General features: G+C 53.4%; 51 protein-coding genes, 2 pseudogenes and 1 riboswitch (2 of these 54 cut by a window edge). Of the genes and pseudogenes, 32 read left to right on the forward strand and 21 right to left on the reverse strand.

Translation table 11 applies throughout. From position 1 onward, the window contains the following. Both WC562_03155 and WC562_03160 read left to right on the forward strand, forming a co-directional pair. Nucleotides 1-943: the 3' portion of a VWA domain-containing protein gene (locus tag WC562_03155; GenBank protein MFA5055157.1), read on the forward strand. The gene continues 227 nt to the left of window position 1, outside the view; only the last 943 of its 1170 coding nucleotides appear in the window; the start codon falls outside the window, past its left edge; its stop codon occupies nucleotides 941-943. A gap of 21 nt (nucleotides 944-964) precedes the next feature. Further along, entirely contained in the window at nucleotides 965-1285 is a 321-nt protein-coding gene (locus tag WC562_03160; protein ID MFA5055158.1) for a hypothetical protein, read from the forward strand. A 49-nt stretch (nucleotides 1286-1334) separates the two neighbouring features. On the opposite strand, the gene WC562_03165 is transcribed toward WC562_03160, so the two are convergent. The 4 genes from WC562_03165 to WC562_03180 form a co-directional block, all read right to left on the reverse strand. Further along, a complete protein-coding gene (locus WC562_03165; protein ID MFA5055159.1) occupies nucleotides 1335-2339 on the reverse strand; it encodes a G1 family glutamic endopeptidase in 1005 nt (334 codons plus the stop codon). A 36-nt stretch (nucleotides 2340-2375) separates the two neighbouring features. Continuing rightward, nucleotides 2376-3305, reverse strand: coding sequence for a hypothetical protein (locus WC562_03170; GenBank protein ID MFA5055160.1), 930 nt, complete (start codon nucleotides 3303-3305; stop codon nucleotides 2376-2378). Between the two features lie 321 nt (nucleotides 3306-3626). After that, nucleotides 3627-5309, reverse strand: a complete 1683-nt coding sequence (locus WC562_03175) for an FAD-binding protein (GenBank protein MFA5055161.1) — start codon at nucleotides 5307-5309, stop codon at nucleotides 3627-3629. A gap of 132 nt (nucleotides 5310-5441) precedes the next feature. Then, nucleotides 5442-8030: an FAD-dependent oxidoreductase gene (locus tag WC562_03180; protein ID MFA5055162.1), complete on the reverse strand. Its 2589-nt coding sequence runs from the start codon at nucleotides 8028-8030 to the stop codon at nucleotides 5442-5444. A gap of 388 nt (nucleotides 8031-8418) precedes the next feature. Here WC562_03180 and WC562_03185 point away from each other — a divergent pair, with 388 nt between their 5' ends. After that, the gene (locus tag WC562_03185) at nucleotides 8419-9258 is read left to right on the forward strand and encodes a hypothetical protein (GenBank protein MFA5055163.1); all 840 of its coding nucleotides are present in this window, start codon (nucleotides 8419-8421) and stop codon (nucleotides 9256-9258) included. 87 nt (nucleotides 9259-9345) lie between these two features. Here WC562_03185 and WC562_03190 read toward each other — a convergent pair whose 3' ends face one another. The 8 genes from WC562_03190 to pyrF all read right to left on the reverse strand — a co-directional run bounded on the left by WC562_03190 (nucleotide 9346) and on the right by pyrF (nucleotide 15907). Beyond that, a complete protein-coding gene (locus WC562_03190; protein ID MFA5055164.1) occupies nucleotides 9346-10500 on the reverse strand; it encodes a glycosyltransferase in 1155 nt (384 codons plus the stop codon). Between the two features lie 39 nt (nucleotides 10501-10539). Next, nucleotides 10540-10947, reverse strand: a complete 408-nt coding sequence (locus WC562_03195; protein MFA5055165.1) for a CAP domain-containing protein — start codon at nucleotides 10945-10947, stop codon at nucleotides 10540-10542. Between the two features lie 108 nt (nucleotides 10948-11055). Continuing rightward, entirely contained in the window at nucleotides 11056-11592 is a 537-nt protein-coding gene (locus WC562_03200) for a hypothetical protein (protein MFA5055166.1), read from the reverse strand. Between the two features lie 13 nt (nucleotides 11593-11605). Further along, a complete protein-coding gene (locus tag WC562_03205; GenBank protein MFA5055167.1) occupies nucleotides 11606-12091 on the reverse strand; it encodes a thioesterase family protein in 486 nt (161 codons plus the stop codon). Between the two features lie 95 nt (nucleotides 12092-12186). Beyond that, nucleotides 12187-13875, reverse strand: coding sequence for an FAD-dependent oxidoreductase (locus WC562_03210; protein MFA5055168.1), 1689 nt, complete (start codon nucleotides 13873-13875; stop codon nucleotides 12187-12189). Nucleotides 13876-13978: 103 nt separating this feature from the next. After that, nucleotides 13979-14869 (reverse strand): cysteine synthase family protein, encoded by an 891-nt coding sequence (locus tag WC562_03215; GenBank protein ID MFA5055169.1) that lies wholly within the window; start codon nucleotides 14867-14869, stop codon nucleotides 13979-13981. Between the two features lie 37 nt (nucleotides 14870-14906). Further along, nucleotides 14907-15104 (reverse strand): DUF951 domain-containing protein, encoded by a 198-nt coding sequence (locus WC562_03220; protein ID MFA5055170.1) that lies wholly within the window; start codon nucleotides 15102-15104, stop codon nucleotides 14907-14909. 2 nt (nucleotides 15105-15106) lie between these two features. Further along, entirely contained in the window at nucleotides 15107-15907 is an 801-nt protein-coding gene (gene pyrF, locus WC562_03225) for an orotidine-5'-phosphate decarboxylase (protein MFA5055171.1), read from the reverse strand. A 343-nt stretch (nucleotides 15908-16250) separates the two neighbouring features. On the opposite strand from pyrF, the gene WC562_03230 reads away from it, so the two are divergent. The 9 genes from WC562_03230 to WC562_03270 all read left to right on the forward strand — a co-directional run bounded on the left by WC562_03230 (nucleotide 16251) and on the right by WC562_03270 (nucleotide 26486). Continuing rightward, nucleotides 16251-17186: a PAS domain S-box protein gene (locus WC562_03230; GenBank protein MFA5055172.1), complete on the forward strand. Its 936-nt coding sequence runs from the start codon at nucleotides 16251-16253 to the stop codon at nucleotides 17184-17186. Between the two features lie 227 nt (nucleotides 17187-17413). Continuing rightward, complete coding sequence (locus WC562_03235; GenBank protein ID MFA5055173.1) at nucleotides 17414-18454, forward strand: 4Fe-4S binding protein; 1041 nt, start codon at nucleotides 17414-17416, stop codon at nucleotides 18452-18454. 36 nt (nucleotides 18455-18490) lie between these two features. Then, nucleotides 18491-19966 (forward strand): NAD(P)/FAD-dependent oxidoreductase, encoded by a 1476-nt coding sequence (locus WC562_03240; GenBank protein MFA5055174.1) that lies wholly within the window; start codon nucleotides 18491-18493, stop codon nucleotides 19964-19966. A 95-nt stretch (nucleotides 19967-20061) separates the two neighbouring features. Continuing rightward, the gene (locus tag WC562_03245; protein ID MFA5055175.1) at nucleotides 20062-21153 is read left to right on the forward strand and encodes a hypothetical protein; all 1092 of its coding nucleotides are present in this window, start codon (nucleotides 20062-20064) and stop codon (nucleotides 21151-21153) included. A gap of 131 nt (nucleotides 21154-21284) precedes the next feature. After that, the gene (locus WC562_03250; GenBank protein MFA5055176.1) at nucleotides 21285-22070 is read left to right on the forward strand and encodes an SDR family NAD(P)-dependent oxidoreductase; all 786 of its coding nucleotides are present in this window, start codon (nucleotides 21285-21287) and stop codon (nucleotides 22068-22070) included. Between the two features lie 24 nt (nucleotides 22071-22094). Next, nucleotides 22095-23471, forward strand: coding sequence for a phosphotransferase (locus WC562_03255; protein ID MFA5055177.1), 1377 nt, complete (start codon nucleotides 22095-22097; stop codon nucleotides 23469-23471). A 125-nt stretch (nucleotides 23472-23596) separates the two neighbouring features. Further along, the gene (locus WC562_03260) at nucleotides 23597-24643 is read left to right on the forward strand and encodes a 4Fe-4S binding protein (GenBank protein ID MFA5055178.1); all 1047 of its coding nucleotides are present in this window, start codon (nucleotides 23597-23599) and stop codon (nucleotides 24641-24643) included. Nucleotides 24644-24987: 344 nt separating this feature from the next. Then, nucleotides 24988-25479, forward strand: coding sequence for an rRNA maturation RNase YbeY (gene ybeY, locus WC562_03265; protein MFA5055179.1), 492 nt, complete (start codon nucleotides 24988-24990; stop codon nucleotides 25477-25479). Then, nucleotides 25476-26486, forward strand: a complete 1011-nt coding sequence (locus WC562_03270) for a radical SAM protein (protein ID MFA5055180.1) — start codon at nucleotides 25476-25478, stop codon at nucleotides 26484-26486. The genes ybeY and WC562_03270 overlap by 4 nt, the downstream gene beginning before the upstream one ends. A gap of 107 nt (nucleotides 26487-26593) precedes the next feature. Here WC562_03270 and WC562_03275 read toward each other — a convergent pair whose 3' ends face one another. The 5 genes and pseudogenes from WC562_03275 to WC562_03295 all read right to left on the reverse strand — a co-directional run bounded on the left by WC562_03275 (nucleotide 26594) and on the right by WC562_03295 (nucleotide 38129). Then, entirely contained in the window at nucleotides 26594-32704 is a 6111-nt protein-coding gene (locus WC562_03275) for a PKD domain-containing protein (protein MFA5055181.1), read from the reverse strand. 608 nt (nucleotides 32705-33312) lie between these two features. Continuing rightward, nucleotides 33313-33507, reverse strand: coding sequence for a hypothetical protein (locus tag WC562_03280; GenBank protein ID MFA5055182.1), 195 nt, complete (start codon nucleotides 33505-33507; stop codon nucleotides 33313-33315). Nucleotides 33508-36169: 2662 nt separating this feature from the next. Continuing rightward, nucleotides 36170-37111, reverse strand: a pseudogene (locus WC562_03285) (hypothetical protein). An 89-nt stretch (nucleotides 37112-37200) separates the two neighbouring features. Continuing rightward, nucleotides 37201-37280, reverse strand: a riboswitch (cyclic di-GMP riboswitch). A gap of 262 nt (nucleotides 37281-37542) precedes the next feature. Beyond that, complete coding sequence (locus WC562_03290; GenBank protein ID MFA5055183.1) at nucleotides 37543-37836, reverse strand: hypothetical protein; 294 nt, start codon at nucleotides 37834-37836, stop codon at nucleotides 37543-37545. A gap of 11 nt (nucleotides 37837-37847) precedes the next feature. Beyond that, nucleotides 37848-38129 carry a hypothetical protein gene (locus WC562_03295; protein MFA5055184.1) on the reverse strand — a complete coding sequence of 94 codons (282 nt, stop codon included), beginning with the start codon at nucleotides 38127-38129 and terminating at the stop codon, nucleotides 37848-37850. 157 nt (nucleotides 38130-38286) lie between these two features. Between WC562_03295 and WC562_03300 the strand changes: the two genes are divergently transcribed. The 20 genes and pseudogenes from WC562_03300 to WC562_03395 all read left to right on the forward strand — a co-directional run bounded on the left by WC562_03300 (nucleotide 38287) and on the right by WC562_03395 (nucleotide 54151). Then, the gene (locus tag WC562_03300; GenBank protein ID MFA5055185.1) at nucleotides 38287-38448 is read left to right on the forward strand and encodes a hypothetical protein; all 162 of its coding nucleotides are present in this window, start codon (nucleotides 38287-38289) and stop codon (nucleotides 38446-38448) included. 50 nt (nucleotides 38449-38498) lie between these two features. Next, the gene (locus WC562_03305) at nucleotides 38499-39119 is read left to right on the forward strand and encodes an HNH endonuclease (GenBank protein ID MFA5055186.1); all 621 of its coding nucleotides are present in this window, start codon (nucleotides 38499-38501) and stop codon (nucleotides 39117-39119) included. Between the two features lie 57 nt (nucleotides 39120-39176). Continuing rightward, nucleotides 39177-39362, forward strand: coding sequence for a hypothetical protein (locus WC562_03310; protein ID MFA5055187.1), 186 nt, complete (start codon nucleotides 39177-39179; stop codon nucleotides 39360-39362). A 449-nt stretch (nucleotides 39363-39811) separates the two neighbouring features. Next, nucleotides 39812-39979: a hypothetical protein gene (locus WC562_03315; GenBank protein MFA5055188.1), complete on the forward strand. Its 168-nt coding sequence runs from the start codon at nucleotides 39812-39814 to the stop codon at nucleotides 39977-39979. Between the two features lie 1019 nt (nucleotides 39980-40998). After that, nucleotides 40999-42756, forward strand: a complete 1758-nt coding sequence (gene dnaX, locus WC562_03320) for a DNA polymerase III subunit gamma/tau (protein MFA5055189.1) — start codon at nucleotides 40999-41001, stop codon at nucleotides 42754-42756. Continuing rightward, the gene (locus tag WC562_03325) at nucleotides 42756-43058 is read left to right on the forward strand and encodes a YbaB/EbfC family nucleoid-associated protein (GenBank protein MFA5055190.1); all 303 of its coding nucleotides are present in this window, start codon (nucleotides 42756-42758) and stop codon (nucleotides 43056-43058) included. Before dnaX ends, WC562_03325 begins: the two co-directional genes overlap by 1 nt. An 18-nt stretch (nucleotides 43059-43076) precedes the next feature. Next, entirely contained in the window at nucleotides 43077-43688 is a 612-nt protein-coding gene (gene recR, locus WC562_03330) for a recombination mediator RecR (GenBank protein ID MFA5055191.1), read from the forward strand. Between the two features lie 10 nt (nucleotides 43689-43698). Beyond that, a complete protein-coding gene (locus WC562_03335) occupies nucleotides 43699-44067 on the forward strand; it encodes a hypothetical protein (GenBank protein MFA5055192.1) in 369 nt (122 codons plus the stop codon). Between the two features lie 173 nt (nucleotides 44068-44240). After that, nucleotides 44241-46229 (forward strand): PKD domain-containing protein, encoded by a 1989-nt coding sequence (locus WC562_03340; GenBank protein MFA5055193.1) that lies wholly within the window; start codon nucleotides 44241-44243, stop codon nucleotides 46227-46229. 107 nt (nucleotides 46230-46336) lie between these two features. Then, on the forward strand, nucleotides 46337-47059 hold the full coding sequence (locus WC562_03345) for a class I SAM-dependent methyltransferase (protein ID MFA5055194.1): 723 nt from the start codon (nucleotides 46337-46339) through the stop codon (nucleotides 47057-47059). 64 nt (nucleotides 47060-47123) lie between these two features. After that, nucleotides 47124-47261 carry a redoxin domain-containing protein gene (locus WC562_03350; protein ID MFA5055195.1) on the forward strand — a complete coding sequence of 46 codons (138 nt, stop codon included), beginning with the start codon at nucleotides 47124-47126 and terminating at the stop codon, nucleotides 47259-47261. Nucleotides 47262-47273: 12 nt separating this feature from the next. Continuing rightward, nucleotides 47274-47606: pseudogene (locus WC562_03355) on the forward strand (redoxin domain-containing protein). Between the two features lie 223 nt (nucleotides 47607-47829). Continuing rightward, complete coding sequence (locus tag WC562_03360) at nucleotides 47830-49164, forward strand: hypothetical protein (GenBank protein MFA5055196.1); 1335 nt, start codon at nucleotides 47830-47832, stop codon at nucleotides 49162-49164. 195 nt (nucleotides 49165-49359) lie between these two features. Continuing rightward, complete coding sequence (locus WC562_03365; protein ID MFA5055197.1) at nucleotides 49360-49974, forward strand: DNA alkylation repair protein; 615 nt, start codon at nucleotides 49360-49362, stop codon at nucleotides 49972-49974. 35 nt (nucleotides 49975-50009) lie between these two features. Beyond that, nucleotides 50010-50651: an FKBP-type peptidyl-prolyl cis-trans isomerase gene (locus tag WC562_03370; GenBank protein MFA5055198.1), complete on the forward strand. Its 642-nt coding sequence runs from the start codon at nucleotides 50010-50012 to the stop codon at nucleotides 50649-50651. A 56-nt stretch (nucleotides 50652-50707) separates the two neighbouring features. Next, the gene (locus tag WC562_03375) at nucleotides 50708-51226 is read left to right on the forward strand and encodes an FKBP-type peptidyl-prolyl cis-trans isomerase (protein ID MFA5055199.1); all 519 of its coding nucleotides are present in this window, start codon (nucleotides 50708-50710) and stop codon (nucleotides 51224-51226) included. Between the two features lie 39 nt (nucleotides 51227-51265). Further along, complete coding sequence (locus tag WC562_03380) at nucleotides 51266-51700, forward strand: FKBP-type peptidyl-prolyl cis-trans isomerase (protein ID MFA5055200.1); 435 nt, start codon at nucleotides 51266-51268, stop codon at nucleotides 51698-51700. Between the two features lie 66 nt (nucleotides 51701-51766). Further along, nucleotides 51767-52699 carry an alpha/beta hydrolase gene (locus tag WC562_03385; protein MFA5055201.1) on the forward strand — a complete coding sequence of 311 codons (933 nt, stop codon included), beginning with the start codon at nucleotides 51767-51769 and terminating at the stop codon, nucleotides 52697-52699. A 25-nt stretch (nucleotides 52700-52724) separates the two neighbouring features. Then, complete coding sequence (recO, locus tag WC562_03390) at nucleotides 52725-53489, forward strand: DNA repair protein RecO (GenBank protein ID MFA5055202.1); 765 nt, start codon at nucleotides 52725-52727, stop codon at nucleotides 53487-53489. Between the two features lie 89 nt (nucleotides 53490-53578). Next, the gene (locus tag WC562_03395; GenBank protein ID MFA5055203.1) at nucleotides 53579-54151 is read left to right on the forward strand and encodes a transposase; all 573 of its coding nucleotides are present in this window, start codon (nucleotides 53579-53581) and stop codon (nucleotides 54149-54151) included. A 506-nt stretch (nucleotides 54152-54657) separates the two neighbouring features. On the opposite strand, the gene WC562_03400 is transcribed toward WC562_03395, so the two are convergent. The 4 genes in view from WC562_03400 to metG are tightly spaced (at most 3 nt apart) and all read right to left on the reverse strand, a layout consistent with a single transcriptional unit that may run on beyond the window. Then, nucleotides 54658-55641 carry a polyprenyl synthetase family protein gene (locus WC562_03400; GenBank protein ID MFA5055204.1) on the reverse strand — a complete coding sequence of 328 codons (984 nt, stop codon included), beginning with the start codon at nucleotides 55639-55641 and terminating at the stop codon, nucleotides 54658-54660. Next, nucleotides 55638-56264, reverse strand: coding sequence for a hypothetical protein (locus WC562_03405; protein ID MFA5055205.1), 627 nt, complete (start codon nucleotides 56262-56264; stop codon nucleotides 55638-55640). The genes WC562_03400 and WC562_03405 overlap by 4 nt, the downstream gene beginning before the upstream one ends. A gap of 3 nt (nucleotides 56265-56267) precedes the next feature. Continuing rightward, nucleotides 56268-57089: a TatD family hydrolase gene (locus WC562_03410; protein MFA5055206.1), complete on the reverse strand. Its 822-nt coding sequence runs from the start codon at nucleotides 57087-57089 to the stop codon at nucleotides 56268-56270. Continuing rightward, nucleotides 57058-57671: the 3' portion of a methionine--tRNA ligase gene (metG, locus tag WC562_03415; protein MFA5055207.1), read on the reverse strand. 1057 nt of this gene lie beyond the right edge of the window; 614 of the gene's 1671 nt are visible here — the last part of the coding sequence; its start codon lies off the right edge, out of view; its stop codon occupies nucleotides 57058-57060. Before metG ends, WC562_03410 begins: the two co-directional genes overlap by 32 nt.

The raw sequence follows: 57671 nt of genomic DNA on the forward strand, positions 1-57671 counted from the left end.
GCAGATATGGGACTGGCTGAACGACCCGCTGAACCGCCCGCTCTACGACGAGCTGCAGAAACAGATGTGCGAGCAGTACGACTTCGACGAGCTGATGAAGGAGCTGCAGAAGCGCCTGGAGGAACAGACGGAGCAGCACGACGGCGGCAGCCACTGGATCGGGCGCGGCGGCACCTCCCCCTTCGGCCACTCCGGCTACCACCCCAACGGCATCCGCATCGGCGGCGAGTCGCGCGGCAGGCACGCAGTGCAGATAGCTGCGGAGCGGCGTTTCAGGAACTACCGCAGCGACATCACGCTGGACACGCGCCAGATGAAGATAGCACTGAAGCGCCTGCGCCAGCTGACGCGCACCGGCCCCGAGGACGAGCTGAACCTGGACAAGACCATCGACGCCACGGCGAAAAATTACGGCGAGATCGAACTCATCTGGCAGCGCGCGCGCAAGAACACGGTCAAGGTGCTGCTGCTCATGGACGTAGGCGGCTCCATGGACCCGTTCTCACTGCTCTGCAGCCAGCTCTTCTCCGCGGCACACTCCAGCTCGCACTTCAGGGATTTCCAGTACTACTACTTCCACAACTGCATCTACGATAACGTTTACGACAACATCGAGAGGTACGAGGCGGTGAGCACCAACCACCTGCTGAACACGCTGACCCCCGACTACAAATTGATAATCGTGGGCGACGCCCGCATGGCGCCGTGGGAGCTCTCTGAGAGAAACGGCGCGATAAACTACTACGAGCACAACGACGTCCCCGGTATCAACTGGCTCCAGCGCATCGCGGACCATTTCACCCATGCAGTGTGGCTGAACCCGGACAGCCCGCAGTACTGGGACAACTACACCGTAGAGATGATCGCCAGGGTATTCCCCATGTTCCCCCTGACGCTGGACGGCCTGGGCATGGCCGTGCAGAAGCTGGTGGTGAAACGGTAGGGGCGAGGTCATCTCGCCCACATGACGATGGAACGCAACCGCAAATCCGTCCGCATCAAAGATTACGATTATTCCCATGCGGGTGCGTATTTCGTGACCATTTGCACACAGAACAGGGAGTGTTTATTCGGCGATATAGCGGATGGGGAGATGGTATTGAACGACGCGGGGAAGATCGTCAACGAAGAATGGTTGAGAACAGCGAAATTACGGTTATGGGAGAATGTCGAAATCGATACGTATGCAATCATGCCGAACCACATACATGGCATTATCGTTATCAATCATGGTAGGGGCGTATTGCAATACGCCTTTGTAAATCTGGCTTGGCGGCTGAATTAACAGTTGCGCCAAGCCAACCTTTATATTTAATTCTTACTTCAACTTAAAACTACTGGAAGCTCTGTACCGTAAATCCAGGTTCTCCATTTATAGTAGTCGGATTATAGGCATAACCATATATGTGTGACGGACTTCCCATGATCATACGATACAAGTTCCAGTCGTTAAAATACGGGAACGAGTAGCTTGATCCGGTTGTGACTCTGAACTGACAACCCCAGAAGCTGGTTGAACCCCAAGGATTACATATCGGTAAACCTTCCTCAGATTCGTAGATATAATCTGCATTAGCATGTGTGCTCAACAAATTGGAGTGAGTCAATTGCCTCGTAGTGTATGTTCCTTGAGTAACATCTATCCAAGTGTAATATCCAGTGCCTGAGGTACAGTCGTTGACTGAGACATAAATTGTGTCACCCGGATATATATTAAAGTATCTTATCCAACGAGGTGCTATGTTGCCAACACTAGCAAAACAGTAGAATAGGCAATAATTCGACTGCCATCCAGTTTGTTTGTATAGGTTCGTGCTACAAGCAAAACCAGCTTGATCCATAAAGACGATATAATTATCATCTAACCCAACCCAGAAGCAGGCAGCTCCATCATTAGTAGGAACATTATATGGGACCTGGATGTAACTCCATACTATTCCTGGATAAGTAACTGGTTGTTGACCACCAACAAGGTTCAAAGATGGACTGGCACGAAATCCAGTCCACCTGGGTTTACTATAACTATTAGTAATCGTTCCAAAACCAACGCTTGGGTCGTTACCAATTACATCAGCACCTTTGACATATGTCTTGGCATGAGACATCACGTTATTCCATTCCCTTAAATCGGCGGGATTTGTTGGTCTTGGCGGAAGGCCATATTTTGCAAGATCTGCATCAGAAGCTGTTAGAGGAATAAACCCATCTGGTGGCTGTGGTAAATCTACAACAGTTCCCAGTGGTACAGTCATAGGAGAAGCAGCGGACACAGGCAGTGAAACTGCAAGAGATGCTATTAGCATAGCCACAACCGGAAGTAACCAAAAGACCTTCTTCATTTTTTCGCCCTCCTTTTTGTTTTAACACTTACATTTCTACTGATTTGTGCTAAAGTCCATTTGACTATAAAAATATCGATAAATTTTGCAAAATTCGCACGTGGATTCAGTACATGCCGCACTCATATTCTGTTGCTCGTTACCACCACCGATTCCACCGCCAAAATCTGCTAAGGTCAAATGCTCTGGTAATACCTCAAAGGTAGCGCTAATATTGACTCTGACCACTTGATAGGTGCTCTTATCTATCCACACAGTAAGCGGACTACCGGTACATGAGATATTGTAAATGTCCTTCTGTCTGGCAATTGTATCAGTATGAAACCATGTGACATGTAAATCACCGAATGGTTGCGGTTGCTCCTGCGAATAAACCCAGTTGATCAAGTCTTCCTTAGATGGAACCATATTTATGGTGTAGCATTCGATATCATCGATAGTTTCATCGGCTAGAAAAATAACTTGTGTGCCATTTTCAATCAAGTGGATCGCCTGAGGATATTGATCACTGGGTACCCACCTATCATACGAACCATTTAAAGTAATGACTGGACTTCCATCGATTTGCCAGTCACCCTCGCTCTGAGTTGCAGACCACTCTCCATTGGCAGCAGTCAAATTGAATACTGTGGCAATAAAACCACTTGGATAGCTCTCATTAACCGTGATTTCTTTTGTACCACTGCTACCGGTAATTTCTGTACTATTCAACAGTATTACAGTACTATCATTAACATCTCCCATATTGTGACATAAGAGAAGCCCATCTACATATTTCACACATATACTCATATGACACAAAGAAATGTTAGCCATAGCAGATACGGATTTTGATATGATTTCCTGAGCAACAGGATTAGAGGTAAGGGTAGGAGTAGGTGTAGGTGTAAGTTGAGATGTAGAGCCATTGCTACATCCAGAGATAATCACAGCCATTAACAATATTGGGATTAATAACCTTTTCATTTTTACCTTTTTTCAAACATACCCTATTGTGTCAATTTTATATAGATAGGTGTCAACATACTATACCAATAAAAGGTGTTTGTCAAGCTGACTTGCCCCTAGTAGCTGTACCACTTACAGAGTTAATGTGACGAGCATCTTAGCTTCAGGCACTGGATGTAAAACTAATTACCCCGCTTATCAAGGTATGTGGCTATAATCATTGTTAATCATGAATTCGCCGCAGATTCATTCGTGAAAAAACACTTCGGTGCCCCCAAGGAGATATTGAAACTTGAAGCACTACCAACCTCGTACGGACACGGCGCGCCGTGCACCTATCTACTTGCTTCCCGCCGCATGCCTCGCCGCTATGTAACCGAAAACCATCGATATCCCGATAGTCGCCCCCGCCCCCGGATACGCGTTACCCGTCACCGCGTCGGCGCAGTTGCCCGCGGCGTACAGGCCGCTGATCGCAGAGCCGTCCGCGCGCAGGACGCGGGCACTGGCGTCCGTCCTCAGCCCGCCGTTGGTGCCGATATCGCCGGGCCATAATTCGACTGCATAGAACGGCGGCGTGTCTATTGCGCCCAGGCAGGGGTTGGGCTTAGCCGCCGGGTCGCCGAAGTAGCGGTCGGCCGGACTCTCCCCCTTGTGGAAATCGAGGTCACTGCCCTTAGCTGCAAATTCGTTAAATCGACGCAACTCAGCCGCTAGTCCCGTCGCGTCTATGCCGCATTTGCCGGCCAACTCCTCGATAGTATTGCCCACCTTAATATAGCCGTTCTCGATATATTTCTTGGGGGTGTAGCCCGGTATCATGGGGCTCAGGGGATACTTGCCGCGGAAGCGCTTGTCGACGATTAAATAAGCCGGTATGGAGCATCCCGTCTTGGCATGATCGGCGTACTGCGCCTTTACGATATCGGTGAACGGGCCAGCCTCGTTGGTAAAGCGCTTGCCCTTCTTGTTCACGATCATGGAGCCGGGAAGCGAGCGCTCCACCAGTATCATCATGGGCAGCGGGGCTCCGGGTACAAGCGACGTCGGTATCCACCACGCCTCCTCCATTGCTCCCAGGGCCGCCCCTGCTTCGATACCCATGCCCACGGCGTCTCCCGCATTCTCCGGGCAGGCCACCGTCCATTTATCGCTTATAGGTTTTCGACTGTATTTATCCCTCATCGCTGCGTTACGCGGATAACCGCCGGAGGCGATGATAACACCCTTGTCGGCCTTTATCGTTATCGACTTCCCTTCCCTCTCTGCTTCGACCCCGACGACGCGGCCGCCATCGACGATGAGCCGTTTAGCTGCGGTATTCAGCCACAGCGGCACTTCGCGCTCAGCCAGCGACAGGCGCAGGCGGCCGATGGCCGCGTTGCCCATGTTCAGGCGTGTATCGGTCTTGGAGAAAGTGCGCATCGGGTTCAGCGCATACAGGGCGATATTCTTAAATGCCGCTTTGCGCCCGCGCATCGACGTGTCCAGCAGGACATGGGCGTCGTACAGGCTGACCATGATGCGCCCGAAGACCAGCACCTGCGGGTGCAGGCCGCGTATCTGCGCCCGAAGTTTACCGAGCTTCCAGCCGTTGAAGGGCACCGGCTCTATGGTGCGGCCGCCCTGAGACTTGGCCCCCGCGGCGTCGGCATAGAAATCGGAGCTGCCGTGCACCACGCGGTAGCGCGCCCGGCTGTGCTCCTCCAGCCATTTAACGACCTCCGGCGCGTTTTCGACGTAGGCGCGCATACGATCCTCGGGGACTTTGCCGCCCGTTATCGCCTTGAGGTAAGCCAGTCCCTCATCCGACGAATCGCTCAACCCTTCCTGCTTCATCAGGTGATTGTTCGGCACCCACATTGCGCCCCCGGACATGGCCGTCGAGCCACCGTAAACGGAGCCTTTCTCTATTATGAGAGCTTTGCTGCCCAGATGGCTGGCAGCGAGGGCCGCGACCATGCCGCCGCCGCCCGAGCCGATAACCAGGATATCAGTCGTATATTCCCATGCCTGCGCCATAGCGGCCTCCCTTGCGAGCGTCGTTCCCGAATAGCGTAAAGGGGCATACAACGTTTGTCAATTCCGAGGGATGAAAACAGTAGGGGCAATTCATGAATTGCCCCTACATATCAATCTCAATAAAAACGACGGTTATCCCAGCCCGTAAACCACCTCGTTGGCCTCACGGATGGCCTTGTCGATGAGGCCCAGTCCGGAGACGTCGCCCACGGTGAACGAAGCGGGCACAAAACCCTTGCATGCCTCGTACAGCTCGGTCTTGGGATCGATGGTGCCGGCGATGATCACCGTATCGGCCCGGATCATGTGCTCCGCATCGCCGTACTCCGGCTTGAACCACACGCCTTCCTTCGTTATTCTGGTGACCTCACAATTCGTATGCATGGTGACGCCCACATCTCGCAGGCGCTCGATGTGCTCGGCGCGCCGCTTATCCCCGACCTCGGGCGCCAGCACCTCGGGCGAATCGATGACCGCCACGGTGCGCCCGCGCTGAGCGATGAACTCGGCGGACTCGATAGCCGCCAGGTCCGCGCCCACGACCACGACTCTGTTGCCGATGAGCGGCAGCCAGGACTGCGTCATGTTCTGGATGCGCTGCGGTGTAATCATCTTCTGCATGAGCCCGCCGCCGACCCCGAGCCCGACCTTCATCCAGGCCGGTATCTTCCCGGCGCCGTCCTTGGGCACTTCGCCGTACATCATCTTGTGCAGCATGGGCCCGGTGATGACATGAGGCAGGTCACTGCCCTCGATCTGCGGCGTGACCACTTTGCCGCCGCTGGCATCGATAAGGACATCGGGCTGCTCGCGCTTGACCATATCCGGCGTCACCTCGACGCCTAGCTTTATGTCAATAGGGAGCTTCTTGATCTGTACCATGAGATAATCGAGAAGAGTCTCGTTATCGGGATGCACCGTGCAGGCGGTGACCAGCGCCCCACCCAGCCTCTTGTGCCTGTCGTAGAGCGTAACCTTGTGCCCGCGCGCGGCTGCCACACGGGCCGCCTCCATGCCGCCGGGACCCGCGCCCACGATCGTTATCTTCTTAGGATTAGCCGTCTTGCCGTCGATGGGCCACTCCTCCTCCTTGCCCATGCGCGCGTTGACAGCGCAGTGCACGTCCTCCAGCTTCATCAGCGAGTCCACGCAGGTGAGACAGCGCACGCAGTGGCGGATATCGTCGAGCCTGTCCTCCATTATCTTCTTCGTCAATTCCGGATCGGCCAGGAACGGCCGCCCCATAACAACGGCGTCGCACCACCCTGCCTGCAACAATTGCTCGGCATAAACAGGGTCGTGTATGCAGCCCACCGGCATCACAGGCACGGAGACGACCTCCTTTATGGCGTGCGCCGCCGGCGCGTTGAAGCCGCACTTATAGTTGGCACCTGCTATGATCTGATCGACGAGGGAGGAGATAACGCCGCCGGAGACGTGGAAGCAATCCACGCCCGCGGCCTCGATCATCGGGGCGATGCGCTGAGTGTCCGTCATATCGCGTCCGTTGGCGCCGCCGATGTTCTCATCGCCGGAGATGCGCACCGTCATCGGGAAGTCCCTGCCGACGACCTCCCTGATGCGCTTGATGGTATCCAGCGACAGCTTCAGCCGCCCCTCCATGGTATGGCCGACATAAGGCCCCTCCTCGCGCTTGTTGCGCAGCGGCGAAAGGAAGGAACCGAGCAAACAATAGTTATGCGCCATATGCACTTCGATGCCGTCGTATCCGGCTTCGCGCGCCCGACGCGCCGCCTGGGCGAACATCTCGATAAGCGCGGGAAGCTCGTCGTCCGCCAGCTCGCGGCAGACCTGCTGCGTGGACTCGGAGCGGTTCACCGAGGGCCCGATGCAGGGGTGGCCCTCAAGGAAGGGAGCCAGCGACTCGGGGCCGGGGTGCGTGAGCTGGGGGATTATCTTGGCGCCGTACTGGTGCACGGCATCGGTGAGCCGCTTGTGCTTCTCTATCTGGAAATCGCTGTGCAGGCCTACCGAAAGCGGCTGGTACCTGTGCAGCGGATCCACGGAGTTCATTTCGGTGACGATAAGGCCGACGCCATTTTTCGCACGTTCGGCCCAGTAATTTATCTGCCTGTCCGACGGCGTCTCGTCCGGGTTGGCCCAGACCAGCGTCATCGGCGACATGACCAGGCGGTTCTTTATCTCTATAGAGCCGAACTTCCAAGGCGACATCAGCATGCTTAGCTTCGGTCCGCCGCTTACCTTCTTCACCTCCGGCGAAGCCGTCACGCTTTGCACCTGTCGAGCGCCGCCGCCCTCTTTCGGAGCCCGGACCTCGGCCGTCTTGGCTTGCGGGGCCGCCGCAGCCTGTCCCTCGAAATCAGTGAAATCGGCTATCTTATTGCAGAACTCGACCGTCGGCTGGCTCGGCTTGTAAGCCTGCAAGGGAATGAGTTTCGCCATTTTGCCGGAGAGCTTGATATGGCGCTTGATGTAGCCGCGCATGCCCACGGACCAGTCGTTGAGCACCAGTATCTTATAGGCATATTCGGCCGGCATGGACATGTCCACATCGCCGCCCTCGACGAAGCCCTTCTGGATGATGCCCCTGTTCATGGCCATCCTGACCTCTCCCCTGGAAGTCCGTACGGTGAGATTCACCGTAACGCTGGTCAGGGAGTCCGGCATCTGCAGGTCGCCGGCGCTCTTGTACATCTCGGTAACTTTACTGAACCACTCATCCGACAGAAACTCAACCATTTTCATTCCTCCTTAAGCCATTGACTAAGAGCCATCGCCTGAGAAATAATGTAGCATCGACAATAAGTGAGCGACACGACCGCTATATTTTCTACGGTCGACGCTGTATAGTCAAGGGGCCCAAAGCGTTCAAAATGCTAACCCTGAGGGGAGGGCGAAGTCGGCTCGACGCTATAACCGCAAGGGCGAGGTGCCCTCGCCCCTACTTAGCAAAAGGGAAGTCCAGAGGGAGCACCCTCTGGCGGGGGTTTGGGGGTGTCCCCCAATTCTCTTTAAGTCCCCCAACGTATAGGGAACTACCAGGGGGTTCGGATATTGTTTCCCCCTTCCAGGGGGATATTAGGGGGATTGATCCCCTTTCATTAACAATAATTTGAGGAGGAAGTGCATGGACAAGGATAAGATAATCGCGCTGGTTAACGCATCGCCGGACCTGGTGGGCAAGCACGACCGCGAGGGCTGGCTCAATCTTTTTTCAACTAACGCAATCGTGCAGGACCCGGTGGGCGCAGGACCCAACCGCAAAGGTAAGGACATGCGCAAGGGAAAGGACGCCCTGGGCCGCTTCTACGACATCTTCATCGGGCCCAACACCATAAAGTTCGATGTGCACCAGGACATCGTCGTCGGCGACGAGATGATGCGCGAGGTCTCGATAAACACCACCCTGCCCAACAGTGCCATCACCATAGTGCACTGTTTCCTCCTCTATAAAGTAGTCGAGGAGGGCGGCCAGCTCAAGATAGAGAGCCTGCGCGCGCACTGGAACTTCGGCAAGAACGCTATATCGCTTATGACGAAAAACGGGCTCAAAGGCATGACCGGCTCCGCAATGCAGTTCTATACCATGATCAAGGTGCAGGGACTGAAGCGAATCATTGAGTACCTGGGCGCCATGTACAAGGGCATACTCGGTAAGGGTATCAAATCAGCCAACGCCTTCGCCGCCGCCGTCAATGCTAAAGACGAGGCCGCCTTCACAAAGATGTTCGACTCCGGTGCGACGATCGAATTCCCTGTGGGCAGCAAGGCCATACCAGCGAGCGATTTCCTCAAGGGGGCTGGCAAGGACGTGAAGCTGGAGATCAAGAACCTGCGCTCGGGAGGTTGGTTCACCTCGGGGTCGGTCGACGTGACCGCGGGGGGCAGCTCGAAGCACGGGGCGGTGTTCTTTGAGTTCAGCCCAAAGACCAAGAAGATTATCAGCGCGCGGTTCTTCTGGAATTAGTGAAATATTCTCTAGCCGATAAAATTTCAGGGGTACGGCGTGCCGTACCCCTACCTATTTTCACAGGATAAATATTCTGATAACAGCTTATCTATAAACGTCCATGTTCGACAGGCGTGTCTCGCCGAGGCCTTCGTAAATCCTCTCCCTGGCAGCGACGTAATCCGAGAAGGCCACCTTCTGCGCGGCGGGCTGCCTGACCCACTTATCGGTGAGCCAGTTAGTGATAGCCCTCGAAGTTGAAAATATCTCCTCAGGGTTGATCAACAGAACCTGATCCTCGTTGGTGGAGACGAGGTTTTCGTAATGTCTGCTGAAATCAGCGTCATCGGTAATGATGCCCACACCGGCGCATAGAGCCTCCAGGGCCAGGTTGGATACCGGCGAATGGGGTTCCGGTTTCTTGAGGACAAACAACGCATCGAGACCGCTCAGGAAGGACGGCATCTGCCACGGCGCCATGAACCCGGGCCAGTTGAACTCCCTTATCGTGTTCCTGCCCAGCAATTTCTGTATCTCCTCCAGTCCGAGGCCCTGGTGCACCAGCGTGCAGTTGAAGTCATCGACAAGGTTGTGCATAAGGTCGCAAATATGCTGCATACCCTTGCGGTCCCAGTAGTAGTTGACCTTGCCCGCGGCGGCGATGTGCTTTCTATCTCCGCCGGTGTAAGGAAGAACGAAGGATTCGGCATCGACAACGTACGGATTCAGCACATGGGTATTGCCGTTGAGCGGCCTGAATACGCCGGCATAACGTTCGTCCGTCACCACGGCATCGGCGCACTTGATCGCCCCCTGCAGAAGTGCTTTAAATAGACCTTTCTTAAAGAATTCCTCCATATCCGATACGCCGTGGCGCGCCACATGTTTCACTCCGGTAATGCGCTGAGCTACGTGACCGACCATGCCGTAAGGCGCGAGGTATCCCGTATCGAGTATTTCGATATTATGCTTCGCTATTACATCGAGAGTCAGATCCAGGAGCGCCAGGGGCTGTTCATCGTATTCCGGTATGTGCCAGGGGATTTCTTGCTCGGAGCGATGTATGAATAAGTTCGGCAGTTTCTCGGCAGGCTCGCTCTCGTTCATTATCTGATAGGAGCCGGACGCCTCCCACGCGTCGGCGATTATATGGACATCATGCCCCCTCTTAGCCAACCCTCGCGCCATCCAGTAGGTCGCAGACGCGCTGCCGCCTTCGATGGGGTAATACTTTCCGAGGAACGCGATTCTCTTAGACATCCGGAATCAATTCTTTTCAGCCGTAACGCCCCGCGCGGGTCAACCCATAAATATCTGCACGATATAAATGCATCCGTTCTTGATAACGCAGCCTATTCCCGTGCTGGTGTAAACCGGATTGAGGATATTCCTTTTGTGCCCTTCCGACCTCATCCATCCGTCGAATATGTTTTTGATGACGCGCCTGTTGTAGACCTTGCTCGGATACTTGCAACAGTTCTCCCCCACATACGAGTTGCCCACCATCTTATTTATGAAACGCGCCCTCCTCTTGAAACCGAAATGGGTTATGGTTTTCCTCTCGGCCATGTAGTTAACGTGGCGCCAGGCGATCTTATCCAGCAGTTCCATCCTGTACAAAGGATGTACGTTGTTCTCGCCACGCCTGTCGTTGATCTCTTCTATCACAAGCCTCTTGGGATTCACCAGTGTATCAAGCAGCAGCATTTCTTCTTCTCTTACATTCTATAAAACATTAGAACAGGATAATACATGCCGGGGGTTTTGAAAAGACTTACCCGCCGACATATCGACATATATGGTTAGAATCGATAATCATATGTTGGACAGATTTGTGTAGTCGCCTTTCTCCGGGCTTGTTGCTGGCCTGGCGGAATTAAGCCTGGCCCTATCTTCCACGGCCCTGGCAATATCTATGCCGAGGGCATCCGCGAAAATCAGGCAGCATATGAATAAATCGGCCAGATCGCCCTCCAGCTTCGCCCTATTCTCCGCGTCAACATCCGTCCCGCCCTGCTCGCCTTCCGAAACACGCTGAAATTGCTCCAGCAGTTCCGAGGCCTCCTCCGCTATAGCGACGGCCACATCCCCGGGGTTGCGATACCTGTCCCATTCCCTGTTACTCACGAACGACTTCACCATATCCCTTATATCCGACATGGCAGCGCTTTCATCTGATATGCTGCCGAAGGTGTCGCTGGAACCGCTGCTAGCGCAGCTTTTGCAGGGCTGCTGCGCCAATTCGCTGAACCGGCGTTCTATCTCATCTCTCGAAACGCGGCCGAATATGCCCGATTCAAACGAATGCCACTCAATATGACCGCATGTGTGAACGATGGAACGATTCAGCATTGTTCTCCCTCCTTTATCCCACCATGAACGATCCGATTCCCACGGCGATGAGGCTGCCCTCCTCGTTCTTTAGCTCCATCCGTTCCACCAGCACCTTCTTTCCCTCACGCAGGATGGAGCCGGTCACGGTAAACTCCTTGCCTTTGCCTGGCCGTAGATAATCGACCCGCAGATCGATGGTGCGGATGACGCTCATCCTCTTGAGCTGTTCCTCCAGCGGATGGTCTTTGATATCTTTTATGCGATGCCATGAAGCCACCGCCCCACCGATGATATCCAGCATGCAGGAGATAACCCCGCCGTATAGTATCCCCAGCCCGGGATGCCCGCAGAGATCGTCGCGCATGGGAAACCGGATGCGAACGCTGTCGTCCTCCGTGGGCTCAACGGTCATGCCCATTAGCTCATGAAAGGGATGATACCTCGTCAGCAGCGCCATGCCGCCTTTCATCTCCTGGCTCTTCTCATTGTCGAAAATAGGCAGTTTGTCGTCTTTCATTCTTTCGTTCCTCGATAGATTTTCCGACGCTTATTATACCAATTAGGGCGAATGATTATTCGCTCCTACACGTACGGGCACGGCGCGCCGTGCCCCTATCTAACAGCTATCCCCGCCGCGTGCCGCGCAGCTATCCACCCGAAGACCATCGACGGGCCTATCGTAGCGCCGGCGCCGCCGTAAGAGCGGCCCATGACGGAGGCGGCGCAGTTGCCCGTGGCGTACAGGCCGGCGACAGGAGAGCCGTCCTCGCGCAACACGCGGGCGAGCTCATCGGTGACCATGCCGCCCTTGGTGCCCAGATCGCCGGGCCATATCTCCACCGCATAGAACGGCGGCGTGTCTATGGGCCCAAAGCATCGGTTCAATTGCGAAGCCGGGTCTCCGTAGTATACATCGACCGAACTCTCTCCGCGGTGGAAATCGTCGTCTCGCCCGGTGACGGCGTAGCGGTTGCATTTAGATATTTCATCCGCCAGCCCCGCCGCGTCGATGCCACACTTACCAGCAAGCCCCTCGATTGTATCTGCAACCTTAAGATAGCCGTTTTCGATATATCTCTTCGGCGTTACGAACGGCAGCATGGGACTCAGCGGATACTTCCTGCGGTAGCGCGCGTCGACGATCATATACGCCGGGATAGCGCCGCCGGTCTCAGCGTGATTTTTCAGTTGATCGTTGCTCACATCGATATACGGGCCGGCCTCGTTGGTAAAGCGCCTTCCCCTATTATTGACGATGATTGAGCGCGGCAGCGAGCGCTCCGGTATTATCATCTGCGCCATCTCGTCCCCCGGCACCAGCGTTGTCGGCATCCACCAGGAGTCATCCATCAAATCGAGTGCTGCGCCAGCCTCAAGCCCCAGCTGAATTGCGTCGCCGCTATCGTCAAACGAGGCCACCGTCCATCGGTCCGATACGGGAGGCTTCTGATACTTCTCGCGCATAGCTTTATTACGGGCGAAACCGCCCGCTGCCAGTATCACGCCTTTTTTTACTTTGATAAGTATCGAACGTCCTTCCTTTTCCGCCTCGACGCCGCTGACGCGGCCGTTCTCGATACGCAGATGCTTCGCCGATGTGTTCAGCCACAAAGGAACCTTTCTATCCACGAGCGAAATGCGCAGGCGGCCGATGGTGGCGTTGCCCAGCGTCAGGCGCGTATCGGACGGCGTAATGAACCGCGCCGGGTTGACGAAATACGGTGCGAATATAGAGGCCGTCACCATGCGTCCCTTGAGCGAGGTGTCCATCATGCGGTGGGCATCATAGGCCGTGGCCATGATGCGGCCCATCAGCCGCGCCTGGGGATGCAGCGGGCGCATCAGTTTACGCTCCGCGCCCAGCTTCCACGCGCTGAAGGGAACGGGCTCTATGGTGCGTCCGCCTTCCCATTTAGCGCCGGCGACATCGGGGTAGTAGTCCGAGTAGCCGGGGACGACTTGAAAACGTACGCGGCTGTTCTCTTCCAGATATCGCACCATCTCGGCGCCATTCTCGACGTAGGCGCGCAGCCGCTGATCCGACACCACCCCTTTAGTGATCGACTTGAGATAGGCCAGCCCCTCGTCGGCCGAGTCTCTGACGCCGGCGCGCGGCATCAGATGATTGTTGGGAATCCAGATGGCCCCGCCGGACATGGCCGTGGAGCCGCCGTAGACCGGGCTTTTCTCGATTACGATGGCGCTGAGACCGGCATCGACCGCGGCCAGCGCCGCCGTCATCCCTCCCCCACCGGACCCGACCACCAGCACGTCTACCAGATACTCCTGCGCCTGTGCCATATCGAGCCTCCCGTTTCGTCATCCAAATGTAGGGGCGATCCTTGTGATCGCCCTATCTCGAAATCGAATTATGGGATTAAAGAGGATTATTTTTTAAATCGACCTAATACTTGAACAAATCCATGCTCAGGTAGCGCTCGCCGCGGTCGGGAAGAACAGTGACTACCTTCTCGTACTTCTTGGACATTTTCAGCGCCACGTCGACGTTGGCCCCGGCGCTGATGCCCACGAGGAGCCCGTACTTGCGGCACAGTTTTCGCGCCATATCAACGGCCTCCTTACTGCCTATGGTGACCGCCTTATCGACTTTGCTCATATCGACGATCTTGGGGATAAAGCCGTCGCCGATGCCCTGTATCTTATGCTCCTCGATTCGCACATCGCTGCCGCCGAACATCACCGATGCCTCCTCCGGTTCCACTGCGATGACCTTGACATCGGGATTGGCCTTGCGCATCACGTTCGATATGCCCATGAGCGTGCCGCCCGTGCCCACGCCCGCCACGACCGCATCGACAGGCCCTATCTGGTCCAGTATCTCCCTGCCGGTCTTCTCCTGCGCCTTCACGTTGGCCGGGTTCGAGAACTGGCGCGCGATAAAATGCTTCGGCCGTTTGGCGATCTCCTCCGCGCGCTGAATGGCCTCATGCAGGCTGCCGGCCTTGGAGGTCAGCACCAGCTCGGCCCCGAAGGCATGCATCATCTGCTTGCGCTCCTCGCTCATGTTCTCCGGCATGACCACGATCATATTGTAGCCCTTGGCCATGGCCACCATGGCCAGCGATATGCCGGTGTTGCCGCTGGAGGCCTCTACGATGGTGTATCCCTTCTTGAGCTCGCCCCTGCGCTCGGCGTCCTCGACTATACCGAGGGCGACCCGGTCCTTGATGCTGCCGCTGGGGTTCACGCTCTCCAGCTTGGCGTAGATATTCTCTATCTTCACGATAGGCGTATTACCGATGGCGTCCAGCACGCCGAAACTATTCTTTTTCATTTACCCCTTCTCCATTATGTCAATAAACTGCGGCTGATTATTTACTATCGACACTGCCGCGCGATACGACTTCTTTCACTCGCCTCTCGAACTCGGGTCGCTCCATCATCACGCGGCGGCCGCACTTTTCGCACTTGATGCCGATGTCGACGCCCGTCCGCACCACCAGCCATCGGTCCCCGCCGCACGGGTGCGCCTTGCTGAAGCGAACCACATCCCCAATATTTACCTCCACCGCTAGCCGCCCTTCAGACAGCGATTGATCTCATCGCGCATCTTCATGGCCTCAACGCGCGCCGCCTCGGCGAAATCCTTACCCTTTGACGCGAATATTATGCCGCGCGAGGAGTTGATTATAGCTTTCTCTTTATTTGCGTCGACGCCGTTGCGCGCCGCAGCAGCCAGGTCTCCGCCCTGTTTGCCCACACCCGGTATCAGTATCGGCATGTCGGGACATATGTTGCGTACACGTTTGATATCATCGGGATACGTTGCGCCGACCACGAGGCCGATATTACCGTTCTTGTTCCATTCCAGAGCCTTGCGCGCTACGACCTCGTATAAAGGCTGCTGCCCGACATTCAATTCCTGCAGGTCGGATGAGCCCGGGTTGGAGGTGCGGCATAGAACGAATATGCCTTTATCTTCGTATTCGAGGAACGGCTCAATCGAATCGCCACCGAGGTACGGGCTGACCGTCACCGCATCGAAACCGTATCCTTCGAACAGGGCCCTGGCGTAAGCCTTGGCCGTATTGCCGATATCGCCGCGCTTGGCGTCTCCGATGACCGGCACCGTGTCCGGAATGCATCCGACCGTTGCCGCTAGAGCCCTGAGTCCCTCGACGCCCATAGCCTCATAGAATGCGAGATTGGGCTTATAGGCGCAGACGAGGTCGTAAGTAGCTTCGACGATAGCCTCGTTAAATTCCAGCACGCTGATACCCTCAGGCATCAGCTCCGGGTCCGGGTCCAGCCCTATGCATAGCAGGCTCTCGTTGCTTCTGGCCGAATTCAGCAGTTTATCAATGAAATTCATGGTATCTCTGCGATGATAACTCCCCGCCAGTTTGGCGTCAAGCACTGAACCTTTCTGTCATTGCGAGTCATTCTCTATCTTGAATCTTTGAGCAATCTCCTTTTACTAAATGCTATACAAACGACGAGATTGCCACGTCGGCTTCGCCTCCTCGCAATGACGGATGAACCGGTAGGGGCGCTCCTTCCCTGGAAGGACCTGCCCCTACGCCAGCGACCAACGTATGGGGGACTAACAGGGGATTCGAAAATGAGTTGACAACTAACCTCCTTTTACACGATACTTTTGTCACCCTGTAAATGGCGTCAAATCATCAATCGCTGCGTTAGGAGGCAACTTTCGCATGGCCGATAAGGAATTGCAGAAACGCATCAAGGCGCTGGAGCGGGAAAACGCCGCACTCTCTGAGGCTATCGAGCACTTGCGTGAGAGCGAAGCAAAATTCACTACCATCTTCCAGAACGCCAACGACGAGATAATATACATCGGCGCGGACGGCACCATAATCGACATCAACCACAAGGTGGAGGATATCTTCGGCTACAGGCGCGAAGAGGCTATCGGCAAAAAGTTCTACGAATTCGACGTGCTCAGCCCGGAGGAATGGCAAAGGCTTATCGACGAAACACAGAACTTGCTCTCAGGTAAGACCTCAACAACACAGGTGCTCCAATTCGAAGCCAGGCGCAAAGGAGGGGAGAAGATATATCTGGAGGTCAATCCCAGGCTGATAAAGAGGGACGACAAGACCATAGGAATACTGGCCATCATCAGGGATATCAGCACCCGCAAGAGGGAGGAGGAGCTCCTGCGCAGGCATACCGAACAGCTCGACAAATTGCTTAAGGAGCGCACGTTAAATCTGGAGGAGCTGAACGCCGCGCTGAAGGTTATGCTGAAGCAGGTGGAAGAGGTTAAGGCCGAGATACAGGACAAGATCACGTTCAATATCACGGAATTCGTCATGCCTTATCTGGAAAAACTGAAAAAAACCAGGCTGGAGGACATACAACAAACCTATCTCAATAACTTGGAGGAAAACCTTAAAGACATCGCTTCGCCCTTCCTGCACGGCATTTCCGCCAAGTACATAAAGCTCACACCTACGGAAATTCAGGTGGCCAACCTGGTCAAACAGGGCAAAACGACCAAGGAGATCGCGGACACGCTTTTCATGTCGCCACGGACCATTGAAACCCACAGGTACAATATGAGAATCAAGATGGGGCTGAAAAGCAAAAAACTTAACCTGAGAACTTATCTTTCGTCTTTAGAATAATACTTAACTTAACTAAGTATTTTATAGCAAATACTACAGCATTAATTCCGTTGCAATTATTCACTAAACCGGGCATACTCGTATCATAGACTAAGTATTCATGTGTAAAATGATATCCGCACCCACAAACGCATCCCGATCAATCCGTAACGACTTCACAAGAGAATAACATCCAATCTAAATAACAAATCGAAAGGTGTCAAAAACAGTAAGAGGAGGACCAGCAAATGGAAAGTGAGGAGCTGTACAAACAACTGGCGGAGATGATAAACAGAGACGATCCGCACATCCTCGGCATGCCGCAAACCCCCGCCTTTATCAAGTTACTCAGCCTCCAATTCACACCGGAGGAGGCTAAACTGGCACTGGAAGTGGGACTCACCGGGGGGACGCTGGACGAACTGGCGCAGAAAACGGGACGGGAGAGGGAAACCCTGAAGAAGATGATGCACACCATGGCAAACAAGGGAACGATGTGGATCGATCCGGGCAAGGAAGACCCCAAGTACCGCGTCCTGGGCAGCTGCGCGCCGGGCCTCGTGGAAACCGGCCTGTTCGGGAATATACGCTTCCCTTACGACGTGGAGCTGGGGAAAACGCTTCACCAGGTAGTATACGAATGGGCCAGGGACAAGCTGTGCAAGCTGGGTTTCCCCTTCGCGCCGGTGTGGGCTCATCCCTGGGTGCTGCCCGGCGACGCAAAGCCGGAGGAGAGCCTCGTCGATTTCCTCAAAGGACAGAACTACTTCAGCGTATCGACATGCCCCTGCCGCCTTTCGCACTGGCTCGTCGAGCCGGAGAACCATTGCGATCATATGCTGGAGACCTGCCTCCATTCCGGTGACACCGGCAGATGGTGCGTGGAACACGGGATGGGCCGCGAGATAACCCTCGATGAGGCGCTTGAGCTTCTGCGCAAAACCAACGCGGAAGGCCTGGTGCACACTATCAACATCGAGGGATTCATCTGCAATTGCTGCACCGACTGCTGCCCGCTTTTCATCGGCTTCCACAAACTTAATACAAAGACGATGATACCTTCCCCCTTCATCCCGGTTATCGATGAGGGTGAATGCACCGCCTGCGGCTCGTGTATCGACCTCTGTCCGGTAAATGCATTGAAGCTAGAAGACATAGCCGAGGTGGATATCGATACCTGCATCGGCTGCGGCGTGTGCGTGACACACTGCGATATGAACGCCATCAAGCTGGCGAGGAGATCCCAGCAGGTTGAGATACCGGCGGATGTGAAGGATCACATAGGATAAGCTCCAATAATCAATAAAAGGGCTCTAGGGAGAAATATGAATAAGAATTATGATGCTATCGTTGTTGGAGCTGGGTTAGGAGGTGCGGTATGCGGTGCACTACTGGCAAAATGGGGCCTCAAGGTACTTTTGCTGGATAAGAACAACCGCGTCGGCGGCAAGCAGATGGGTATCTCGGCCCGCGGCTTCAAAAGCGAGATGTGGCCCACATTCGGCATACCCAGGGAATCAGGGCCGTTCGTGGATGCCTTCAAGCAGCTGGGCATAGAGCAGAAGCTGGACATTATCCCCGGGTCCAACTGCCTGATGTACCGGCAGCCGAAAGGCAAGTGGATTCCTTCAATAAATGCGGCCGGGCCACAGGGTCTGGACTCGACATTGAATATGTTTAATGCATGGCAACTCAGCGAGAAAGATTCTCAGGTGGCCTTGAACATCCTGGCTGAGATGGCGCTGATGACACCGGAGCAGCTGGACGCCCTGAACGATGTTAGCGTTCAGCAGTGGGTGGCCCAGAAGGGCGACCTGCCTAAGCCCCTTTTCAGCTTCCTCGCCGTGCAATCGAATGTGATGGCCACCGGCCTTTACGAGCTCGTAGCCATATGGGAACTAGCCAAAATCATGCAGATTTTTGCGGGAACAACGCCGTGCTTTCCCAGGGGTGGCTACTCCAAGCTGGTTGAAGACATTATCAACGTGCTTAAGGCGAATGGCGGCGAGTTGAAGCTCAGGGCGCGTGTCGAGCGCATCCTTGTCGAAGACGGGCAGGTAGCCGGTGTCGCTACCAGGGACAAGGTGTACAGGGCTCCGATCATTGTCAGCAACGCGGGCATCCAGCCAACGGTGCTCAAACTGGTCGGAGAACAATATTTCGATAAGTCGTATGTGAATTACGTTAAGGGCATAGTCCCCAGCCTGGGTTTCTGCTGCCAACGATACATATTTAAGGAGCCGGTTATGGAGCACGGTGTGTACGTCGGCACGTCGGAGAGAAGTTATCTGGATACCGCCCGCCTTGAGGAAATGAAGAACGGCAAAATACCCGATGTCGTATCTTTCTATGCGGTGAACCCGGCGCACTTCGATAACGAGATGGCGCCCAAAGGCAAACAGATGCTGCTGGTGGGCACTTGGTGCTCACCGGATCCGAAAGATAAATCGATCAAGGCACTGCAGAAAAAGGTGGATGAGCAGTTTATTGAGATGTTCCCGGCAGAATCGAAATACATTGAAGCTCGTGAAGGTTATGTAGGCCCAGCCCAGGTGGCATCACTGAGCAGGGACTCCGTCCTGCCAGGTGTAGGCGGGGAGGCGGTCGGACTTGCGGTTAGCGTTGGCTACTGCGGACGGAGTAAGCCATCGGTCAAGGCACCGATAGGAGGGCTATTCTACGTTGGTCACGACGCCGGCGGCGCCGGTTATCTCGGTACCCACCAGGCGGTGAGTTCCGGAACGAGAGTAGCGCCGATGGTACAGATGTACTATCGTGAAAGAAAGATGTTCGGAAAATAGCAGCTAGTGAAACCGCCGGGCCTGAAATAATTGAGCCGTTGAACTTTGTAGCAATGAAATGTTTACTAGTGCAATAAGCATCGTGGAGGTAGATTATGTTAACGAAATATGACGAGTTCAACTGTCACCAGATCGTGGACACGCTGGACCATGTGCTGGACAGCGACCGCCAGTTCACCGAGAAGTACTGGATGAACGTGCATGACACTACGGGGAAGATAGTTCTGGCCACGGGCTTCGGCTACTACCCCAACCGCAACGTAATGGACGGCTACGGCTGCGTGAACGTCGAGAACAAGATCCAGCACAACATGAGGCTCTCGCGCGAGCTCAGACCAAAAACCGATGAACTGGTAGTCGGCCCGCTCTCGTGGGAGATCGTCGAGCCGCTCAAGCGGATACGGGTAAGGCTCGACAAGAACGACAAGGGTATCAGCTACGACCTGGAGTTCACGGGCAGGATGCCGGCCCATGAGGAGATACCGCAGGTGCGCCGCGATAAGGGGCGCATATTCATGAACACCTGCCGCATGTGCCAGCTTGGCACGGCTAAAGGCTGGATCAAGGTGGACGGCAAGAAATACGATGTCGACGAAAAGTCGTGGCGCGCCCAGCGCGATCATTCGTGGGGCATACGCATGGGCGTGGGCGCGCCGGAGCAGGGTGTGCAGTCGCCTGACATCTCCTTCTTTGCCAATCTGATGATCAACTGGCTCACCGCCCAGTTCAAGGACTGGGGCGTCACCTACTACCTTATCGAAAAGTCTACCGGAGTGGTCGAATACCTCTCCGGCGCAGTGATGTACGGATTCGGCAAGAACAAAGAAGAGATACCGATCGTGAAGGTGGATCACGATTTCAAATATCACACCGGCAGCGGCAGGATGAAATCGGGTGAGGTTGTCCTGCATACCGCCGACGGCAAGAAAAAAGAAATATCGATGAAACAGCTGACCACCATGTACCTGATGGGCGGCGGCTATGTAGGTTATGACGGATTTTACCACGGCATCTGGAAGGGGCCGTACTGGACAGCCGGCGAGAAGTGGAAGGTATCCGATCCGAAGGTAGCAAACCAGGTTCACGGCCTGGACGACGCCGTATGCGAGTACCGCTGCGGCAAAGAGACCGGCTACGGCATTATCGAGAACTTGATACTCGGCTCCTTCCCTAAATACGGGTTTTAGCAGAGGAGACGATTCATGAATCGTTGTCTGTCATTGCGTCGTCCTTACAGATACCTCGATATCGCGGAAGGACCACTTTCAATGACAAATTAGATATAGAGTGTTGATAATCCCCAATCAGAGGTACAAAAATGATATTAGATAAATTTAAACTTACGGACAGGGTGGCTGTCATCACCGGAGCCGGCAGGGGCATCGGCCGGGGGATCGCGCTCGGCCTGGCGGAGGCGGGCGCCGACGTAGTAGCGCTGGCCCGCACCGCCAAAGACATCGATAGCCTGGCAGACGAGGTCCGAAGCAGGGGCAGAAAAGCGATGGCGATCCCGACCGATGTTCGCTCGGCCGCCGACGTGGACGCCGCGATAAAGCGGACTATGGACGAGTTCGGGCGCATCGACATACTGGTAAATAACGCCGGAGGAGCTTCCGCCGGTGTCTTCCCGTCGACGGTGGCGGATATGAGCGAGGAGCTATGGGACGAGAACATCCGCGGCAACCTGAAGCACGTCTTCATTTTCAGCAGCGCCGCGGCAAAAGTTATGATCAAACAGAAATCGGGAAACATCATCAGCATAAGCTCGCTCTTCGGCCGCACCGCCGCCCCCATGTTCGCCCCGTACGCGGCCACCAAAGCAGCTATCATAAACTTCACCCAGACTCTGGCTTGCGAGCTGGCGCCTTACAATATCCGCGTCAACTGCATCGCTCCAGGCAAGATACTGACGTCTTCGACCGAGATGCTGTGGACCACGCCCGAGAGCAGGGCCGAGGCGGCAAAAGATATACAACTGAAGCGGCTGGGCCGCCCCGAGGACATCGCCCCTTTGGCGGTTTTCCTGGCATCCGACGGCGCCGGTTATATCACAGGGCAGACTTTCGATGTCAACGGCGGCTGGGGCACCCTGGCCCTGCTTTAAAGGTAACTTTCGAGGAGGGATACGATGTTCGACCGGCATATAGATATCGCGAAGATGCAGGTGAAACTGGAGAAATGGATCCAGGGCAAAATGCCTGACGCCGTAGACCTGACGATCTCTCCGTTGAAACGCTCGGCGGGCGGCTTCGCCAACGAGACCTTCTTCTTCGACATGAATTGGAAGGAAGGCGGCAAGAGCAAAATGGAGAAGCTTGTGCTGCGCTGGCAGCCACAGGACTATCCGGTCTTCCTGGACTACGATTTGGCGATGCAGTTCCATACCATCGAGCAACTGCAAAAATCCGGCATACCTGTAGCTAAGACATACTGGCTCGAAATGGATGCATCCATACTCGATAGTCCTTTCTACATCATGGGATTCATCCCCGGCATCACCGCCTGCGAGGTGCCCCCCTACCACTCCGCCGGGCTCTGCGTTGAGAGCACCCCGGAGCAGCGGGCCAGGATGTGGTGGGGCTGCCTTGATATGATGGCAAAGATACACAAACTGAACTGGGAGAAGTACGATTTCTCCTTCATGGGCATCCCGAAGGGAGGCACCGATGCGCTGGACCGCCAGCTGGACTACTACGAGCGCTACCTGAACTGGGTGCGCAAGGAACCGCAGCCGATTCTGGACAAGGCGCTGGAGTGGCTCAAGGAGAAACGCTTCGTCCCCGAGCGCGTAACGCTGTGCTGGGGCGACTGCCGCATACCGAACCTCCTCTACGACGATAATTTCGACGTGGTCGCCGTCCTCGACTGGGAGATGGCCTCCATATGCGACCCCATATCCGACCTGGCGTGGTTCTTCTTCCTGGACTGGCACCACAGCCTGGGCTACGGCATACCGCGCCTGGAAGGCTTCCCGGACCAGGAAGAAACGATAGAGCGCTACGAGAAGCTGACCGGGTGGAAGGTACAGAACCTGCATTACTTCGAGGTGCTGGCCGCGTTCAAGTTCGGCGTGGTCATGGCCAAGATCGCCCAGCATATGAAGGCCACCGGCGCGCCGTCGCCAACGGAGAACTTCGAGATCGACAACGCCTGCACCCAGCGGCTGGCCGAGCTGCTGGACCTCCCCGCGCCGGGAGGCAAGAAAAGGGAATCGACAAAGATCGAGGAGGTGAAGGTGGCCGTGCAACTCCATCTCACCGGCCCCGGAGGCTGCGACTGGTATCTCATCTCCGACAAAGGCGTGGGCCGGCGCTACGAGGGTACCGTCGAGGATATGACGCCCAGCGCTACAGTGACCGCCACGGCCCAGGACTGGGATGACATCCAGAGCGGAAAGCTGGACCGCGTACAGGCTTTCATGGGCGGCAAGCTCAAGGTTGAGGGCGATCTATCGCTGATGCTACAATTAGAAGACATGATATCCAGATTCAGCAAGGGGAAATAACGCCTCAAGAGTACTGCGACGTTTTCCCGCTTGAACCCGGGCAAACCTAAGAACTAGCTGAATCAAAAGCACCGATAGTGTCTGGAAGCCGGCGCCGATAAATACGAGTCAAAGGGGGCTCCGCTATGGAGAACGAAAAGCTGTACCAGGAAGTCGCGGAGATGATCAACCGGGACGACCCGCATTTCGTCGGCGTATCAATTACCCCTGCGTTTCTGAAGCTCTTGAGCCTGCAGATGACGCCCGACGAAGCGCGGCTGGCCCTCGAAGTGGGGCTCAAGGGCATGACGCTGGACGAGATAGCGGCCAAGACGGGCAAGGACAAGGCCGCACTCAAGAAGATCATGAACACGATGGCGGACAAAGGAACGATGTGGATAGATCCGGGCAAGGAAGATCCCAAATACCGCATACTCGGCAGCTGCGCGCCGGGCTTTACAGAGACCGGGCTTATGGGCAACATCCGCTTCCCTTACGACCTGGAACTGGCTAAGTATCTGCACCAGACCTTGTACGAGTGGATACGGGACAAGATGTGCAAGCTGGGCTTCCCCTTCGCGCCGGTGTGGGCCCACCCCTGGGTGCTGCCGGAGGACGCCAAGCCGGAGGAGAACCTCGTCGAATTCCTCAAGAGCCAGAACTTCTTCTGTTTGTCGACCTGCCCCTGCCGCCTCTCGCACTGGATCAGCGAGCCCGACGACCACTGCCAGCACATGCTGCAGACCTGCCTCCACTCCGGGGACACGGGAAGATGGTGCGTCGAGCACGGGATGGGCCGCGAGATCACGCTGGACGAGGCGATTGACCTGCTGCGCAAGACCAACGCGGAAGGCCTGGTGCACACCATCAACATCGAAGGATTCATCTGCAACTGCTGCACCGACTGCTGCCCGCTCTTCATCGGCTTGCACAAGCTGAACACACAGACGATGATTCCTTCCCCTTTCATTCCTGTAATCGATGAAGCTGAATGCACCGCATGCGGCGCGTGCATCGATATGTGCCCTGTGAACGCGCTGAAACTTGAAGATGTGGCCGAGGTGGATATCGATAAATGCATCGGCTGCGGCGTGTGCGTGACCCACTGCGACATGAACGCCATCAAGCTGGTCAGGCGCGCTCAGCAGATCGAGGTCGCCGACGAGGTCAAAAGCCACGTCGACAAGCTTTAGCAAGTCCCCCATACCGACGATTCACGGTTGAGCGCCATCCGTCGTTGGTGTTACAATCGAATTGTAAGGTTTTTCCTTGTGTCATCATCCTTCCGCAGAAGGATAATCCAGATGTAAAGGCGAATGGCCATTCGCCCGCTGTCATTGCGAGCGAAGCGAAGCAATCTCCTTTTGTAACAGGCGATATAAACGACGAGATTGCCGCGTCGTCCTTCCATATACCGTGATATCATGGAAGGACTCGCAATGACAGGTCGAAAAAAGAGGTGTCCCGTAGGGGCAGACCCATGTGTCTGCCCGAAGTGGGCGAACACATAGGTTCGCCCCTACCCGATGACCAATGTATGGGGATTCAGGGGGTTGACCATCTGATAGCACACGAAATAAATATCGACATCAAACCGCTCTATCGCAGACGCCTAACACAGAAATGGCTGCGCGAGGTCGTTGCAACTACATTATCGACGCAGAAAGTTAATCGTCCTGTTGAGCTCAGCCTGCTCATCACCGGCGACGATGAAGTGCATCGATTGAACCGCGACTACCGCGGCGTCGATAAGACCACCGACGTCATCACTTTTGCGCTGACCGAGGACAGGGACGACACCGAATTCGTAACCCCACCCGACAAAATATCGCGCCTGGGCGAGGTCATAATATCGTACCCGCAGGCGGCATCGCAGGCTAGAGAGAACAAACAAACGATAAAGGCCGAGCTGGCCTGGCTCGTGGTGCACGGCCTGCTGCATTTGCTGGGCTACGACCACCAGGACGATGCATCGGAAGCCGCCATGAGGAAGCGCGAGGATATAATACTCAGGAAAATCGAGCTATGACGGAAAAGAAACCTGAAATAAACGACGATTACTACGAGCAGCCGCCATATCGACCACCGACGGAAGCTTATAGTCTGCTGCTACGCGTGACTCGCAACTGCTCCTGGAACAAGTGCGAGTTCTGCCAGATGTACCCCGGAACCAAGCTGGAGATACGTTCGGTGGAGGAGGTCAAGAGCGACATCCGCGCCATGAAGAAGCACGCCGACGAGATAAAGTCCCACGCCTTAAAGACCGGAAACATAAACAACGTGGGCATGGTAGCGCGCGCCAACGGCGTGTACTGGCTGAGCGAGGGCGATGTCAAGAACGTCTTCATCGCCGACTCCAACAGCGTGATAATCAAATCCGAGGATTTGGCCAAGATAGTTCGATATCTGTACGAGACGTTCCCGACCATCGAGCGGGTGACCAGCTACGCCCGCGGCAAGACGCTGGCCAAGAAAACGCTCGAAGAACTTAAGATGCTGCGCGAAGCGGGCCTGACCCGCGTGCACGTTGGGCTGGAGACCGGCGACGACGAGCTGCTCAAGATAATTCAGAAGGGCGCCACGCAGGAGGAGATGATAACCGGCGGGCGGAAGGCCATCGAGGCCGGATTCGAGCTCTCCATGTACGTCATGCCCGGCCTGGGCGGGCGCGAGATGTGGGAGCAGCATGTGCGCGGCACGGCACACGTCCTGAACGCCGTCAACCCGCATTTTATTCGACTGCGAACGCTGTATGTGCCCGAGAACACGCCGCTGCACAAACGGTACGAGAACGGCCAGTTCACCAGACAGACCACGGAAGCACTCCTGCGCGAAGTGCGCCTCCTCGTCGAGTTACTCAACGTAGACGCCGAGTTCATAGCCGGCGACCACATCGCCAACCGCTACATGTGGGGAATCGATGGTGTTCCGAATAAAGACAAGGAGCGCATGCTAAAGCAGATCGATGATCTGGTAGAAGAAGCCAAACACAGCAGCGAGAAATACCCGGTTTACATGGGCGGGCTGTATAGATAGGGGCGGGTTTGAAACCCGCCCCTATGTTTCTATCGTCATTGCGAGAAGCCGCAGGCGACGAAGCAATCCCTATACCAGCGGTCATCTATTTTAAAGCTCGAAGGTGCCTATTCTATACCCCATTCATCATGGAGATGAAACATCCTCTTCGATACCCTATCGAACAAAACCGCCTGGCAAGTATCCCTCTCACCGCCATTCGCAATGGCGGTAAATATCATTTCACCATCCATATGTACTATATTTATCCATGTTCCCCGGCGCAGATAGTGCACCAGCATCAAACTGGCATCTATAATCCCTGAGTTATAATCAGGCGCGATAAACTGAAATGTCTTTTCATCCGTATTTATCCTCAACTCGGTGCCTCTATCCGTGTCCTCGAATGCGTAGTTCCATGTTGTGATTACGACCGTGTCGACGCCTGTGCCGCCGTCGTCATCGGTCACGGTGAGCGTAACAGTATACGTACCGCCTGAAGCATATGTATGGGATGGCGTCAGTGTGCCGGTGACAACCGACGTGCCGTCACCGAAGTCCCACTCGATAGTATGAGTATCGAGCCAGCCCGGATCGGTGAAGCTGCCGCTGAAGTCGATGGGCGTACCTGCCATCGCATTAAACACATCCGATCCTGCATCCACGGTCGGAGCGACGTTGTCTACCGTTACGATTACTGTAGCCGTATCCGTTGCACCCTCGTCATCGGTAACGGTTAGCGTGACCGTGTACTCACCATTGTCTCCATATGCATGCGCAGGCGCCGCATCGCCCGTGACGACCGCCGAGCCGTCGCCGAAGTCCCATTCGTAGTTCGCAATCGAACCGTCCGGATCATACGAGCCGCTGCCGTCGAAGTTTACCGGCGAGCCTTCATCGTCTGCGTACGGACCGCCGATCACGGCCTCGGGAGGCGCGTTCACATGAACCGTCAATGTATCGCTTCCGACACCGCCGTCATCGTCCGCTACAGTGAGAATTACTGTGTAATCACCGCTTAAAGTGTAGGTATGCGTCGGCGTAAGCGTGCCAGTAACAACCGGCGAGCCGTCGCCGAAGTTCCACTCGATGGTATGTGTATCGAGCCAGCCGGGATCGGTGAAGCTGCCGCTGAAGCTGACCGGTATCCCGGCGATTATATTGTCCATGTCAGCTCCGGCGTTAACTATCGGAGCGGCATTATTGACCGTCATGGCCGCTGTGACCGAGCCCGTGGCCCCGTCGTCATCGGTAACGGTTAGCGTGACCGTATACATACCGTTGTCCCCGAACGCGTGTGCCGGCGTGTCATCGCCTGTGACAGCCGCAGAGCCGTCACCGAAGTCCCATTCATAGTTAACGATCTTGCCGTCCGTATCGTAAGAATCGCCGCCGTCGAAGTTTATGGAAGGCCCTTCGCTCACGGGGTGGAAACTGCCGAGTACGGCCACCGGAGGTACGTTGGGGATAGGCGTAGGCGTAGGTGTCGGCATTGGAACAGGTGCCGTCCCATTCACGGTTGTAGTTGTATCCACCGCCGTGGCGTGATAACCCTCGATGTTGCCGGCATTGTCACTCGCCCTGCTGTAGAAGCCGTAAGTATGTCCCGGAATTCCCGTGAAGACAGCCGAGGTCTGGGCGGTAGCAGCCAGCCATTGTACGCAGCTGCTTCCGTTATCCGAAACGTAGATGTCATAGCCAGCGATGCCCGAACCGCCAACGTCATCTGAGCCATTCCAGCTCACGGTGAAGCTGGCGCTGTCAACTGTCGCCGGTCGCGCATCAACCAGGCTCGTCGGCGCAACAGCATCGATAGTGTTAAGACATTCCTTCTCAGGATCAGTGCCCTGCGACGAATCATGCGGGTCCACCTGGTTGGTGGCGATTACCTCCTGTCCGTCAAAGGAGATGAGCGCCACATTGCGTATCTCGATGCCCGTGGTCAGCCCATCGTTAGTATCGACTATATATGAGAAGTGTCCCTGGCCGCGCCCGGTGCCGTCTTCCGGCGGCAGGAAGCCGATGTCTACGGTGGGCGGCAGGCCGGTAGCGGGGTCAATAGATTGGAAGGTTACTGTCACCAGCCCCGTATTCAGATCGACGCCGGCATCTATCTGCACCTCAAAGTCCGCGCCGTTGTAGCTCACAGGTACGGTAGTCTGGTAATTCTGAGTATTGTCAGGAACAGTTATGAACTGATCGCCGAAGCCGAATTCACTGAACTCAAAACTGCTCCGGTTAAGGTTGGCGTTGAGCTGGTCCATGATTACCACCTGCTGCGCCGGAGCCGAGGCATTGGCATCGTTCTCAAAATCTACTCGGTAGGACATTGCACTGTTTGCCTGAATGAAACCCTCATAGCCGAAACCTGATGGGCCGAGCTTACCGTTGGGGTCACTTGCGTTTACAACGGGAGTACTATCATCGGGTTCTTCCGGAGGGAATGTTGGAATAGGCTCAGGCTCCTCCCCTCCGGCACACTCATATATGCACCAGGCCGTACGAGCCAAACAAATTGCTGAACATATTACCTTCAACAATAGAGTAGGTGCTAAAAGGTGGCACCAGAGCTCGCAAGTGAATTCCTCGATACCACACGTGAATCCGCACCAGAAATGACTCCACCATGAAAGACCAGTTGGGTCAATCAGAGAGATAGGATTGTTTGTCACATATCGATACAGGTTTACGTTATCTCCACTATATCCCAAGGGATCTACACTCGTAAAACGCCCTGCTTCAGGATCGTAGTACCTAGCCTGCATATAGTTCAGCCCGTTCCCTTCTGCCATCACCCCGTACTGCCCCACGAACTGAAATGAATTGGGAATAGTCTCGGCTTTTATAAGCGTTTCACCAAATGGTGTGTATGTATAGCTGTTGGCAACTTCACCTGTAACTGTTACTAATTGCTGTGTATTGCCGCCTGCGTCGTAGGTGTAGTAAGCTACGTCGCCCGAGGCATCGGTGCGCGCCAGCAGTCCGGTACCATAACTGTAGTGGGCGATAATGTTACCAGAGGCATCGTATTCACCAACAGCATTTCCATGGACCAACGGCTCGGTAATGTAGTTGGTAGCATTGCCATTATTGATGGAAGATACACGGTTGCCCTGAACATCGTAGACATATTGCCACGTGTCAGCGCCCTTGGTTACAGAGGTGAGACGATTCTCGTCATTGTAGGTGTAAGTGTTAGTGCCGCCAGGCGAAACCTCTCGAACAAGGTTGCCGTCGGCATCAAAAGAATAAGTGGTGTCGCCTACCCGCGTATACTGATTCATATTGTTGACTGTGTACTCTGTGGTGACACCATTCTCAATAGTGTAAATGCGGTTGCCCAGGGCATCGTAAACATAACCCAGATCCTGATTGGGAATCGCAGGGTTAGTCGAGGTTAATACGGCATGGATTAACTGGCCCGTATCATCATATTCATATGTCCACGTGCCGTCCAGTGTATCCATTGAGATACGCCTGCCGCGGCTATCATAGGTATAGTCAAAGCGGGAGAGGATAGAGCCATCGACGTTGTAGTTTACAAGTGATATCATCTGGCCTGCCGCATCGTACGCGTAGGTTGTATAAATGCCATTTGTCAGCGTCTGGCGCTCCATGCGCCCAACGGCATCGTAGGTGTAATGCACCACCTCGGAGCCGTTCTCATCCGTCAGGCTCTCCAGTCTGCCTGTGGAATTGTACTGGTAATCCAAATGATGGCCAGCCTGATCGAGACTGGAGGCAGGCCGTCCCATCATATCATAAGTGAATTGCAGCCATTGTCCGGCGGGATAGTCAATGCGTATCAGGCGATCGTTGGCATCATTGGTATAAGCGGTAGTGCCCGTTGAGTCTGTAGTAGAAAGCGTGTTGCCGCGGGCATCGTAAACTGCTTCGGTTTGAGATCCGTCAGCGTAAGTCTTGCTGGTAATTTGTCCGTTGCCATTATATGCATAGCTCGTAACATTGCCGCGTCCGTTGGTCCATTCGGTGATCTGGCCCAGCGTATCATACGCCCAGAACTGCCGACTGCCATCGGGATAGTTTGTAGATATGAGATTGCCATAATCGTCATAGTCATACTGAGTTACATATCCCCTGGCATCGGTGCGGGAAGCCAGACTATTGAACGGTTCGGTGTAGCTGAGACGAGTCATATGTCCCATCTGGTCGGTAGTACTGACAAGATTATAGTCAGAATCGTAGCGGTAACTGTAAGAACAGCCAGCCGCATCAATCACATTGACAACTCTGTTCTGTTCGTCAAAGTCAGTAATTATGGTATTACCCAAAGGATCCACGGTTTTTACCAATGCGCCCAGATAGTCATAATAGGATTTACTTGAACTCCCCAGAGCATCGGTAGCTGTTACCAAACCGATGTCGTATGTGTAGGTCACCGCTTCGGCATTCCCGGCCTTATAGGTTCCAGATAATCGCCCCTGCGCGTCATAGGTGAAATACTGCGTGTCGCAGGAGCATGTACATGCGCATGCGGTTGACATCTCAATAAGGGCATTGTAGGGGCTTCCAACCTCTCCTGTGCCGTAGACATAGGTCGCGGTTCTCCCATCATAATACTGTACGCCGGAGAGATGCTCGTTGTCGGCGGTGTAGGAGAATTGAGTCTGCCGGCCGAGGGAGTCGGTGATGGTCTGTATCCGACCTGCGGCATTGTAGTCGATTTGCAGGTACTGGCCGCTGGAGTGTGTCAGGCTGGTGAGAAGGTCGCCGCTGTAATCGGCTGTGATTCGATTGCCGTTGCGATCCTCCTTGTAATCCAGCTTGCCGTCGGCGCGGAAGACGTAGAGCATGCCGTCAGCTTCGCGCAAGCTAAAAGCGCCACCCTCCAGCGCAGTGAGCACGCCCGTACCGGTGGAAAGGTAGTTGCTGTTGCGGCTGTCCGGCTGAAAGATGCGCTGCCCGCCGCTCGGTAACAGCACGGTAACCGTGCCATCGGAAGCTTTATGCAGAGAATATTGCCAGTTGTATGACCAACCACGGCCTAGTGGACCGAGTTCAAATCGTTGTGAAATCGTTCCGGCGAGGAAGCGTGTGAACGTGAGTGCAATTCCGAGGGTTTGAACACTAGCGTCTGTTGTACTGGATGTTTGAGAACAGCTGGCGGTCTTAAGACCATCTGCTTGCATAAATGTGAAGTTCGCCAGTTGCTCAATGTCATTGACCTTCTTGCCCAATTGCCCCAGATAGATAGCGTTGTCGTCAATCATTTTCACATAGTCGCCCCATGTATCGCCGGCTATAGCCACAAAATTAGCAAAGAGTGCATCCCACGCTTCAGCGTTCATGGTTCCAGGCTTCATCAAATCCTTTTGCTCATCCCAGTTTATAACTGTGGTGTCATCTGACGTAACCACGCCAAGGCCGAACATGAGTGGTGGGTATTTCCAATCCCACGGCTGCTGCCACCCGGCGTAATAGACCGGAACTCGGCCAGATTCTCCTGGCTGCAACACGCCTGGGGTCGCGCCGCTGGCGAGCACCTGAATGCTGTGGCTGAAACCCGCCGGCTCCGCCGATGTCCAGAAGCCATTACCCATAAGCGTTGGGTCCAATGTAAGGAAAGCTCCTTCACGCCCGTTCTGCGTAGCGGTTAGAGAAATGATTGGTGCGGGCATAGATTCATTCCCAGTATTCTCATATTCGATATAGATGGTAGCTGGCATGTGGTAACCCATCTGACTGGGAAGAATGAGATTGGTTTCCAGTTTGGCCTCACCTGCAGGCAAGATTTCAAAGGCATTCGTCAACTCACTTGTGCCTCCGCCTAGGGATGAGGCGCGCAAAGTATAAAGGCCAGTAGTAAGGTCTGTGAGATTAAATGTTGCGGTAATCTGAGTAAAGGAATCCACGGATATCACAGAAGCTGTACGAACTGTGCCATTGCCATTAACCAGAGCGACGTTTGTTGTAGTATCGAAGCCTGCGCCAGTCAGTGTCAACACAGATGCATTACTGATGCCATATCTAACAGGGGTTACCCCCGCGAGCATGACGTCTCCTGTAGTGGCCAGCAGGGTGTAGTTGCTCACTGTGGAGACATAACTGCCATAGACGAGGATATACCATGTGCCGGCATAGGCCATGGGCACAAATATTTCCTGATCAGCAGAATCGTTAACGGAGGACTTATAGTCATAGTCACTTGTAGTGGGTAGTGCACCGTGCTTAATATATATCTCATTACGATTAACTGAAGCTGTATCGTTCAGACTCACACGCAATGGCACACCACTTGAAAGATTCACTCTGAATAAATGCTCATGGCCACCTATGTTCAGTGTTCCGTTATAGGGTACATTAAGTGATAAATCTTCCAGCACTGTCACGGTTGTATAGTCGGTACCGACGATGCCGCCCCCATAGGTAATAGTAAGTATGACCGTATATATTCCGACTGAAGTATAGGTATGTGTCGGTGTCAAAGTCCCAGACTCAATGGGCGAGCCGTCTCCGAAATTCCACTCGACATCAACTATGGGGCCTCGGCCACTACCATTGAAGGTTACCGACGATCCCATGGAGACGACATAGGGACCACTGACACTGGTAAGCGACAATGATATAATAACCACGCCAGATCCGCCATACGCTCCAGAATCTGGCTCAGTATCGTATCCTCCACCACCTCCACCACCACCAGTATTTGCAGATCCATTAGTTGGAGTATACCCAGTATTGTATCCACCACCATTCCCACCTCCCCCCAATCCACCAAGACCAGCGTCACACGCATGCCAAGTCCCCCCACCCCCACCACCAGCATAATATGTAGCAACACCAGTTACCGATGAAATATAGCCATCACCCCCAGGCCCGCCATTTCCTATATAGCCACCATAACCTCCAGGGAAACCATCTTCTGGCTCGCCGCCACCACCGCCACCAGCTGCACCATTCCAACGATCATAACCAGCGCCACCAGATCCGCCTTGGCTTCCTCTGCCAGGAGAATAAGCAGTATTTCCAGGAGCACCACCTCCACATCCGCCATCATTGGGATATTGGTTCGCACTGCCACCGACACCGCCACCATATGCAACTATATCACCAAATGATGAGTCTCCACCATTCGTTCCATCAATATGACCAGAAATCCAAGATGCAGGTCTTCCACCATCTCCGACAACTACTGATATATTATCAAAAGGTGTAACATGATAACTGCTCTTGTAGACAACACCACCACCACCACCTCCTCCTCCAGCTTGTCCATATCCACCACCACCTCCTCCACCAACTACTAAGACTTCTACATTTGTAACATCTTCAGGAACCGCCCAATTCCCAGACGAATTGAATATTACAACAGTACGTACAGCGGTAGGAGTAGGAGATGGCGTAGGTGTTGGCGTCGGAGGTTCCCCATCAGTCCTGACTGTTTCCGTAATACCATAACTAATTCCGCCATCAGCATCGAGAGCATAAGCCCTAACGCGATAATTCGTTCCAGATGAAAGACCCGTTATTGACTGGTTAAAAGCCCCTACTCCGAAATCGCCATCTTCATGAACTTCATAATTAGCTTCAATACCAGGCCTTCCAGATTCACCTTCCATATAACAAAATCCAACCCTAGTAGCATTGCCGTTGTATATAGCTATGACGTTTCCATTGCCGGTAAATCCCGTTTCCGTAATTTCGGTAATAGATTCAGTAGTTACGATCGCTATTGTTGGATTGCACGCTTTGCTATTACCGGTAAGAGTTGGAGAATCAGTACAACCAGAGGTAACACTCCAACCACTAGGATTTCCTTGATAAGTATAAACACCGTCAACCTGAGTAAACAAACTCTCCGAGTATGCATCTGCAACAGGAGAGACGCCAGTCGCCGTCATTATAAGATTCTCAAGTTCTCCTTTATAACCATGCTCTAACCAAGCAGTTACATAACCTAATCCTTCTAAAAAGTAAAGAGCACAATCTATATCATTCTCTCCAGTCATATCCCACGGAAGATCATCTGGATACTGGCCCAATCCATAATATCCACCGACAGCATCCGGATAGAATAAAAACATGCCATCAGCAATATAGTCTATTCCATTATATGTAAATGCAGAGTTGGATAGGTCATACTCATATGTGTCAACATCTTCAACTAATGCCGGAGTGTCTCCAAGAGACGTCCAGCCACTGGGATCTCCTTGATATGCATAAACTGAATCCGTTGGAATGAATATGCCTTCAGAGTATGTTTCAACTGTACCAATATTTGCTTCAACAATGTCCTTCTGGCCATGCTCGTAGAAGATCACATATCCTGGCTCTTCTCCCCCACTAGAAACAAGAATGCAATCTATGTCGTTGGCTCCAGACATTGGCCAAGGATCAGAACTTGAATGTATATATCCACCTGTCTCATAAAACATGCATCCATATATACTATATTCTGTACCATTGTATGAGTATCCAGAGCAGGATAAAGTATATCTGAGAAGCCTTGGATCAGGATCAGCCTGAACATAAACTCCAGCAGACCTTAGAAATGGAATGACAACGTCATAGTTATACGCATCTAGTGGATTTCCAATTAAATTAACGCTATCTCCAGAAAAAAGCGCTCCAACGAGTGGTGACGCATCAACGATACAGCAATCATATAAGCCAAGGTCATTTACCAATCCATCGCTCATTACGGAAAAAACAGACAGATCATCGATGTTATTCTGTCCAAGAGAAAGCCTTTCTAGGCTATGTGTAAGATTCTTTATACAAGATATGTTGCTAATACTATTGTGTTGAAGATTAACATATTCTAGATTACTCAAAGAAGAGGAAGTTATAGCAGAAAAGTCGCTAATATGATTTGATGAAAGGTCAAGATCAAATAAATTCGACAATCCTATTAATGGTGATAAATCGCTAATATCATTGTCACCAAGATACAAACGTTGTAAATGCACATTGCCAGTTAAGTCTGGGATAACCGAGATATTATTTCCATTCGCAGAAATTTCCCATAAGTTCAAACCACTACACACAGATATATCACTAATATTATTATCGTCTATATAAAGAACAGCGATACCAATCAGTGCTGAAAAACTGGATATATCTTCTACATTATTACCTCTTATGCTTATGTAATTTGTGTGAGTCAATCCAGATAATGGCGAAACATTAGAAATATGATTATTATCAAGAAACAGAATATCCAAAGATGTAAGTGTAGAAAGATCTGCTGCCTCACTTATATTATTGCGGGAAATATCAAGATATGTTAAATTCGTAAGTCCATGCAATGGAGACATATCATTAATCTTATTGCCAGCAAGACAAAGATACGATAAATTCGTAAGACCAGATAATGATGATACGTCAATAATGTCATTGGATTGAATCGTTAAGTGTGTTAAAGTCCTCCAACACTCCATCCCTGTAAGGTCTGATATCCCAAGTTCCTGGTCAAGAGAAAATTCGGTAACTGCATCCAAATCAGCCTGATAAATATCAGCTGGCTCTGGAACACCCACTGCAGTTCTAACTGCTGCTTCAAGTGCTGCATCAGGAAAGATGATAGGTTCAGGTGGTGATGTAGGTTCCGCGGTTGGCGTAGGTACAGACTCTGTGGGTGTGGGGGTAGGGGTAGGAGTAGGAGTCAGTGTAGATATCAGATTCCACCCGTCCACGTTGCACTGCCCATAGTAGTTCCAGCCAGTGGCGACGACAGTACCGTCAGACTTGAGCCCTACGGTTTGATATCCGCCTGCTGCCAACTGATCAATGTTTACCCAGTCGTTCACATTGCATTGTCCCTTGTCGTTCTCTCCCGAGGCGACGACGGTGCCGTCAGACTTGAGCCCCACGGTATGCTCGTAAGCTGCTGCTATCTGAACGATGCCTGTCCATTCGCCTACGTTGCACTGACCCCAGTAGTTACTTCCCGCCACGACAACGGTGCCATTAGACTTGAGCCCTATAGTATGGGTATGACCCGCTGCCACTTGAACAATGTCTGCCCAATCGTTCACGTTGCATTCATCCTCGATGTCTCGTCCCGTGGCGACGACGGTGCCGTCAGACTTGAGCCCCACGGTATGCACAATGCCTGCTGATATTTGAACGATATCTGTCCAGTCGCTCACGTTGCATTCATCCTCGATGTCTCGTCCCGTGGCGATGACGGTGCCGTCAGACTTGAGCCCCACGGTATGACTCTCCCCTGCTGATACTTGAACGATGTCTGTCCAGTCGCTCACGTTGCACTGATGGAGGTCGTCCCTTCCAACAGCGACGACGGTGCCGTCAGACTTGAGCCCCACGGTATGCTCGTAACCCGCTGCTACCTGAACGATATCTGTCCAGTCGCTCACGTTGCACTGTCCATAGTTGTTCTCTCCCGTGGCGACGACAGTGCCGTTTGAGAAGAGCCCTGCAGTTTGATACACTCCTGCTGCCACCATCGGCGTAGTTGTAGGCATAGGTATTGGCGTAGGTGTCGGTAATTCATCATTATATACATGAATGTCGGGTGTTTGTGAAGAAGCAATGCTCGCTGCTTCTACAGGTGCAGGTGGAATAGCTTGAAGAACTACTGTCATCAGCATTAGTAGCACAAGCACTATGTTTAATATCGAACACTTCAGACAAGCCTTACCAATACTGCGACATGTTCTCATGACTGCTACCCCCTGTTAATGATCCATCTTTTAACACAAAAAGGCCTATCTCCATAAGGAGAAAGGCCTGCAATAATTCACGCTAGTTCTTCGGCAATTCAGCCATCCTATGATTAACAGGATCTGTATTTTGCGTCCCGCGATTACTCGTGGTTTGCCTTTATCGAGAACTAAAATATACTGACCGATTAACTTTGTAAGGGAAAAACTAATGGCCCACTGGAGTAATAATTTAACATACGTGAGATACTGTGTCAACACTCTTTTTTATATTATTATCTAATTTAGTCTATTTTTATCCAATTAAATCTTGTTTGCTCGGTGCGTCCTTCCATGATCAACATTGTATGGAAGGATTCACCTCGCCGAAATCTACAGGAATTGTTGAAAGTGAAGAACACCTTCAATAGCATCAAAAAGCACCATAACCCTCAAGGATGCGGTGTTACAGCGATAATCGTAATCTGATCTTTGTTTGGACCATAGAACCAGAACACCCGATAAGCCGCCGGGGTTTTCTGCTCGGCATAAGACTCGAAAATCTTCTCCCCGTTCGGCCCCTTGAGGCTGGAGAACTCGTGCGTGCGCAGGCCTGGATGACGGGGATTGGACGCAATAAATTGAAAGGTCTTTTTAACAGCTTTGTATCTTTTTGCCAGCGATGAGTCCGCTTTCAAACGCGCGTATTGATCCCTTGCGGTACCCGTCCAGAATATCTCAAACATCGTGCGATGTCCTAGAGCTTATCCGGATTCATCCTGGAAACTTTCCCCTCGCCCGCTTCCTTGATGCCTTTTTGCACCAGCTCGGACGCTTCCCGGTTAGTGTACAGCCATACCTCCGAAGCCGGGATATCCGCAAGCGGCTGCAATAAGATTTCGCCGCGATTATTCTTGAGTATGCGCACTCTGTCCAGGTCCCCCAACGCAGCACCCAGGGTCAGGCGCTTCCGCTCGTCCACCTTGCGCGTGTCGATCTCCACAAACTCCTCGTCAACTATATGAACTGTTGCTTTCATTTGCATCACCTCTCAGCTACAAACCCAATTATACCACCTTACCCATTGTGGGTCAATGGGTATTTCCCACAACTATCTATCACAAATAGTTGCTCCCAACCCGCCGTTAGTATAAACTCTTACACGGCAAACTGAACGGAAGGTCGACACAAAAATAATGGCGAATGAAGAACACCTGAAGATACTGAAGCAAGGCGTCGATGCTTGGAACCGGTGGCGCAAAGAAAACGGCGAAATAATACCCGACCTGAGACGGGCTGACATCAGCGGTGCCGAAAAACGTTTGACTATGTTAACCTCTAAGCCTATAATTCACTAAAATCACCAAGCAGTACAAAATTACACTCAAAACAGAGAGAACTAGAAGAAATGAACGACGAGACCAAGGAGTTGATTTGTGATTTCGTAGATTACCTTCTTCCTGAAATCACACCCTACGAAACCTCGCTTTACCTCTACCTATTACGACACTCCTTTCTCAAGAACGAGTCTTACCAGCTCCGGATTGGTAAGCGAACGATGGCTGACGGATATGGAAAAGGTGCCCGTGGTATTAAGACCAATTACCAACATATGACAGAGGTCATCAAGCGTCTAGAAGACCATGGTTGTATTACCATAGGAGATACAAATCGCGAAGGCACCTTGTATACAGTCATACCCCCATGTGATATCCCTTTGGTTCAACAGAAAATGGCTATAACTGTCTCACAGGTTGAAGAAGAGAATTACTTTAATGATTCATCAAAGCGTCTCGTCGTCTTCGATCGTGACAACTGGACATGTCAGTACTGCGGCGAAAAAGTCACTAAGGAAAATGCCACGCTCGATCACTATATTCCTCAAGTCAAAGGCGGGACACATGAAAAGGCAAATCTGCGGACATGTTGCCTTATCTGCAATGGAGTCAAGTCTGGCAAACCCTATGACGAAGCCGCGCCTTCCATTCTGAAAAGCATCCTAGAACGGAAACAGAGAATACAGAAATAGATTGTCGAACTAATAGTTCCAGAGCAGCTAAGGAGAAGTTTTAAGGATGCCAAAGGATTGGATAAGTGCTGGTACAACGGCCCGTGCCTGCTCGACGACAACGCGCTCATGAAGTCGGGCCCGCTTCCCGCGGAATTCCTGCGCTGCTGTAACGTTTCAGAGGAAGCAAAACAGCCGGGGAAAACCGATTCCTTTAAGATTCGCCTAGAGCAACCGGAGACGCTGGACAGGCCGATATTTTGAAAGAGGTGCAGGAGAACTTTATCCTGCCCATCCTTCCGCGGAAGGATGGGGGTGTCCCCCAACCTTATAGCCTCCTTCCGCAGAATCCTTCTAAATAGTATTATCATGGAAGAGCCAAGACTGGGGGATATCAGGGGGTTGATAGTAGACGAGATTGCCACGTCATCCTTCCGTAAACAGAGTGTATGGAATCCTTCCATAAGGCTTCTATCATGGAAGGACTCGCAATGACAATCGGAATAGAGTGGTGCAGGAGAGTCGTCTCCTGACGGGGGATATGGGGGTGTCCCCCATTTTTTACATGTCCCCCAACGTATGGGGGACTAACAGGGGGTTCGGAAATCAGCTTAATGCTGAACCGCTTGCCTTAATATTCACCGGAATCAGTTTGTTTTAACACGCGTTTTGCTGTATATTAAATTTCAGGACAGGTTTGTCAGGAGGTTCTTATGGAGCATTTCAAATCTTTAATGTATTTCCTTCTGGCCAGCATCATAGCCCTGGCGGTTATCAGTCTTATACCGGAGGACTTGGAGAGAAACGTATTAACCGGTTTTGTAGCTGTTATTGATATCGCTTTTGTGGTTGGCTGGGCAACTTTTAAGCTTAAGGGCTGAGGAATTGCAGGATTTTGCATAAACCGGTATGCCCTAACGCGACGTGACCTCAATCAAAAGAAGGCCTCATTCGTTAAACCGCTATTATAAATAACCTGTCCCATGACAGCGCCGACACAATCCGTCACCCGGCCGCATCTTACCGTCACCCATGTCTGTTGCAGGGGTGTCGCACAACCCACAACCAAACCACTTGCCCCCGTGACATTTCGGACACTTTGGCAGATCATCAGTAAAAATTCCTACTACACTATCCCTAACGACACCCTCTCCCCCACATTTTCGGCACGGCCAACCGCCCGCTCCATCGCAATACTTGCACTTCCCCTTACGCGGGTTATTCCCGTCCGGATTACATTCCGGACACGGGACCCGATCCGAATTTGTCCTGATTTCCTCAGTAGTATGCCTGCTCCTGTGCAATTCTTTCTCGGACTCAACCTCTCTATCCGGGATATTCGCCTTCTCTCCAGAAAACACGGGGCGAAGCCTATCAATACTGAGTTGCAGAGTGTCAATCTTTTGGAATAATACTTTAACATCTCCTCGTTCGATAACGAGGCTCCCCGATTGAGCTTTATTGTAGTTACACCTTTCACAGTTACCCGGCTCACTTTTATTCTTGTTGCCGCAGGAGTGACAAAATAAGGAAGGCAGTCCCTTTCCTCTTGCCGCCAGCTCTTTAGCTGTCTCAGCGCACTTGTCGCACGTCAACTTTGTCTCATCGCTGATATTTCTTTTACCACATACGGTGCAGTACCACATAACTTACCTCAAATACGGATCACGTCGTGCCCGGTGAAATATTAATCTATCTTTTCGTACGGCTTTTGTCAACCAAGATTGCTGTTCTAATGCCCGCCCTTCGATGAACCTAACCGGGATTCATAACTTCGTACAACGATAGGAATTCTTGTTTACTAATCTCCTCCAAAACGGTATCATATAGAAACCAATTTATCCAACCGTCTATTGCTTTTCCCAATCGATATCGCGCACCAAATCCAGAGAATAAATAAATGTCGTCGCAGGTACTCTATCGCAAATGGCGTCCGCAGACCCTGTCCGAGGTGGTGGGGCAGGAGCACGTGACCAAAACCCTGCTCAACGCCCTCAAGACGGAGAAGGTGGCACACGCCTACCTCTTCTGCGGGCCCAGGGGCACGGGCAAGACCAGCACAGGTCGCATCCTGGCCAAGGCCGTCAACTGCCTGAAGAGCGGCAAGGGGGAGCCCTGCAACGCCTGCCCCATGTGCCAGTCCATCACAGAGGGGCGCGCCATGGATGTCATAGAGATCGACGCCGCCTCCAACCGCGGCATCGATGAGATAAGGGAGCTGCGCGAGCGCGTGCGCTTCTCGCCCGGCGAGGCCAGGTTCAAAGTCTACATCATCGACGAGGTGCACATGCTCACCGACGCGGCGGCCAACGCCCTGCTAAAGACGCTGGAGGAGCCGCCGCCTCATGCCTTATTTATTTTAGCGACCACAGAGACGCACAAGGTGCCGCTCACGATTCTGTCGCGCTGCCAGCGCTTCGACTTCCGCCGCATCCCGCAGGCGGCCATGACCAAACGGCTGGCCGAGGTCTGTAAGAGCGAAGGCATACAGATCGATGAAGCGGCGCTAAATATCATAAGCCGCAGCGCCACCGGCTCCATGCGAGACGCCGAGAATCTGCTGGAGCAGCTGGCGGCGCAATACGGGAGCAACATAGGGCTGGACGAGGTCAGGGCCATGCTAGGCATCAGCGGAGACATCCGGGCGAGAGAGCTTGCCAGACATCTAATTAATAGCGACCTGACTGCGGGTCTTTATACTATATATGCCATCACCCAGGACGGAGTGGACCTCAAGCAGTTCTGCCGCGAACTGGTGGAGTACCTTCGCGGACTAATCCTCCTGAAGGGAGAGGCCGAAACGGCTGTGAACGCGCCCAAGGAGATCGTCGCCGATATGAAAAAGCTGGCGGAGAATGCCACGATGCTGCAGTTATCGAAAGCGGCCCGGTTGTTCCGCGAGGTGGAGATGCAGTGCGACGGCTTCTCATCGCTGCCCATGGAGCTGGCGCTCGTCGAGTGCACGGTCAAAGCCCGGGACGACCGTGCCGCCCGCGCGGCGCCCGTTGCCGAGAAAACCGAGGCGCCGGCGCCCAGGACGGAGAAGCCAATATCGACTCCAGCGCCCGAAGCGCCTGTAGCGGAAAAGCCGAGCATCGCGCCCCGCCGAGAGAAGGCAACAAAACCAGCCGACATCACCCCTGTAGGAGCGATTCATGAATCGCCACCGTCAGAAACGCTCGACGCCACCCCGATAGAGACGCCTAAAGAATCGCCCTCGCCCGACATACCCGATGATATCGACGAACCGGAGGAACAGGAAACAGAGACCGATATGACGGTTACCGCCGCATCGATGGAAAAAGAGCCGGCCGGCCCAATTACCATCGAGGTACTGCGCAGGCGCTGGGGCGAGGTGATCAAGGCGACGAAGGGAATGGGCTCGCGCGGCAATCTGGACGCATTGCTCAGAAGCGCCTGTGAGCCGGTGTCGGTTAAGGATGACGTTATCGAACTGGGGTTCTACTACGAGTTCCACAAGGAGAAGATAGAGGACCCCAAGTACCGCCATATGGTAGAGGCCAAGGTCAAAGAGATATTCGGCAGCCCGTATAAGCTGCGCTGCATCATCGTGGAAAAGAAGGAAAAGCCTAAGAGCTATCTCGTGGATGAAGCGCTTAAGATGGGGGCACTGCCTGTTGACGAGGAGTACGAATAATGGACATGCAAAAGATGATCAAACAGGCCCAGCAGATGCAGGCCAAGATGGAGAAAGCCCATCAGGAACTGGAGAACGAAATCCTGGAGATCAGCTCCGGCGGCGGCGCCGTGACGATAGTCATCACCGGCCACCAGCAGATAAGATCGGTTAAGATCGCGCCCGAGGCCGCTTCCGATATAGAGATGCTGCAGGACCTGGTGCTGACGGCGGTTAACGAAGCCGTGAAGAAATCGCAGGAGCTGGCGGCAAGCCGTATCAATGCCATCACCGCCGGCATGAATATACCGGGCCTTACTTAAACAACGGGAGGCTTTTGCTTGGATCTTGACTACGTGCCGACCGCGCAGCCCGTTTCGCGGCTCATAGATGAGTTTCACAAGCTGCCGGGCATCGGGCCAAAGACCGCCCAGCGGCTGACCTACCATCTCATCCGCATGCCCGAGGAGGAGGCCCGCTCCCTGGCCGAGGCCATCTTGGCCATCAAAGACAAGATAATCCTCTGTTCAACCTGCCAGAACATCACCGACCAGGACCCATGCGTGTTCTGCCGCGGCAGCAAGCGCGACCGCAGCAAGATATGCGTCGTCGCCGAGCCCCTCGATATCCTGCCACTGGAGCGCACCGGCGGATATAAAGGTCTATATCACGTACTGCACGGAGTAATCTCGCCAGCCGACGGCATCGGACCGGATGAGCTGAAGATGCGCGAACTGCTCGAACGGCTCAAGAGTGATGAGGTAAAAGAAGTCATATTAGCGACGAATCCCAACCTTGAGGGCGAGGCCACAGCGATGTACATCCATCGGCTCATCAGCCCGCTCGGAATAAAGGTCACCCGGCTCGCCAGGGGCCTGCCCTTCGGCGCCGACCTGGAATACGCCGACGAGGTTACGCTGACGAGGGCGCTCGAAAATAGACAGGAGATATAAGAGGGGCTTAATGCTATTAGCATCCATATTTGCAATCATCGTAGGTGTAATGATGATAGCGCAATGGACGATAACGATAGCTAAAAAGCGCGTCCCCAGCCTGGAAGACGATGCGACCGCGGGCAGAGGCCTGATCGAGATGCGCTTCCACTGGGCAGCCGAGTTCCTGACCGCCACCCTGCTCATTGTCGGCGGTATCGCTCTTCTGCTCGATTTCGACTGGGCGGAAAATGTTTATCTCGTTTCCATCGGCATGCTCATCTACACCGTCATAAACAGCCCGGGCTACTTCGCCCAGCAGCGTAAGTGGCCGATGGTGGGTATGTTCGCAACGATCTTCGCGCTCTCCATAGTCAGCGTGGTTCTCGTTCTCACTTAGGGTAGCTTGGTTGGAAGCGTTTAAAAGATGTGTCCTTCCATATTTCTGAATATCATGGAAGGACCGGGGCTTTAGGAGGTGTCTCCTATCTTTTTTAAATTCCCCGTAGGGGCGAACCTTTGTGTTCGCCCTATCTCGAAGTTGAATCGGGGGATAACAGGGGGTTGATGAACTTGAAACTACAAACTCTAATCGCAATATCGCTGCTGCTGCCGCTGCCGCTGCTAATCGCCTCCGCCTGCTCCAGCCCCAACAAGCCGCCGACGGCCTATATCGATTCCATTTCACCATCGAACCCGCAAACCGGACAAACCGTCGTATTTACCGGCCACGGCAGCGACGAAGATGGCAACATCGCCGGCTACGAGTGGCGCTCCAGCATCGACGGCGCGCTGGGCAATGGATCGACGCTAAGCATCGACACGCTCTCGGAAGGTCAGCATACTATATCGCTAAAGGTCTGCGACGACGACGGTGCGTGCTCCCAGGAGGAATCGGCGACGCTGGTCGTCTCCAACGCGCCCCTGGACGAGCAAGCGGCGGCCAATGCCGTAATCGACTACATCATCGAGCCGATGAACTTCGACGGGCCGATAATCGGCTTCAAGCTCGATGACACTCTGAAGCCGGGGGACACGATAGCGCCATACGATGGGGAAAAGCAGGTGATCGACGAGGAGAGCTATTTTTATTTCATCGACCTGCATCCCGAAACATTCTATGCCCACGACGTGCTCTTCGTCTTAGTCGGAAAGGACAGCGGTGAAATCAGCGTTTCGACAGAGTCGTGGTGGCCGCTGATAAACGGCCGGGCGCCGGGCTACGTCGACGACGAGGAGGAGTACTGGGACGAGGACAACCGGTTCTACAGCGCGGACGTCGCGCGTCCGTATTCGGAAGATATCGTCACACCGCAGGTGCAGGTGCCGCAGCAGCATCAGTGGCGCGAGGCATCGGTAATAGTGGAAGGCATAATAGACGGAGAGGCGCTTAGATGGGACGGGCTCATGAGCGCCTGGCAGATGTCGGTGCTGTTCGACTATTACATCACGCCGGGCGAAACCTACGAGGTCGCCGACCCCGATAACACGCCCGATGACCTGTTTTCCCTTCTCGACGACCTATGCGCCGACGGATACGACTATATCACCATCTATCTGATCGGCCATGGCAACATAGACCTTATCGTGCTGGGCGGCTCGGTCTTGTACGCCGACGACCTGGTCGATTTCATCGAGGGGCATCCTGGAACGACGTTCAGTATATTACTGGAGTCCTGCCACATCGGCAGCTTCATCGACGACCTGAGCGAGCTCTCAAACGTCAAGCTGGTGCTCACGGCCACCAGTTCCCTGTTCCCGGCCAAGGGCGATGTCGACACGGACAGCGACCCGAACCCGGAGGACAGCGGCGCGGAATGGACCAGCAGCATGTACGCCAGCGTGTGCGAGCAGCTTGCACCGGAGAACTGGGACGATATCTGCTATGAGGCCAACCGACTGACCGTGCCGCCCAGCGTGGTGCTGCTCCTGACGGCGTTCAACAACGCCGGCGACAGCGACAGCCGCGATCTGGACGCCGGTTACATCGAGGGCATGGAGTTCCCCCACGCATGGTCGCCGTTGGAAGCATACTGCACGCTCTGGGAGGATCCCCCGCCCGACGGCGAGGCGCTGCTGCTCCCCGACGCCGCGAACTCGGGATACGTGACCTCATCTGGAACGGTGGTCACCGGCCTCAGCGAACACAGCGGCAACCTGTGGTTCGGCTACGATGACACCCAGAGATACTTCTTCAGCTTCACCCTCCCCGACGATGTCCCCGATGGAAGCACCGTTCTTGCCGCCTATATATACGTAAATATTTGGCCGGAGTTATCGTGCAGCGAGGGCCCCGTCGGTGATTTAATCATCGAGCGTCTTTCATACGGCACACTCGACCCCGGCGACTTCGGCGCGCCCGGCGAAGAGGTCGTCAATAGCAGGGAGATAAATTGTTACGGCTATCATTCCAGGCATGAGTTTTGGGTACATTCTGTGGACGATATGCAGGAGGCTATAGACAGCCATCAGAACGAAATGCAATTCCGCTTTAAGCTAGCCAGCGACTCCGAGGTCAAGACCATAGCCCCGGATATAACGATTTATTACGAAGTGAGGTGATATCGACTACCGTAGGGGCGATTCGCGAATCGCCTTTTATCCTAGTCTGATACGAACGACCGAGATCCCGACTCTTCCGGACGGAACTCTATCGCAAGGAGGGTCTGATGCAAGAAGACGAAAGACGGAAAACGGAGCGCGGCGAGGTCGCCAGGAAAAGCTACAACCGATTGAGCCGCTGGTACGATCTGCTGTCGAACGGATTTGAAAGCAGCCTCAGAAGCAGCGCACTCAAGCTCATCGACGCCAAAGAGGGAGAGACCTTGCTGGAGATCGGATTCGGCACAGGCCATTGCATCGTCGCGCTGGCTCGATCGGTGGGACGCTCCGGCATGGTATACGGCATCGACATCTCGGATGGTATGTGGCGAATCGCAAACGGCAGGGTACGCAAGTCGGGACTCAACGACAGGGTCTATCTGGAACGCGGCGATGCCATGCAGCTCCCTTTCAAGGACGAACTATTCGACGCCGTATTCATGAGCTTCACCGTGGAGCTGTTCCACTCTACGGAGATACCCGCGGTTCTGAGCCAGTGCCGCAGGGTTCTCAAGAACGACGGCCGGATATGCGTAGCGTCCCTATCGAAGAAAGAAGAGCCCGGATTCATGATCAAGCTCTACCTCTGGGCGCATCACAAGTTTCCCGGCATAGTCGACTGCCGCCCTATCTACGTGCAGGACGATTTAGAGGAAGCGGGTTTCCTTACGTCGAAAAGCATTCGAATAAAAAAACTTGGGCTGCCCGTCGAGATCGTACTGGCTAAGAAATCCGGCGCGGTGCCGGCACAGAGCGAGCCCGCGGCAGCGGAGTTGCAGCCAACGGCTTAGCCCCTTCGATTGACTTTACCCGCATTCATGCTAAACTTCATACAATCGGAATGGAGGTTATGGTATGAGCGACATAGAAATAATCGAGTCCAAACCGGCCCCCGACTTCGAGCTCGCAGACAGCGAAGGCCGCAAAGTCAGGCTTTCGTCGTACAAAGGCGACAAAAACTTAGTCCTCATTTTCAATCGCGGCTTCGTCTGACCGTACTGCCGAAAGCATATGGCGCAGTTGCGCCAGGAGTATCAAGAGTTCGTGAAAAGGGACGCCGAGGTCATAGCCATAGGCCCGGAGAACCCCAAGGCTTTCGCGGATTGGTGGCGCGGCCATGATATGCCGTTCATCGGTTTGCCCGACCCTGAACACAGCGTGTCCAAGCTGTACGGGCAGCAGGTCAAGATATTCAAGCTGGGGCGCATGCCGGCGCAGCTGATAATAGATAAAAAGGGCATGATACGTTATAAGCACTACGGCAATTCAATGTCGGACATAGCTGAAAACAGCGAACTGCTCTCTAAACTCGACGAACTTAACATGGAAAAAGCGTAATTAGCGATTCAAGAACTATCGACGATTGGCTCGGAAGAGTTATATCCTAAAGGGGGAGCCGGGTGTGGCCGTAGGGGCTTGATTAATCAAGCCCTCATAGAAATTTTTTATAGCAGCGAATCTTGTACCCGCCCTATCTCGAAGTTGAATTGGGGGATACAGGGGATTGATTATCTGGTAAACGACCCTCTTTGGCCCGCCAATGGTTAATGGATAATTTCATATGGTAAAAAAACGAACTGCCAAGGTCGCGATCTTTGTGCACGGCTGGGATGCTACAAGCGCCGTCTGGAAACAGCCTAAAAGCAATCCTAACGCCATTAAACGCCTTTTCGAGGATAGGGGCTACCTGGTACATCAGCCGGACCTGCCAGGCAAGTTTATGGCCCATAACAAAGATTTCTACTACTACGCGAAATTCCTGGCGAAAGAGGTTGAAGCTTACGCCCTGCCGGAAGGGCTGTCGCCTAAAGACGAGGGCTGGGCTGACGAGGTGAACCTTGTATGCCACAGCATGGGAGGCATCGTGGCCCTGCTCTACCTCAGGGACGAAATCGGCAACCCGGAGGCGAAGCAGAAGATAACGCGGGTAATAACTATGGCGACGCCGTTCCACGGCACCACCATACCGATAAAACAGATAGCGCACGTGCTCATGCCCGGCATCGGAGATATAACTTTCGATGCCTTCATGAATCGCGCCGCCGTTTGCTATCAGCAGGCGCAGCTGGCCGGACCATTCATGCGCCGATTGCACTCGCTGCCGGAGCGCACGCCGCATGTAAAATTTCACAGTATCTGGACCCGCGGCGATGTTGTGGTAGCGCCGAACCACACGGCGGTGCTGGAAGGCGCCAGCAACTATTATCTCGACACATCCAGCATCGGGCACGCCGACATCATGTGGAATAAGGAAACCCTGCATATCATTAAGAATATCCTGCATGATAAGATATCGCCGTCGGGGCTCCAGACATACCCTCCGGCGGATACGGGCGACGATCACCCGCATCAGTGGTTCCCCGCATCGGGCACCGACGATACCACGCCGGTCTGGTCCGCGGGGGAGAAGCGCTATTTCTTATGGAGATGCCGCAACGGCGGTTGCAACGCTTCGGAGATCTCCATCAACCGGCCGCGATTGAAGGGATGTTCTATAGGCCAGGTCGATGAGAAGTACCGCTGGCACAGATGGCAGTCGACGGGACTGAAACGCTACCGCTGCAGCAGATGCCAACTGACGGTGAGGGCAGCGGTCAAACCGTCGTCTACGGAAAGCCCGGAATGCATGAAAAACGGAAAGGCCGGCAAACACAAGTGGACGCTGGCATCACAGCAATGGGTCTGCAAGAACGAGAGTGACGGAAGTAAATGCGGAAAAACAGAATGGAGCCGGTTCACGCCCGGCCTGCTCGGCTGCCGTGTCGGCCGGACAAGATCCATGGCACATCTCTGGTACAAAACGGAGCCGAGGTTCCAATATATGTTCAGGTGTACGGCGTGTCGAAAAACTGTATGGCATTCAGACCCGCCGCCGGAAAAGCTAAGCAAGGTGTAATCCCTTAGTGAAAACGCAGGGACATCGGTTGACCTGCCTCTCGCGACGACCAAAGCATGGTAGGCCTACAGAGAATTAACCTGTACTTTACAGCCAAATCCCTATAATATATACGATATAACTATATTCTTTATGCGATACGACGAGATAATACGTAAACTACAGAAGTTATCGAATCCGAAGTCTGTGGCAGGAATGGCTAGATACGGAATAAAACCTGCGAAAGCCTACGGGGTATCGATCCCTGACCTGAGAGCCATCGCAAAGGAGATCGGCACGGATCACGAACTGGCCTTAGAGCTATGGCGTTCCGGCATACACGAGGCGCGTATAATCGCCGGCATGATAGCCGACCCCGATAGAACTACGGAGAAACTGATCGACTCATGGGTCAGTGATTTCGATTCGTGGGACATTTGCGATCAGTGCTGCATGAACCTGTTCAGAAGCACCAAATTCGCCTATGGGAAAGCCGTTGAGTGGAGCGCCAACGAAAAAGAATACATCAAAAGGGCCGGCTTCGTCATGATGGCCTGCCTGGCAGTCGGAGATAAGAAGGCCGGCGACGAAAAATTTCTGGAGTTCCTTCCTATAATCGAGCGGGAAGCTGGCGACAGTAGAAACTACGTGCAAAAAGCGGTAAACTGGGCACTGAGGCAAATCGGCAAGCGCAACGCCGTACTAAATAAAAAAGCTATCGAGACAGCAGAGGAGATACAGAAGATGAGCATGCGCAGCGCCAAGTGGATTGCATCCGACGCCTTGCGCGAATTGAAAAGCGAAGCGGTGCAGGCGAGGTTGAAAGGCTAATAGCTATAAATCATAAACGAGGAATTAGATAAACGATGTCCAAGAAAAAGAAAAACGAATCCAAATCAGGAAGTTTCCAGAAACTTAAAGTTAAATACAAAGTTGAGTACGAAGCGACAATTTCAAACGTTCAAAAACGATACCCAAAATGGAAAATATTCGCATTAGGCGCGGTTGTAGTAATCGCAATCGTAGTAGGATTAGCGATTGGATTACAGCCGTCCAACGAAGCAACGACGGCGCGCGACGGCGACGCGGTGAAAGTAGCCTATACCGGCAGCTACGATAACGGCTCGGTATTCGACTCCGCAAACGCCAGCGCCCCATTAGAATTCACCATCGGCAACAGCAGCATGATACCCGGCTTCGTGAAAGGCGTCATAGGCATGAGCGTGGACCAGACGAAGACGATTCGCTTGGCGCCTGAGGATGCCTACGGCCCGGCGGAGTTCATAGAAAGTCTTGACTCTTTCCCGCCTAACACTAATGTCGCTGTCGGACAATATTATAGTATTACACGTGATGGGGTATACATCGAGGCGCGGGTTGCTGCAGTAGAAGGCGACACCATAACTATGCAAAATCTGAATAAAATGGCCGGGCAGTATCTGAACTTCGAGATAACGCTAGTCGAATTGATAAAGGCGGGGCAGCCTGCCACAAATACGAGCGGTTGAGCTTTGCTTCGACATTACAAGAACATATAACACTTGAGCGCTACGGAGGGAACTGAGTGAAAATAAAAAGATCGACTGAACAAATTCTGAAAGTGCTATTTATAGTATCGATAGCATGTATTTCTATGCTGAGCGCCTGCTCCAGCGAAGCAGCTACAGCTAAGGAGGGAGACACCGTAAAGGTTCTTTACGTCGGTACCTACGAAAACGGCTCAGTGTTCGATTCGTCGGAGTTGCATGGCGGCGACCCGCTGGAGTTTACAATTGGCGAAGGAAGATTGCTCCCCGATTTTGAACAGGCCGTCATAGGACTGGCCGAGAGCGAGTCCTCTGACGTAAGCATCTCAGCCGAAGATGGATACGGCCCTCTTGAAGTGGTACTTACCCTGGAATCGGGAGCGGAACCGCCCGTCCTTGGCCAGCAGTATCAAGTACAGTTAACAAATGGTAAGGTCATCATCGCCGTAGTCACCAACGTGTCGGAGACAAACGTCACTTTCCTTAATACTCATCAACTAGCCGGCCAGAATTTGAACTTTGAAATAACGCTGGTGGAAATAGTATCCACTGAATAATCAAACGAGCTTATATTTTTTCGATTCGAAAGGAGCCAGATGGCAAAGGCAAAACCCGGCGATACCGTGCTGGTGCTGTACATAGGCACGCTGGACAATGGCGATATTTTCGACTCTTCGGAGATACACGGGAATACCCCCCTGCAGATAAAGCTGGGGGAGGGAAAAGTCCTGCCCGGGTTCGAACAGGCTATCATCGGCATGAAGCCGAATCAGAGCAAGATTATACACATACCGGCCGAACAGGCCTACGGACCATACCGCGACGAACTGGTGGACACCATCAGCGCCCGCGAGTATCCGAAAGGCTATACCCCGGACGTCGGAGACACATTCAGTGTACCCCTGCAGAACGGCGGCAGCACAAGGGTGACGGTGATAGAGGTTTTCCAGAACGGCTTAAAGATAGACGCAAACCACCCGCTTGCCGGACAGAACTTGAACTTTGAGATAAAGCTCATGGAGATACTTTAGAAGCCCGCCCACCCTTTCCTTTCCCCATAACAGTAACGAAACCGAAAATCGCATTGGAAGAGGGCAATGATAGAAAACAAAATAACCTTCATCTCCGGTGATATTCGGCTGGCTGGGACAATGTGCCTGCCCTCGGATGATGGAGTTTTCCCCTGCGTGCTGATGATACACGGCTCCGGCCCCCTAGATAGAGACGAGAACACCCCCCAAATAAAGCTAGATGCCTTTAACACGATAGCGCACCACCTTGTGAGGAAAGGAATTGCCAGCCTCAGATACGACAAGCGCGGCTGCGGGGAAAGCGGCGGCTCCTTCGACGCGGCGGGCTTCTACGATTTGGCGCAGGACGGCATGGCGGCTTACAGATTCCTCGCCGCGCACGAAAACGTCGACAAAGAGAAAATATTCTTATTGGGTCATAGCGAAGGATCGATGATCGCCCCCAGGATTTGCCTAAGCTACCCGGCTATAGCGGGCCTTATCCTTCTCGGCGTACAGGTTAAACGACTGGAAGAGGGCCTTAAATACCAGGCGCAAATGATCATGGACGATGTTAAGAAAGGCAAAGGATTCTCCAGGTTCATATACAGAATCGTATGGAAACTGATACGATACGACCCCGTTAAAACGCAGCAGGCGATATTTACAAAGGCCAGGAATACGGACAAGGACTCCTTCCGCTACAAAGGCCAGAAGATAAACGCTAAGTGGCTGCGGGAACATATAGAATACGATCCGAAGTACACGATGCGCAATGTATGCTGTCCCATCCTGTCCATAACAGGGGATAAAGACATACAGGTGGACCCGCAGGACGCGGCGCTGGTGGCTGACCTGGCCAAGGGTAAAGTCGAGTATCATATCCTTTCGAACCTGACCCACATCCTGCGCACGGACGACGGCCCGCCGTCGATATTCAACTACAAGCGGCTGCTGAAACAAGAGATCGACAAGCGCCTGCTGGAGCTGATATCCAACTGGCTTCAGAAGCAGCTTTAATCCGTATTTCATTGAAATAAAGCCGATGTCAACGCCAAAGGTCTACAAAACCGATGCCATTGTCCTCAAACGCATCGTCCTCGGCGAGGCGGACAAGATACTTGTGCTTTACACGCCGAACCTTGGCAAGCTTAGCGCTATAGCCAAAGGCTCGCGCCGCCCCAGGAGCAAGCTGTCCGGACACCTTGAGCTCCTAACCCACTGCCGCATGATGCTGGCGCGCGGCCAGAAGCTCGATGTTGTCAGCCAGTCGGAGACCATATCCGGCTTTCTGCCGTTGCGTGACGATCTGTGGCGCACCAGCCTGGCCCTCTACGCCGCGGAGCTCGTCGATCAGCTTGCGGAGGAGCATATCGGCAACTATCCTGTCTACGAACTTCTTCTTGCAACGCTGCACCGCCTGAGCGAGGGCGACAACGGAGAGCTGGCGTTACGATGTTTCGAATTGCACCTGCTGGCGCACCTGGGATACAAGCCGGAGTTGAACGAGTGCACTATTTGCAAGTCGCGCATGCAGCCGGGGGATAACTACTTCAGCGCCGGGGCCGGCGGGGTGCTGTGTCCCGCCTGCCGCGCCAAGGCATCACTGTCCCGTCCGATATCGCTCAACGCTTTAAAGACTCTGCGTTACTGGCAGACAAACGACTACGAAAAATCGCGCAAGGTAAAGGTAAGCGCCGAGCTCATGCAGGAGTTGGAGATTATTTTACGACAGTATATCCGATACATTCTGGAGAAAGATTTAAAGTCGACGGCATGGCTGGACAGGCTGAAGAGAGAACAAATGTAGATACACAGGAAATTTTCAATTATTGGGAAAATGGCATTTGCCGTAGGGGCGGTTCGCGAACCGCCCCAATAAAATCGAGCAATTCACATATGATAGACAAACAAGATAACCGCCGCCGTTCTATTAGATTAGAACATTACGATTATTCCCAGGCAGGCGCCTATTTTGTAACAATTTGCACACATAATAGGGAATGCTTATTCGGTGAAATCATTGACGGGGAAATGGCATTGAACGACGCCGGGTTTATGATTGAAAAATGGCTGTACGAATTGCCGAATAAATTTAAAGGAATCGTATTAGGTGAATATATCATTATGCCAAACCATGTCCATTACATAATCGAAAACACCGGCCCCGTAGGGGCAGACCTATGTGTCTGCCCTCGTAACCCAGACAAGGGCGAACACGCAGGTTCGCCCCTACAAAAAACGGTACAATGGCTCAAAACAATGACAACCAACGAATATATCCGAAATGTTAAAGGAAACGGCTGGCAAATGTTTAACGACAAACTCTGGCAACGCAACTATTACGAACATGTGATCCGCAACGAGTCGGACCTGGCGGAGGTGCGGGAATACATTCTGAATAACCCCGCCCGCTGGAACGAGGACGATTACAACCCCGACTCGCTGTCTGGCTCGACAGATTGCAGCTAAAGAAATAAACTAGGGTAATTATGAAAGCGCTACCAATTTCCAAACTCAGAGAAAAAGGTATTTGTACAAGATGAAGTTATTTTCGATAATAGTGTGCCTTGGCTTAATATCCTTTGTGCTCGTTATATTTGATACTTTGCTTACTCAAGCTTTTGCCGGAATTACACTTGGATTGTTTGTTAATCTGGCGTGGATGATAGGAAGTGTACAACAGACTACTGAATATTGGAATAACACCGGTCCCCAGTGGATGCAATTTGTTTCTAAGCAACTATATAAATTGAATCTGCTGATACAAGCTAAAGTTATACAATATAACCTATTCAAGCGGATATCTCTTGGCATTGGTTTAGCTTGTATTACGGGTATAATCATCACAAGACCTGACACGATCAATTGGTGGATTACGCTCATTAGCTTACTGACAACATGGATATTAGGCATATGCTTGTCAGAGTGGTACATCAGGCGGAAATTTCATCGTATAGACTGGAAAGACTTATAATCTACTTCCGTCTCTCAACTACGAAATCGGCCAGCTCGTTCATGGCGCGGCGGCAATCCTTGTCAGGAAGATGCTCGATATCGCGGCGGGCCCTTGCCGAGAAGTCCTCGGCGACTTTGTAACAATCCTCCAGAATCGACGTGTTGCGCACCTTCTCGATGATGCGGTTCACTTCCTCCTGCCCGCCCTTCTTCTCGAACAGTGTTTTTACACTCCTGTCTTTTGGATGCTGCTCCATGAACAGCAGCGTCGGCAGCGTTATGGTGCCCTGCAGCAGGTCGTTGCCCGCCGGCTTGCCCAGCACCTTGGCATCGGCGGTGAAATCGAGGATGTCATCGACGACCTGGAACGCCATGCCCACGTTGCGGCCGTAGCTCTTCAGCGCTTCGATAGACTTTTCCGGAGCGCCGCTCAGTATAGCCCCGCCGCCGGTCGAGGCTGCGAAGAGCGAGGCCGTCTTGCTGTTTATCTGCTCATAGTAACCCTCACGCGTCTGCTTCCAGTTGCGCGTGCCGAAGGTCTCCCGCAACTGGCCGCTGGAGAGCTCGGTGAGCGTCTTGGCGAAGAGCTCCATGACCCGCAGGTCGCCGATGCTGCATATCAAATCAGCCGACAGGGCGTAGAGGTAATCGCCCAGCAGCACCGCGATGCCCTCCCCCCACACCTGGTTCACCGCCGGCTTGCCCCGCCGCGTGACGGCCTTGTCGACGGCGTCATCGTGAACCAGCGACGCGGTATGAAAAACCTCGATGCCGGTGCCCATTGTTACCAGCCTGTCGAGTTCATAGTTATAGAACTTGCCGGAGAGGAGCGTCAGCACCGGCCTGATGCGCTTGCCGCCACTGTCCAGCACGTAGCTCAGCGGCACGGAGACCCATGGAAACTCCACGCTCGCCAGGGACTTCAGCCTCTTCTCCACAAGCTCAAGGCCGTCTTTTATCGGCTCGTATATCGATGCTACGGACACGCGGCTCCTTTCGCTCAATTCTCCGACTGCTCCCGCTTAATGAACTTGGAATAATGCTTTGTGAAGAAATCGTCGATGATGGTTGCCATCTGCTCCTCGGAAAGCTCGAACATTTTCTTAAGCCCCTCGTGCAACATGTATACGGTTATCCCGGTAAAGAGAACGGTCATCTCCTTCTCTTCAACCGCATCCTCGGTTTCGCCGCGCACTATCTTCCGGATATTGCGCCCGACCTTTTCGAATTGGTTGGTGCCTTCCCCGTAATCATCCAGCTTCTCTTGCAGGTCCTCAACGCCGTAGCTGAACCGAATATACCTCGTCACGATGTCCAACACCCTGTCGATATCATCCTCGCACAGTTCGCCAACGCGGTCGTGCCAGACCTGCTTTACGATCTCGAAGCAGATGTAGCTCGCCGTCTCTTTGGTCAGCACGGCCCCCTCCTGTTGCGACAGCTTTTTGTTCGGAGCCGAGCTGTGCTTGGGATCGCCTCCGAGCCTGCCGTTCTCATAGAAGTCGGTCAGGCTCCTCATGGCATAGCCGATGACCTCAACGCCCTTGAGATAGAGGCATATGCCCCTCTTATCGATCAGCGGAAGTTGCTTAGGATCCAGTTTCTCTTTTCCTGTTTCTTCGTCCATTATTCATCCTTCGACGCCCTGCTTTATCGGCAAACGAAACAATCGTATCGCATTAGCCGATGTGATCTCAGCTACCGATTCGGGCGACATTCCTTTCATTTCCGCGATCTTGGCCGCGATATATGATACGTAAGACGGCTCGTTCCGCTTCCCGCGATGCGCCTGCGGCGTGAGAAAGGGGCAATCCGTCTCGATTAACATCTTATCCAGCGGTATTTCTTTAGCGACATTCGCCGCCGCCGATTTGGGATACGTAACCGGCCCGGCGAACGACAGCAGAAACCCCATATCGATATACTTCCTGCCGAGGTCGGCATCACCGCTGAAGCAATGCAGTACGCCCACCGGCCTGTCCTCGATTTTTAATCCATCGACCCAATCCTTTAATATGTCGAAAACTTCGTCCCGTGCGTTCCGGCTATGGATCACTACGGGCAATCCCGCCTTTGACGCAATCTCCAACTGCCGTTTGAAAGAATCTACCTGCGACTCCTTCGACGAGCGGTTGCGGTAGAAATCGAGGCCGATCTCTCCTACGGCGACAATCTTTGGATGTCTCGCTAAATCCTCAAGTCGAGCGGTATCTGCTTCCGTTACCTTTGACGCGTCGTGCGGGTGGATGCCGACGGTGGCGTACACATCGCTATGTTTCTCGGCAAGCGCGATCGCCGCCTCGCTGGAGGCGACATCGATTCCGATAGTGATGATCGCCGCCACGCCGGACTCGCGCGCCCGCTGCAATACCGCATCGCGGTCATCATCGAACTCGGGCATGTCCATATGCGTGTGGGAATCAAGCAGCACGCCCGCCCTCCAGCTTCGCATCCTCCGTTTCGACGACCGAATCATCGAGCTTGACGAATAGCGCCTCCGGCTTGGCCAGTTGCTGCCCCGGTTTAATCTCGGCGACCGACCAGCCCAATTCTTCGACCGTGCCGGGCAAGCCGAGCAGGCCGTGCAGTTTTGCGCAGGTGAACGGCAGGAACGGGCTCAGCATGGTCTTAAGCGATGAGATAATAGACAGCGCGACATACAGCGAGGTCGCGGCCTCCTCGCGATTTGTCTTAATCGACTTCCACGGAGCCTTCTCATCCAGGTAGCGGTTGGCCTCCTGCGCCAGCTGCATGATCGCCCGCAGGGGCTCCCTGAAGCGGCAGCGGCCCATCAGCGCGTCGACATCGTTAAATATCTGCTCCGATTTATCCAGCAACGTTTTGCTGCGCTCGTCGATCTCGCCCGGCGCAGGCACTTTGCCGTCAAAGTTGCGGTAGGTAATAGTGAGAACGCGGTGGACCAGGTTGCCGTACGTCGCCACCAGCTCATCGTTGTTACGGCGCACGAACTCCTGCCAGGAGAAATCGGAATCGCTTTCATCGGGCATGTTTATCGAAAGAAAATACCGCAGCG

The organism is Dehalococcoidia bacterium (assembly GCA_041649635.1).
Classification (GTDB): domain Bacteria; phylum Chloroflexota; class Dehalococcoidia; order E44-bin15; family E44-bin15; genus JAYEHL01.

Bases quoted from the DNA above. Each gene is read 5' to 3' on its own strand.
- WC562_03200 (MFA5055166.1), bottom strand. From the start codon at position 11,592: ATGCTGAATCGTTCCATCGTTCACACATGCGGTCATATTGAGTGGCAT.
- WC562_03305 (MFA5055186.1), top strand. From the start codon at position 38,499: ATGAACGACGAGACCAAGGAGTTGATTTGTGATTTCGTAGATTACCTT.
- WC562_03345 (MFA5055194.1), top strand. From the start codon at position 46,337: ATGCAAGAAGACGAAAGACGGAAAACGGAGCGCGGCGAGGTCGCCAGG.
- WC562_03190 (MFA5055164.1), bottom strand. From the start codon at position 10,500: ATGTCTAAGAGAATCGCGTTCCTCGGAAAGTATTACCCCATCGAAGGC.
- WC562_03335 (MFA5055192.1), top strand. From the start codon at position 43,699: ATGCTATTAGCATCCATATTTGCAATCATCGTAGGTGTAATGATGATA.
- WC562_03290 (MFA5055183.1), bottom strand. From the start codon at position 37,836: ATGTTTGAGATATTCTGGACGGGTACCGCAAGGGATCAATACGCGCGT.
- WC562_03250 (MFA5055176.1), top strand. From the start codon at position 21,285: ATGATATTAGATAAATTTAAACTTACGGACAGGGTGGCTGTCATCACC.
- WC562_03255 (MFA5055177.1), top strand. From the start codon at position 22,095: ATGTTCGACCGGCATATAGATATCGCGAAGATGCAGGTGAAACTGGAG.
- WC562_03315 (MFA5055188.1), top strand. From the start codon at position 39,812: ATGGAGCATTTCAAATCTTTAATGTATTTCCTTCTGGCCAGCATCATA.
- WC562_03360 (MFA5055196.1), top strand. From the start codon at position 47,830: ATGGTAAAAAAACGAACTGCCAAGGTCGCGATCTTTGTGCACGGCTGG.
- WC562_03270 (MFA5055180.1), top strand. From the start codon at position 25,476: ATGACGGAAAAGAAACCTGAAATAAACGACGATTACTACGAGCAGCCG.
- WC562_03185 (MFA5055163.1), top strand. From the start codon at position 8,419: ATGGACAAGGATAAGATAATCGCGCTGGTTAACGCATCGCCGGACCTG.
- WC562_03410 (MFA5055206.1), bottom strand. From the start codon at position 57,089: ATGCGAAGCTGGAGGGCGGGCGTGCTGCTTGATTCCCACACGCATATG.
- WC562_03295 (MFA5055184.1), bottom strand. From the start codon at position 38,129: ATGAAAGCAACAGTTCATATAGTTGACGAGGAGTTTGTGGAGATCGAC.
- WC562_03365 (MFA5055197.1), top strand. From the start codon at position 49,360: ATGGCTAGATACGGAATAAAACCTGCGAAAGCCTACGGGGTATCGATC.
- WC562_03165 (MFA5055159.1), bottom strand. From the start codon at position 2,339: ATGAAGAAGGTCTTTTGGTTACTTCCGGTTGTGGCTATGCTAATAGCA.
- WC562_03210 (MFA5055168.1), bottom strand. From the start codon at position 13,875: ATGGCACAGGCGCAGGAGTATCTGGTAGACGTGCTGGTGGTCGGGTCC.
- WC562_03350 (MFA5055195.1), top strand. From the start codon at position 47,124: ATGAGCGACATAGAAATAATCGAGTCCAAACCGGCCCCCGACTTCGAG.
- recO (MFA5055202.1), top strand. From the start codon at position 52,725: ATGTCAACGCCAAAGGTCTACAAAACCGATGCCATTGTCCTCAAACGC.
- WC562_03175 (MFA5055161.1), bottom strand. From the start codon at position 5,309: ATGGCGCAGGCATGGGAATATACGACTGATATCCTGGTTATCGGCTCG.
- WC562_03235 (MFA5055173.1), top strand. From the start codon at position 17,414: ATGGAAAGTGAGGAGCTGTACAAACAACTGGCGGAGATGATAAACAGA.
- WC562_03205 (MFA5055167.1), bottom strand. From the start codon at position 12,091: ATGAAAGACGACAAACTGCCTATTTTCGACAATGAGAAGAGCCAGGAG.
- WC562_03300 (MFA5055185.1), top strand. From the start codon at position 38,287: ATGGCGAATGAAGAACACCTGAAGATACTGAAGCAAGGCGTCGATGCT.
- WC562_03180 (MFA5055162.1), bottom strand. From the start codon at position 8,030: ATGGTTGAGTTTCTGTCGGATGAGTGGTTCAGTAAAGTTACCGAGATG.
- WC562_03240 (MFA5055174.1), top strand. From the start codon at position 18,491: ATGAATAAGAATTATGATGCTATCGTTGTTGGAGCTGGGTTAGGAGGT.
- WC562_03260 (MFA5055178.1), top strand. From the start codon at position 23,597: ATGGAGAACGAAAAGCTGTACCAGGAAGTCGCGGAGATGATCAACCGG.
- WC562_03230 (MFA5055172.1), top strand. From the start codon at position 16,251: ATGGCCGATAAGGAATTGCAGAAACGCATCAAGGCGCTGGAGCGGGAA.
- WC562_03370 (MFA5055198.1), top strand. From the start codon at position 50,010: ATGTCCAAGAAAAAGAAAAACGAATCCAAATCAGGAAGTTTCCAGAAA.
- ybeY (MFA5055179.1), top strand. From the start codon at position 24,988: ATGGGGATTCAGGGGGTTGACCATCTGATAGCACACGAAATAAATATC.
- WC562_03405 (MFA5055205.1), bottom strand. From the start codon at position 56,264: ATGGACGAAGAAACAGGAAAAGAGAAACTGGATCCTAAGCAACTTCCG.
- WC562_03170 (MFA5055160.1), bottom strand. From the start codon at position 3,305: ATGAAAAGGTTATTAATCCCAATATTGTTAATGGCTGTGATTATCTCT.
- WC562_03395 (MFA5055203.1), top strand. From the start codon at position 53,579: ATGATAGACAAACAAGATAACCGCCGCCGTTCTATTAGATTAGAACAT.
- pyrF (MFA5055171.1), bottom strand. From the start codon at position 15,907: ATGAATTTCATTGATAAACTGCTGAATTCGGCCAGAAGCAACGAGAGC.
- WC562_03385 (MFA5055201.1), top strand. From the start codon at position 51,767: ATGATAGAAAACAAAATAACCTTCATCTCCGGTGATATTCGGCTGGCT.
- WC562_03160 (MFA5055158.1), top strand. From the start codon at position 965: ATGACGATGGAACGCAACCGCAAATCCGTCCGCATCAAAGATTACGAT.
- WC562_03325 (MFA5055190.1), top strand. From the start codon at position 42,756: ATGGACATGCAAAAGATGATCAAACAGGCCCAGCAGATGCAGGCCAAG.
- WC562_03195 (MFA5055165.1), bottom strand. From the start codon at position 10,947: ATGCTGCTGCTTGATACACTGGTGAATCCCAAGAGGCTTGTGATAGAA.
- WC562_03245 (MFA5055175.1), top strand. From the start codon at position 20,062: ATGTTAACGAAATATGACGAGTTCAACTGTCACCAGATCGTGGACACG.
- WC562_03380 (MFA5055200.1), top strand. From the start codon at position 51,266: ATGGCAAAGGCAAAACCCGGCGATACCGTGCTGGTGCTGTACATAGGC.
- dnaX (MFA5055189.1), top strand. From the start codon at position 40,999: ATGTCGTCGCAGGTACTCTATCGCAAATGGCGTCCGCAGACCCTGTCC.
- WC562_03215 (MFA5055169.1), bottom strand. From the start codon at position 14,869: ATGAAAAAGAATAGTTTCGGCGTGCTGGACGCCATCGGTAATACGCCT.